The following is a 47,306-nucleotide window of genomic DNA, read 5'->3' on the forward strand; positions in this document are numbered from 1 at the left end:
CTGAATTAAAGTATGAATCTGGATGTAGAGACGTAGCACTGCTACGTCTCTACAAAGATTTTGGTATTATGCAAAATTATTAACTTACAAAATTACAGATTCAGTTCTAAGAGGTAAGACAGATTATCAACTGAACAAAAAGTCACGCAATTGCTTACCAATTGCCTCCAAAGAAAAGCACTCCACCACCCGACATCGGGCAAGCTTACCTAGTTCGCGCCCCCAAGCCTGGTTGTCTAAGATACGACCTAGAGCTAAAGCCAGTGCCATAGCATCGCCACGCGGCACTACCAACCCACCCGATGCCTCACCGCCCTCTAGGATATCAGGCACTCCGGGCGCGTCAGTCGCTACCACAGGTAAGCTACAGGACATGGCTTCGATAAGAGCTACGGGAAAGCCTTCGTGTCTGGAGGGGAGAGTATAAACATCAGCAGCCGACAGGTAACGTTGAATTGCAGTGCGATCGCGCACATATTCATCTACCCACAGCACCCCACGTAGTTGCATCTGGTCAATCAGTTGATGTAACTTGTCGGTATCGCTGCCTGTTCCTACAAGTAGCAACCACAAGTCTCTTTCAGGGCGATCGCTCAATACCTGTTTCCAAGCATCCAAGAGAATATCCAGACCCTTGCGGTGTATATCAATACGCCCGTGACACACTACCACCTGAGCATTAAGGGGGATATCCAACACCGTTCTAGCTTCACTACGATCTATAGCCTGCCAATTTATGACATCCAATGGGTTGAAAATCCGTGCCAGCTTTGCAGACGGGATGCCGTAGGAGGACTGCACTCGCTGCACCTCGGTTTGAGTAGCCACAATTAAACCAGCACAAAGTCCCACTGTCAGAGGACGCAAAGGACGTTCGCATCGTGATAGTTGAAAGTCACCTCCCTGGAAGGTTGCAAATACAGGCAAACCCACTAACTGTCCCAACAGTACGCAGACATCAAAACGAGCATATTCGTACTCTTGGCAGAGAATTGCTTGGCAACCCTCGCGCCGCAGTTCCCGCGCCAGTGTTACTGTAGGTGTCGCCAGGTAAGGTGATATGTCTTTGAGGATTGCTAGGAGGATGCGGCGGACACCGTGAATCTCTCCAATTGCTTCGTTGAGATTCCAAGCATAAGGATTGGGTATCTGACGCCGAGCAACGTGGTAGATTTTGGGAACAGGCAACACACAGATAGTAGCACCTGTAGGCTTGTGGGTATAGCGCATAGGTTCAGCAACACGACCAGAAATACAGAAAAGCACTGTCCGGACACCAGCTAGTTTTAAAGCACTGATGTAACCAAACATCCAGCCACCCGTCATCTCGTTGCAAAAAGCCTCAAACGAAACCCCAATGGTGTCTAAAAAGTCTTCGATTAAATCGCCCCAGTGTAGCAAAGCGATCGTCGATTGTAACTGGTTATTCATGCTTTTGCCAAACCGATGCGGTTTCTGTACCCTTTGAGTGTGCCTGGTGTAGGTAATAACTTAGCCATGTCAGAGGACTAAGCATTTTAGACAAAAATTGACGTTGGTAGTGAGATAAGTGTGAAAATGCAATATCATGACCGAGTACTGTGAGGGGATTGATAAACGTGGCATACTCCTGACAGGGTAAACTTATCAAAATCTGAAGTTCTGCCAAAGTATAGCCACGCCGGACATGACCCCATTCTGCCATAATTTCTGCCTCACTAGGACAGATGGATTTCATAAATTTGTAGTAGGGAAACCGCCAATTTTCATTGGGAGTACTAATCAAGAGAAAACCACCTGGTCGCAGTACTCGCAAAGCCTCTTTTGCTGCCTTTCGATCGTCTGGGACGTGTTCTAAAAGGTCGAACATTGTCACCGCGTCAAAGGAATTATTTTCAAAAGGTAAAGCAGTTGCATCCCTACAGACAAAGCATACCCGTTCTTGTTGGTTACAGGGAGCTTGAGAGTACTGGGGATTTAAGTCTAAGTTCGTAATTTGTGCTTGTGGATATAACAAGGCAGTTAAGCCACTTTGTCCACCACCTATTTCGAGAATTGCCTGCAATGGTTTATTGGGAGCAATGTCATGAATAGCACGCATCTTTTCCCGATAAAAAAAGCCTTGGGTGAGTGGTTCTGGGAAAGGGTTCTGGGCGAGAAACTTTTCTAAAGGTGCTTTATAAGCTGTATTTTGCTTGGGTGATAAAGTTAGCATAGTTAGAATTGGTAATTAATAAATGAGATTTTTAATTCTTTGTAAGTAAGCCGACACAATAAAACAAACCTGTGTAAATAAAAGTAAACAAAGCTCAAACTTTTTTCCTTTTGCTGCATGCCTTAGGACAACATATACGGTTATCGATGTAAAATTTGACTCCTGCTAAACATCCAGAAATTTCTGCTAAGAGGGAACTGTGCTTGGGTTGAAAGCCTGTTTTCAGTTCTTGTAAAAACCGCTGTTTATAGTAAATGGGCAAAGCTAAAAGGAGACGGCGGATATTGCCCCAGTGTTTGTATTTAGCAAACTGCACTAAAAGCGCTGCGACATGACCGCGCATATACTGGTATGCCTGGTGTTTTAAGCCATCAATGTCCCGGCGATGGTAGTGATAAATCACAGCGGTTGGTTCGTAGCGACAAAGCCAGCCTTCTGCAAGAATTCTGTACCAGAATTCGGAATCTTCGCTACATCCAGAAGCGCCTGCTCCTAAACATTCGTCAAAGTACCCTACCAGATCAAAAGCTTGGCGTCGAAATGCCATGTTGGCTCCAGCACCAATACGCCAAACCGGGACACCTCGAGATTTCATCTCGGCGAAGAACTGAGGATCAAAGGTAACGCTACGGTATCCCCAACCTGTACCTCCAGCACCTCTGTGGAAAATTAATTGTGCTTGTGTTTCTAGTTCTGCGGGTAGCATTAACCCGGTGACTGCGATGACTCTCGGGTCTTGAAAGCCTTGCTCCAATCGTACAATCCAATCAGGATGAACCACCACATCATCATCGGTAAAGGCAATTATGTCGCCGATACTATGGCAAATTCCAGTATTGCGAGCCACACTCAGCCCCGGACGTTGTTCTAAGACATATTGAATACCGGAGAATTGAGCAACTAGCTGGCGTGTAGCATCGGAATTTGGAACATTATCTACAACTATAATCTCCTGGGGAGGTGGGGATAAATTTTGCAGCGATCGCAAACATCTGGCCAATTCCTCTGGGCGATTCCGCGTACACACAACTACAGAAATTGAACCATTGACAGGCTCCGAACAGCATTTTTGAAGTTGCTTAAGGGGTTTTTCCAATGCCATCAGTGCGTGAAAGTCAACAGGCATATCCCGTGCAGGGTTTGGAGAAATTACTGGCAAAGGCGGTTTGAAACCTTGTGTAAATAGGCGATCGCCAACTGCTGGTACAATTGCTTGCAAAACTAAATTTACTAATTGCGTAGCTGGCATTGGCAATTGTGTTGCCAAAATCTCCTGATCGCCAAGGGGAATGCCGTGCCACCAAAAAACCGCATAAATCACCTGATATTCTGGTTCAACCGTAAGTGTGGGGATACCTAAACTCAAATCAATGTGCAGAATTTTCCAGGGAGCAAAGGTATTCATGAAAATTGCCTCCGAATATTCTCAACACGTTTTAAAGAGCGGGGATATTCTCCTAAAATTCCTAAGATTCCGCCCCAAAATTCCGCCAGAATCATGGTTGCCGGTAAAACATGATGACCCCTCAAACTATTTTTTAATTGCTTCAATTGATCCTTAAACCACCACCAGACAAGACGGCGTAATTGAGAACGTTGGGCAGGGTCACTTTGGTAAGATTTAACCACAAAAGCCATGAATCCTAATCCCCAAGTCCAATATTGGCGACGCAGTTGGGTATATTCCCGACGGTGCTGGTGAAACACCAAATATTTGGGTTCGTATACCAGTGGATAACCTGCTCGAATCACCCGATAAAAAATATCCAAATCCCCACCACCAGGCAGAGTTGCTCCTGTATCCAAAGCCTCATCAAAGCCGCCGATTTCTAATAAAATATTCCGGCGCAAACTCATATTGCAACCTGCTCCAAAGATTCCTGCTCCACAAGGGTGTAGCGGATTACCTGGCAAAATTTGACCGTAGCGAATCTTTTCAAAGCCGCGACGAAAGCCGCCTCTTTGTTCAAAGAGAATTTGAGCGTCTGTAACTAACTCGTAAGGCAGTACCAGTCCGGTAAAAACGGCAGCATCAGGATTTTCTGTCCATGCTTCCATCAAACCTTCTAGCCATTTTCGGTCTACAAGAACATCATCATCTAAGTAAGCCAGAAGCTCTCCCATTGCTGAATGTAAAGCACAATTTCGGGCAAAGTCTAAACCAGGTTTTGGTTCTCGAACATAACGGACTTTAGGGAATGAGGCTACTAGTTCTTTGGTGCGTTCATCACTAGGAGCATTATCAATTACCAAAATTTCCCATTCCCAGGTAGATGGTTGCAAATTTAGTAAAGACTGCAAGCACCGAGCTAAATTTTCTGGGCGGTCTTTGGTACAAATTGCCACGGTTAGAGAAGGCAAAGGTCTTTTAAAGAAGAGGCTCGCAGGGTTAGTGTCCCCGTGTTCCCGTATCCCCGCGTCTTCTTGTTGATGCTCTAAAGCCGTCAATTCTTCCCGAATACTCTCCTGAAGTAGTTTAACTCCTGCCTCTTCGGCGATCAATTGAGTTAGGTTTTCTGGCGTGATTTGACTACCTGCTGGTAGTGCTTTCATCAAAAAACCGATAGGCCGATCTTTGCGTCGCAAAATTAGAGCAATACCTGTATCTCTGTTTGAGAGGGATATGATAGGTAAAGGTTGTGTTACTTCGATTTCGATGATGCTATAGGACATAGTAAAGTTAAAGTTGTTTTCTCAATTGCTAGCATTGCGGTATTGCAAGTGATAAAGCTGGGCAAATAGTCCGTTGATCTTAAGTAACTGTTGAAGGTTACCCTGTTCCATCACCCGTCCCTCATCCAACACAACGATCTGATCTGCTTGTTCAATAGTAGATAGGCGATGGGCGATGACAATAACTGTACGATCTTGACTGAGGGTGTTTAGAGCATCTTGAATTAAGTGTTCGGCAATACTATCGAGAGCATTCGTCGCCTCATCCAAAATCAGAATCTCTGGGTTGCGGACAATAGCACGAGCTAAGGCTATGCGCTGTCTTTGTCCTCCTGAGAGGCGAATTCCGCGATCGCCTACCTTAGTGTCGTAACCTTGAGGTAGTTGACTAATAAATTCATGGGCATTGGCAAGTTTTGCAGCTGCGATAATTTCCTTTTTTGTCGCATCTAACCGACCATAGGCAATGTTTTCCAGCACGGTTGTACTAAACATGTAGATATCCTGACTGACAATGGCAATTTGATTACGCCAGTCAGTCAAATTCAATTCTCTTATGGGGAAATTGTCAATATAAATTTCCCCTGAGCTAGTATCATAAAATCGGCATATCAAGCCAATGATTGTGGATTTACCTGCTCCGGAAGGGCCTACTATAGCAGTGGTTTTACCTCTGGGAATACAAATTGAAATATCCTGAATTGCAAGTTTGTCCTGAGGATTGTAGCGAAACTCAACAGATTCAAAGTAAATTCCTTGCTCCAAACTTTTAAAAGGAATAGTACCAGAGTGAATATAAGGTTTATCAAAGGATTCTAAAAGGGACATTACTTCATCTACAGAACTACTTAAAGCCAGTAGACTGACACGAGAGCTATCTAATTGTTGTACCCGAGGTTGTAGGCGATAGAGGATAAATATAAAAGTTAGTAAATTAGGTAATGCATTCCGGTCTATCAACAGTGCAATCACGAGGATTAACATTAGTATCACTGCCGATAAAATTTCAGATATCGGTTGCACTATCCCTGATACAATATCAAGTTTAAAAAATGTATTGACTACCTTGTTTGATGCAGCATCAAAAAGCTCTTGTTCATAAGCTTCACGCCCAAAAGCTCTGATAACTTTCATCCCTGAATACCCTTCCCACATCCGTTTTGCCAGAGCAGAATTAGCCTCTACTGCTTGTTCTCCCAAATGTTTTACTTGACGTGTAACTAACCTGATCCCAAGAGAAACCAAAATTATTAAGACAGATACTAACAAAGTTAGTTGCCATGAAATCAATAGCAATATAATTGTATAAATAGCAACTGTACAGTTAGTAATGATGATCCCAATTAGGGTAGATAAAGCTTGACCAGTTCGCCAAGTTTCACTAGCCAGCGTGTTCATCAACTTGCTTGATTCATTCTTTTCTAAGAAGCTATAACTTAAAGTCAAAAATTGTTGGAAAATTCCCGATCGCAACCGATGTCCAATTCGTGCATTTAACCAAGCAAATAATATTGAATTACCATAAACCAAGCAGTTTTTAAAAATAATACTGCCTAAAATACAGAGAGTAATAATTATAAAACGGTTATTTGTTGAAACATGAATAAATATTCGATTGAGAAAATCTACAAAAAAATTGCTGTCTGTAACTGATGAACTTGTCTGAACCACACTTTGTAACAGCGGAATAAATAAGCTGATTCCCAGCCCTTCAAACAAAGATGATAGTATCCCTAAAATGACAATTATCGGTATTGCCATAGGATAATTTTTCAGTAAAGGCAATAGCCTTTTCATCAACTTTATTTCTTTTATTTGAAGTTTTTTAATCAAAATAATTTTAAGTAAGCCTAATTTTTATTTTTCTTTTAATTGAGTTGATTGCTCATTCAACTGCTTGAGAAACTGCAAAATTCGCAACCATTTTTGCAATTGAATTCTCTCGTATAATTCCACATATTGTTGCTGATCTTTGTTAGTTCTCCCAGTTTTATTGGGAATTTTAATCATACAATTTATATCTGATATTTTAGAAAATTTTTTATTTCTCATTTTGAAGGCTTTATACCAGTAGTCATGTTCAAGACCCATGAAATGCATAATTGGTTTACCTGCAATTTTTAAAATAAGTTTCATTAAAAAATGACGTTTAAATAATCTAACAATTTGAGTATAGTCTAATTTTATAGCTTTATATACCAAGACCACAGTATTCCAATAATCTCCACACTCCTGACTAGCTTCTAATAAGTAAATATAAAAATTGCTAGTAGATAAATTGTAGATATAAGTAGCAATTTCTGGATGTCTTGGTCGAAATTCTGCCATAACTAGATTGTAAGACCTTTCCATTGAAAGATAATTACGAGACATACTTCCTCTTACCTGACGGTAACCAATCAAGAATTCTCGTACTACCCTAAACTTATAATGTTCAGCAATACGCAGATAAAGTTCCCAATCTTCGCAACCTTGAGCATTATGTGCTTTAAGTTTGCAGTTGTAAAAGCCAACTTTTTTAAAACAAGATCGGCGGATCAGAGGTGCACTAGCATTGTTTATAAAGTTGGTGTAAAGTAGAGCAGGGTAAACCGTTCCCTCCACAGTAAGAAAATTTTTATAATATTCAATATCACTTATCCCAAAAATTAAATCATTTTCATCAATCCTCACTGACCAGGCGTAGACTAATCCTAGAGATTGGTCTCCTTCTAACATGTATTGCACTTGCTTTTCTAGTTTTTGGGGATACCAAATATCGTCGGCATCAATTGGTGCTATATATTCACCGCTAGACTTTTCAATTGCTAAATTGCGAGCAGCGGCTACCCCTGCATTTTTTTGTTCCAATAGAATGACACGACTGTCTTTCTCAACAAAAGATTTTACGATTTCAGCAGTTCTGTCTTCGGAACCGTCATCAACAACTAATACTTCAATATTTATGTACGTTTGAGTGAGTATAGAATTCAATGTCCGTTCAATAAAAGTATCAGCATTGTAGGCCGGTACAATAACAGAGACTAAAGGGGATTCTTTTGTCATGTTGTTAAGTGACGCTATAACCGAATAAATCAAGATTTTGTGTAACCATTCATATCTCTCCTCAAGTAGCAAGGCTGTTTCCTTTCTTAAAAGGCGCTCATTTACAAGCGTTTCAAGCCAAAAAATCAGGTGACTAAAAAATCTGATTGGGTAAGAAAATGGCGATGCCTTCGGCAAGGCTTTGCCAACGCACTTAAATTTACTGGTTGAAGTCGTAGTTTTGCTTTTTTCTACTCAAGCAAATTCTGACTCATACTCTTGACAAAATCTCTAAGATATCGAATGAGATAGCCCTGCCTCAATTAGGGATGGGAAAAACGCTCGAAATGAGAGGAGGTAATATTCCCTTATCACCTAAAGTAATAACCTGAGCGATGTAAGCCCAAAGGTCAATTTATCTCAATCGACAAGTTTCACTTATGCTTAAAAGTGAGCTAATTCTTGCCCTTTAGATTGTGATAAAAGTTGTTTCGCTCTCTACGATCGAACAGTACGCACGGCAGATGATTCTATAGACCATTGAAGCTGTTCAATCTGGCATTTTAGCTCCTTTGTCAGAACCTTTGCAGTTCCCTGCCACTGATGCACATCTTCAAAGTACATAACTGTAATCGGATATTTTTTACATCAATTCCAAATTACATTAAATGATGTAATTTAAAATGTCAACACATCAGCAAGACGCACAAAGAAATTTTTGTGTCTTGGCGCGGTATTAGGGATTAGGGAACTTGTTGGTCAAAATAGGACAAAATCAAATAAATGATGGGCCATTTCTAATTTAGAACAAGGTGCGATCGCTACTTGCCGTCCTTGATTATCTAAAAATATCGCTTGATTATTATCACTCCCAAAACCACTATCAGGTTGATCGATGGGATTGGCAACAATAACATTGAGTTTTTTACTCTGTAACTTTTCTAATGCAGGCTTGACAATATCCCCGGTTTGTGCTGCAAATCCAATTAATATCTGATGCGGCTGTTTATGTTGTGCTAATTGGGCGACTATATCCGTTACTGGTTCGAGAGGTAAGTTTTGGGGGAGCGATCGCTTGGGTAATTTCTCTGTACTATAATCTCGTGGCTTCACATCTGCAACGGCTGCTGACATGACAATTACATCAGCGTTGGGTAAATATTTGAGCATGGCGTGCTGCATTTGCTCGGCACTAATAACGGGAATCCCTTGCACTCCTAATGGTACATCCCAATTGGCTGGGCCATATACTAGAGTGACGTTTGCGCCTCGGTGAAGTGCCGCTTGTGCTAAAGCTAATCCCATTTTACCTGTGGAAGGATTGCCGATAAACCTCACTGGGTCAAGATACTCTCGCGTTCCCCCAGCACTAATTAACACTCGTTTACCTACTAAATCTCGTTTGCCTTGAGTGTGTAACAACGATTGGATGTGAGCCAAAATTTCTGGAGGTTCTGCTAATCTACCAGCACCGATGCGATCACACGCTAATAAACCCGATCCTGTATTCATCCCATGATATCGGCTATCTATCAATAGCTGTTGCCAATTTCGCTGCACTGATAGCTGTTCCCACATATCCGTATTCATTGCGGGTGCTAACAGCACGGGACAAGTAGAAGCTAGCACGGTATTTGTAAGTAAATTATCTGCCATCCCGTAGGCTAGCTTTGCTAATGTATTAGCTGTCAAGGGCGCAATTAACATGACATCTGCCCATTCACCCAACTCAATATGCAACGGACGAGAGTGAGTTGGTTTCCAGAAATCATCATCTGTGTAGGCGGGATGACGAGATAGGGTGGCTATTGTTAGAGGCGTGATAAATTCTTGTGCTGAACGGGTGAGGATAACTCGGATTTCCACCCCAGTTTTAAACAGCGTCGAAACCAATTCACAGATTTTGTAGGCGGCGATACCGCCACCTACACCAATTAGAACTTTGTTCGATTTTGGATTAGTCATGGTAAAAAGTTGGGAGTAAGTAGGAATTTAGGAGCAAGTAGTTACGAATATTAATTTCCAACTCCTAACTCCTAACCCCTAACTCCTAACTCTCAACTATGCTTCATCGTAGGGTTCCAAGTCTAAGAGATAGATATAGGGTTCAACTAACTCTGGACGCTGAAATGCGATCGCTCGCAATAAATGCCAATCATTTAAACCCTCAAAAGCATTACTATAATTATCTAGCTCGAGACGTGTAGCCAGTTCTTCTACTTCTGCCACAGTCATGGCAGCAATTTCTTTCCTGGAAATGCTTAGAGTTGTCATAATGCTTGCCCCTCCCTTATGCAGAACTCGCCTTCAGCATGGGTTAAGTTGCGCCCAACGCAGCCACCCTATATATATTACTCATTAGAGGTCATTAATTTCGTGAAAATTGTCAGAATTTGTACCATAATTTATAAAAAATTCGTAATTCTGACTAGCCAATTACATTTACAACAAAATTCCGTAGCACCTCTAACGTTTGTGGATTTATTTCATGCCCCATGTCAAATTCATGGTATTCTACCGCCACTTTTAGAGACTTTAGAGTTTCTCGTGCCTTCAAAGCAGCTTGTAGTGGGACAACTTCATCATATCTCCCGTGGCTGATTAAAGTCGGCGGAATCCCTTTTTGATCTGCCGCTACTGCATCAGGATGTAAATACCCACTCATGACAGCTAAACCTGCTAGGGGCAATTTTGAGCCGACATCTAAAGTCATTGCTCCACCTTGAGAAAATCCACTTAAAATGGTACGTGACAAAGGTACGCCAGTGGTACTTTCTAAAGATTGCAAAAAATCTATTAGCAGTTGCCGACTTTCTGCCAATCCTTGATACATATTCTCCACCCGTAAGTCATACCATGCCTTCCCTACAGGGGAATAGGGATAAGGAAAAGGTGCGTTGGGTAATACAAACTGATAATCAGGCAAGTTGAGCAAGGGTAACAAAGATGCTACATCCTCAGCATTAGCTCCCCAACCATGCAAAGTGACAATTAAGCCTGCGGGGGATTGATAAGTTTCAGGGGGAACGGTAATAAATTGTAAAGACAGAGGTTTACTCCTAAAATTTTATTTTTCTAAATAGATCCTATCTCTTCAAGCAGACTTATTATCCAGCAATGGTTTCAGAAATTCCGTGCGTTTGCCCGCACCAATAAAGAGACTAACTCTTTTTCTTGTTTGGCATAAGCTTGTGTCACATTCACAAGGTTGGGGATTAAATCGGCACGTCGCTGGAGTTGATTTTCTAACCCTCTTTCCCCCTGCCCACTCAGCCATTCGCATTTCTGCCAATCAAAGTTGCAATTGCCTTGACTAACTCCTCTGGTTCGACGGGTTTGGACATATGCTTTTGAAACCCTGATTCGAGTGCTTGCTGCTGGTTGATTTCTCCGGCATAAGCAGTTAAAGCGATCGCCGGAATCTGTTTAGCTTGCAATGCCTGCAATGCTTTAACTTGGCGCATCAGCATATAGCCATCTGTCTCTGGCATCCCAATATCACTGAGCATAATATCTGGTTCTGACTCTATCAATGCTTGCAGTGCTTCTTTGGCTGATGCCACAGCAGTCACCATTGCTCCAGCCTGCTCTAACACAAATTTATGGAATTCACGGGTATCATCGTCATCGTCCACAACTAAGATTTGGATACCTGCAAGAATTTCATCTGTAGGAGAAGCATTTAAGACAGTAATTATCTTTTGCTTTGGGGTTAAATCTTTTTTGATAAGCGGTAGCCTAGTCGTGAAAGTAGCTCCTTGCTCTTCACCTAAACTTTCTACCCAAATCGTGCCACCATGTAATTCTATGAGATGACGGACAATTGCTAATCCTAACCCCAAGCCACCAAACTTTCGGGTTGTCGTACTATCAGCCTGACGAAAATATTCAAACACATAAGGGAGAAATTCAGGGCTGATCCCCTTACCTGTGTCATTGACGGTAATCTGAGCATGAGTATCAATGCGTTCCAGTTGAATATTAATTTTTCCTCCTTCAGGAGTGAATTTAACGGCATTCGATAACAGATTCCAGAACACTTGTTGTAAACGGCCGGAATCACCCAAAACTTGCTCTAAAGAAGCATCCAGCATCGTCTGAATTTGAATATCTTTAGCCTCTGCTGCTAAACGCACTGTTTCCAATGCTGCCTCAATCACCAGCACTAGGTTGACTGGAAACATGTTGAGGTTGAGCTTGCCTTGTAAGATGCGAGAGACATCGAGCAAATCTTCAATTAGTTGAGCTTGTAATTGAGCATTCCGCTCGATGGTTGCAATTGCTTTTTTCAACGCTATTGAATCAAACTCACGGGTTTGCAAGAGTCTCGCCCAACCGAGAATGGGATTAAGAGGCGATCGCAACTCATGGGAAAGCACCGCCAGAAACTCATCCTTAATGCGGTTGGCTGTTTCGGCTTCAGTTCTGGCAGCTTTCTCAAGTTGCAGGAGGCGATCGCGTTCGGCTTCTGCACTCTTGCGATCGTTGATGTCTGTAACAAAAATGCTTACTCCAAAAGCATTGGGGTAGACGCGATTCTCAAACCAGCGCTGCCAAGCAGGATAAAAGAATTCAAACTGAACAACGGTTTGTTGTGCAAATGCCCGCTGAACCTGAGTATAAAACTCGCTTTTGAACACATCTGGAAACACTTCCCAAATGATCCTACCTAGCAACTCTTCCTTTTGGATGCCAACAACTTCTGCTACCTGGTCATTGACAAAGGTATAACGCCACTCTCGATCTAATACAAAAAACTGGTCTTGGATGCCAGCTAAGACAGTCTCTAAGTGTGCTTTCGCCACCTCAGCTTCAATCCGCAGAGATTGCTCCCGTTGCATTGCCTCCTGTCGGAGACGAGCCATTTTTAGAGCTGCCTCTACCCGCGCCAGTAATTCACGGGCAGAGAACGGTTTAATTAAGTAATCATCGGCTCCCGCTTCTAACCCTTCCACTCGTGCCTCTTCCCCTGCCCGTGCCGACAACAGGATAATTGGAACTTTTCTCGTCTGCGGATCAGCTCGTAATTCTTGCAGCAGTCCAAAGCCATCCAATCCAGGCATCATTACATCTGTCAGTACCAAGTCTGGAACACGCGCACGAGCAGAATCCAAAGCAGCTAAACCGTCCGGCACTGATTCCACCTCATACTGCTGACTTAACAGCCGTTTGACGTAATCGCGCATGTCTGAATTATCGTCAGCCAGGAGAATCCGGGGGATAGGGGAGGCAGGGGAGGCAGGGGGAGCAGGGGAGGCAGAGGGAGCAGGGGAGGCAGAGGAGGCAGAGGGAGCAGGGGAGGCAGAGGGAGCAGGGGAGGTAGAGGGAGCAGGGGAAGAATCTATATAGATGTAGTCTTCTTGAAGAATTTCTTCTCCCCCTGCTTCTCTTCTCCCTCTGCTCCCTCTGCTCTCTTCGGGTAGCCAACGCAGGGCTTCTTCTACATAGGGCGTTGCACCTAATGCGGTTGAAGCTAAAGTTCGAGGGGCACTAATCCGGTCTGGAGGCAAGTGAGCAAATCCTGTTGGAATTAATACAGTAAAGCAACTGCCTGCTCCTAAAACACTGGTTACTTGGACTGTTCCGCCATGCATTTGCACTAATTCTTGCACCAGCGACAATCCAATTCCTGACCCTTCAAAAGTACGTCCTTGCGCCCCTTTGATGCGGTGGAATCGTTCAAAAAGGTGGGGGATTTCTTCTGGTGGGATACCAATTCCTGTGTCTTTTACTGCGAACTCAATATGGTCATTTGCCCACTGCAAGCTGACTGTAATTTCTCCAGCCATCGTGAACTTGAATGCATTTGAGAGCAGGTTAAGAACAATCTTTTCCCACATTTCTCGATCTACATACACTGGTGCTGGAAGAGAAGGACAATTGACTAATAACTGCATCCCTGCCCGTTCTATCGCTGAACGAAATACACTAGCTAGTTCTGCGGTGAAGATGGCAAGGTTGGTGGGTTCGTATGAGGCTTGAACCCGTCCGGCTTCAATGCGCGAAAAGTCTAGCAGACTGTTAACCAGTTTCAGTAGGCGGAGTCCGTTGCGTTGCACCATTTCTAACTGCTCTAGTTCCTTGGCTGGAAGCAGAGTGGCACAATTGGCTAAGGTTTCCTCTAATGGCCCCAACATCAGGGTAAGTGGGGTGCGGAACTCGTGGCTGACGTTGCTGAAAAAGACGGTTTTAGCGCGATCAATTTCTGCCAAGGCTTCAGCGCGTTTGCGTTCTTCTTCGTAAGCTTGGGCGTTAGCGATGCTGGCTGCAATTTGAGCCGCAACTAAATCGATGAATCCTCTATAATTATCGTCGAATAGCCTAAAGGGATTTAAACCAGCAATTAATATACCAGCTTTTCCGGTTTGACCGGATGGTGCAATCGGTACAGCGATCGCTTGATGGGGCGATCGCTGCCAAACACCACAAGGTAAGCTACTAAAAGACGCTCCCAAATCGGAAATCAGTTTTGCCTGATGCGTTTTGATCACTTCCGCAAAGGGCCAAACGCAATCAGAATTAAGAGCCACTGTTTCAGGAACTGCTACATGGTTTTGCCCAATGCGGCACGTTCCAGCTAGAAAAAGTTGCTCTTGATCTGGATCAACCAGATAAATCATGGCGAAAGGCAGGTCGTAAGGGTTGCTCTCTAGACAACTCGCACTCAGTGTACAGGCTTCATCGAATGTCCGTGCGTCTGCCGTCCTAGCCGCTAGTTCACGCAAGAGTGCCAACTGACGCTCACCAATGATGCGCTGCGTGTCCTCTATGTTGGCGCAGATAATCCCACCTGTGTCACCTTGATCGTTAGGAACTGGGCTATATGAAAAAGTGTAATAGGTTTCCTCCGGGTAGCCAAAGCGCTCCATAATTAGTAGCAGCGCTTCGTCGTAAGTGCCCTCGTTCTTCAGCATTGCTGATTCTGCTCTAGGCCCAACCTGATCCCATATTTCCTGCCACACGTAGGAAGCTGGCTGCCCAAGGGCTTCTGGATGTTTGCCGCCAATAATAGCCTTGTAAGCGTCATTATAAAGATTTATCAGTTCCTCGCCCCACCAAACAAACATGGGTTGACGGCAAGTCAGCATAATCCGCACGGCAGTCTTCAAACTCTGTGGCCACTGCTGTGTTGGGCCAAGGGATGTTTTTGACCAGTCTTGTTCTCGCATCCGCGCACCCATTTCACCTCCACCGAGAAGGAAATTTACGTCGGCGTTGCTTGCTGACGTTGACTCGTTTTTCATTGATTCCTCTCGATTGGTCATGCGTCGATTACAGGCTACATCTGTGGTCGTCTTTTGGTCAAGATCCCCTCTAAATTTTACACTTACCCCCTTAGACAGTCATATGGGAGGATATTCCAGGGCATATACAGCGTGAAATCCCAACTTTACGGTGACTTTTTAAAGCATAAAGATCGACTTTTAAGGGCAAGCAAGTTGTTGATGTCACCTTTATCTTAGGATTTCCAGAAATTAAATTATCCAATTTTTAGAGCGAAGACGATGATCTGATTCTTCCTCCCCTGCTCCCCCTACTCCCTCTGCTCCCTCTGCTTACACAGCGATGGGACATTTTTTAATTGGAAGTACCTTAATATTTTCTTTTGCCTCTTCATTTTTTGTAAATCAAAAAAACTGAACCTATCGGCCCAAAGTTTTCTACATAAGTTTTCTGGTTATAATACAATCCTGGAGACATACCTCCATCAAATAATATCCCTTCTTGAATCTTACCTAAACAGTTATCGCTAGCAATACCTTCTAGAACATTATCAAACATATCTGGCAGTAACTCTTGATTAACTTGAGATACTTCAATATCTGAATTAGCTTTCAAGTCATTAACTAATAAGATTACATATCCTTGATTAGTAATAGCTGCTAGAGAGCGATTAGTAGCACTTTTACAGGCAAATTCTCCTAAATCCTGACAAATATCTTTAAATTTACCCTGACGATAGAATCTGCCATTACCGCCCACTAAATTGTAATTGAGAATATCACTTTTTCTTCTACCAGCTTGGATAGTAGCCTGTCGCTGGTTAGGTCTACCTCCTGATATCCCAAAAGAAGAACGTTTATTCTTAAATGCTCCTGAATACTCGATGCCACGAGAAACATTTAAGCCTTGTGGTTTATCATCAGTATCTATATAGTCGGCATTAATTGCGGCAATGGGTAGCTGTCCATTTAATTTGGCATTCTCATCACTGATCAGTTCACGAAACTGTTTTGGTACATATTCTTTACGCAGTTTTCCTCTAGCATCTTTGGCGTAGAGTTTATGAGATAGACCAACATTAACTTTGAAATCTAATTCTGCTGATTTGGGATTAAAAATAATTACATTGTTAATACCTTTCTGATTTTTTTTACCTTGATTATTGGTTTTAAAAAAATCAATACTGAACTTAGCATTTTTACCAGGGCAAGTTTTAGATGCTTTTGGGGCTGAATTTGCTTCAATCTCTTGACAACCTGGTAATAAGCTTGCACCAATGATCAAGATAAATAACAAAAATAATTTTTTTGTAGACATAATAATGCAAAAAAACCGCTACAGAATTACTATAGCGGGGAATAATTTAAAATTTCAGTCTGGAGTTAATCTGAGAACCAAAACTTAAGAAAACCACTCTACAACAGCTTCTTCTTTGGTATTGGTATTTCGGGATGGTGTCTCACGGTTAAATTTCATCTGAATTGACCGGGTTTGCTCACCATCAGCAGCTACAGCCAAAATCGGATAGTCAATTAAACCATCCTGGAAGGACATTTGGAAGCGGAATGTTCCATCTGGATTTAGCTGAATTGGACGACCGCCAATGGTTACGGTAGCATCTGGTTCGGTCGCACCGTAAACTATCAACTCAGCATCAGCAATTAACCAGAACTGGCGCGGACGCATTGGTACGGCGGAAGCTGAGAAGCCAGCACCTGACATTCCTGCACCGGAAGCGGTTAAGCCTGACATGGTAGGAACTGCCCACATACCCACACCAGATGGGAAAACATAGGAGCTAATGGGTTGCACTGCACCTGCTGCTTGGTGCTGGGAACCGAAGATAGAACCAGCAACCCGTAGTGATTCGGCAGATTCGGCTAAACCAAAGATTTGGTCGTAGATGGGGTTGCCATTACCATTGACAACAGCATTGCCATTGGCGGTAGCTGCAATCTTCTTGGCAGGGGGAACTAGTTCGTATTGAGTCTTACCACGCAAATCTTCTTCAAAGTTGACAGTGATGAAGACATCTTCAATCCAGTCAGAAGGATAAACGGGAGGAATGTGTACTCTAGCAGAACGAGCGAGTACCAACCAGCGGCCATCAGCAGCACGATAGCCGATATCGATTACATAATCGCGATCGCTAACTGGAACTGGTAGATACCATTCTCTAGCTAGTTCATCAGCAGGATATTCTTGAATGCTGTGGGGGCTTTGGAATTCGATATTTATGTCGGTGACATCATAAATCCGTAGTGCGAGTTGTTGTCCGCCTTGCCTACGCAGTTCCTCTTTGTGCTCATTGGGAATATCCCAGTAAGTGTAAGCCCACTGAGGATCGCGTGGTAAGAGGACAATCCGGCTTTCACCATAGCCAGAAGGTAAATCTGCGAGTCCTTCATCAACATCAGCCAAAGATCCACCAGTACGATCTTCCTGACCTAATTCAAACTTTGCAGCTTCCACGGTTTCCTGTGCCTCCAATGAACGAGATGGACTAAGTAAAGTTTTACTGCGCTGGACTTCTTGAATTGATGCCAGTAATTGTGACTTACGCATTCGGCTATAGCGAGAGATGCTATATTCGCTAGCAACTTTGCGTAGTTGGCGTAAGGTCATCTCCTCTAGTGGCGGGCGTTCTTTTGCCATTAATTTGGCCTCCAGTAGTTTAAGCGGTAAATGATTTCCCCTGGTTAAAGAATGCTATTTAAAATGTCATCCACTCCAGATGAATTTCTTATTCCTGACTCCTGGTTTTGCCCAGTTTTTAAGTTTTTTAGTCTGTTTTTAAATTGGGGTCACTTCCTTGCAATTCCTTCGTTATGCCAAAATCAGCATTTCTTTGGGATCGGGGAAGTTCTATTTGTTAAGTCAATATTAACCACTAAGCATATGTAGGGATCAAGGGGTAACAACTAGGTTTTTTGCCTGTTTCACGAATTTACAAGCCCTTCTGGGATCGAACTGTCATGAAACCATGACAATGTAGCTAGCTTAGATATTGAGCCACCGCAATAATGTCAAAATTCCATGACATTAAGTTTTGAATTAGTCAAAAACCCGAATCTACAAAGAAAAGAGCAGGATTTAAAGGGGTTGGGTGTAAAAAATTGAACCCACTACTATAGGGCTTCTGTTTTGAGTTCAATACAGACCTAATCCCCAGCCCCTTAAGAGCTAGCGTTGGGGAGTAAGATTCCATTTTTCTCTTTTAAAGACAGAGGCGGAGTGTATTGCATACAAACGGAAAGCGCGATCGCTATGATTCAGTTAACATCCTGACTTTTCACGTCATGTGGAAAAGCCCACGAAAACCTAACCCCCTAGCCCCCTTCCCGCATCGGGAAGGGCAGGAAAATTCAAAGTCTCTCTCCTAGAAGGAGAGAGGTTTTCCAGATACCGTGAAAAGTCAGAGTTAACATCCTCCCAGTAATCCGAAAAAGGGCAATTTATCTCAGTACCAAGAAAAAATAGTATGATATTTTACTCATGGGCTATTGGGCTGGGAAGAATAATATTTTTGATGTTTCTCTACAAATTAAGTCTCTGTCCATAAAACTAATTAATTAGATTGTAGGGTTGAAATTTTTTTGCAATCCAAAATCAAATATTTAAAATTCGCACAGTCCTTGCTTAATCACAAAGAACAAGAGACAAATGACTAACCTGATTCTAGTTGTAGAAGACGACGATTTAATGCGATCGCATCTGTGTGAGCAATTAACAGAAGCAGGATATGAGGTGGTAGAAGCGAGTAATGGGTTAGAGGCGATCGCGACCTATACTCATCTGCACCCAGATATAGTACTTTTGGATGCCATGATGCCAGTGATGGATGGGTTTAGTTGCTGTGCTCAACTGCAAGCACTCCCCGATGGCAAGAATACACCAGTGTTAGTGATTATGGATTTTGATGATCAGACATCCGTAGAGAAAGCTTTTGCTGTGGGTGCAACTGATTTTATTACCAAGCCGATTCAATGGCCAATATTACGTCAAAGATTGCGTCGGCTTTTAGAAGCTGATCGTGCCATGCAAGAATTACGACAGCAAACTGCACAGGCACAATTGCGAGAAGCCCAACTCAGGATGGCATTAGACGCGGCTGGCATAGTCATCTGGAATTGGGATCTGCTGACAAACAAAATTACTTGGTCAGATAATCTAGAAGCGCTTTTTGGCTTAGAGAAAGGGACTTTCAACTACACCTATGAAGCTTTTATTAGCTGTATTCATCCCCACGATCGCGCTTTCGTTAGGCGATCGCATCAGCAAGCTATTCAGGATCGAGTCAAATATGACATCGAATTTCGAGTTGTTTTACCCGATGGGAGAATTCGTGTTTTAGCAAGCAAAGGAGTTGTCTTTGGGGATGCGTCTGGGATGGCTGTGCAGATGTCTGGGGTATATATGGACATCACCAAGCGCCAGCAAGCGGAAGAAGCGCTAGAAATTCATGCTAACCAGCAAGCAATGGTGGCAGAACTAAGTCAAATGGCCCTAGCTAGTACAGACTTGACTACACTGATGAAATCATGTGTGACAATGGTTGCCCAATGTCTAAAAGTTCAGTCTTGCAAAATTTTGGAACTACTACCAGACGATCAGAGATTGCTGCTACGCGCCGGAGTAGGTTGGCAACCTGGACTTGTGGGAAAGGCAACCGTTAGCGCGGGTATCAATTCTCAAGCTGGTTATACCCTGCTTTCCCAGGAACCGGTGATTGTTAATGATCTGAGCGCCGAAACACGATTCAATGGGCCACCACTGCTACATGAGCATCAAGTGGTGAGCGGCATTAGCGTGGTAATTCATGGCAAAGAACGTCCTTTTGGTGTATTCGGGGCACACACAACCAGACACCACACCTTCACCAAAGATGACATTTATTTTCTCCAAGCTGTTGCCAATGTTCTCGCTACAGCTATTGAGCGCCAACGGGTGGAAGACGCACTCAAAGAAAGCGAAGAACGCTACCAGTTAGCCGTGCAGGGTAATAATGATGGCATTTGGGACTGGAACGTTAAAAATGATCAAGTATTTTTCTCAACTCGCTGGAAGGAAATGCTTGGTTACAAAGAACATGAGATTTCCAATCAGTTAGACGAATGGGCAACACGGGTGCATCCAGATGATATTGGATTTGTCAGACAAGCGATCGCCGATCACTTTGCTAAAATTACCCCGTTTTTTATCAGCGAACATCGAGTCCGGTGTAAAGATGACACCTACAAATGGGTCTTGGATCGCGGTCAGGCAGTATGGGATGAAGATGGCAATGTAGTGCGAATGACAAGTTGCTATACAGATATTACTGAGCGCAAACTAGCAGAAGAACAACTGCGTCAGAGCGAAGAACGTTTCCAAATAGTCGCCCATGCTACCCATGATCTTTTATGGGACTGGGATTTGCTGACCAATGAGGTGTGGTGGAATCAAGCTTTACAAAGCCTTTTTGGTTACTCGAAAGAGCAAATAACATTCACTGCTCATTGGTGGAGTGAACATATACATCCAGACGACAGGCAGAGAATCGCCTCCCAAGCGTGGGCATTAATCAATAGCGGTGAAAAATTTTGGCTAAATCAATACCGTTTTCGCCGCAGCGATGGTTCTTATGCCTATGTCTTCGATCGCGGTTATGTCGTTCATGATCAAACAGGCAAACCAGTGCGGATGATGGGCGCGATGATGGATATTACCGAACAGCAAGAGGTGCTACGTGAACGCAATCGGGCGCAAGCAGAATTAGAACGCCAAAATATGCGATCGCAACTGTTTGCTAATATCACCCTGAAAATTCGTCAGTCTTTACAAATCGATGAAATTCTTCAAACCAGCGTCACAGAGGTGCAAAAGTTAGTGCTTGCCGACCGTGTATTAATCTTGCGCCTCCAGCCAACTGGCTCTTTTCTCGCCGTTCAAGAGGCAGTAGTTCCCGGTTTGCCCGTTGTTCTGGGGCAGCAAATTATCGACCCTTGCTTTCGCAACGATTACATCGAGCGGTACCGCCAAGGGCAAGTTAGTTCCATTAGCAACATCAAGGAAGCTGATATCCAAACTTGCCATGTCGAATTGCTGCAACGATTCGCCGTTAAAGCCAACCTTGTAGTTCCAATTTTCCTGAAAAATCAACTATGGGGGCTACTAATTGCCCACCAGTGCGCTCATCCCCGCCAGTGGACTAACTGGGAAGTTGAACTTTTGCAACAGTTGGCAGATCAAATAGGCATTGCCTTAGCTCAGAGCCTAATCCTAGAACAAGAAACTCGGCAGCAGCAAGAACTCACCCGTTCCAATGAAGAACTGAAACAATTTGCATTTATCGCCTCCCACGATTTGCAAGAGCCGCTGCGTAAGATTAAAAACTTTGGTGATCGGCTCAAAACAACCTGTGACGACACGTTAACCGAACAGGGGCGTGACTATTTAGAACGAATGCAGAATGCTGCATCCAGAATGCAGACATTAATTGAAGACTTGTTAACACTCTCACGAGTTACTACCAGATCACAACCTTTTGTATCAGTAAATCTCACAAAGATTGCCCAAGAGGTATTGTTTGATTTAGAACTTTATGTGCAGCAAACTGGAGGAAGTGTACAAATAGGAGAGTTACCCACCATTGAAGCTGATCCTTTACAGATGCGGCAATTGCTGCAAAACCTGATCGGTAATGCTCTCAAATTCCACCGCCCACAGATACCACCTGTGATCAAAATCTATAGTAAACTTTTAAGCAATCAAGCAGATAACATGTTTGACAATTCTAAACTTTGTCAAATCATCGTAGAAGATAATGGTATTGGTTTTGAAGAAAAATATCTTGATCGCATTTTCAATGTTTTTCAACGTTTGCATAGTAGCATTGAATACGAAGGTACTGGCATAGGTTTAGCTATCTGCCGAAAAATTATTGAGCGTCATCATGGAAATATCACAGCCCAAAGCAAACCTGGGCAAGGAGCAAAATTTATAATCATATTGTCAATTAATTCCCATTCTTGATTTTTATTCCTGGAAAGGGTTAAACAATTCGCAATTCGCAATTCGCAATTCGCAATGACGCTCGCGGACTCGCTACCGCTACGCTAACGCAATTACGTTAGCCAAATACTGGTTTGAAATTGTGAAACTGCCACACTCATCAGTGGGAAATAAATATGGACAACAGCCTTATCAAAGTTCTGTTCATTGATGATGACGAAGATGACTATATTTTGACTCGTTATTGGTTGAGTGAATTTCAGATAGCAAACTGCGAGCTGGAATGGGTGAACAATTATGAAGCAGCAAGAAATGCGATCGCTCGCTACCAACATGACATTTATCTTGTAGACTACCGTTTGGGACCAGACAATGGGCTGGAACTTTTACGCGAAGCAATTGCCAACGGCTGTTCTTCTCCGATAATTTTGCTGACTGGTCAGGGCGATTGGGAAATAGATATCGAAGCGATGAAAGCCGGAGCCGCAGATTATCTTGAAAAAAGCCAGTTAACTGCACCTTTATTAGAGCGTTCTATCCTTTATGCCATTGAGCGCAAACAAACAGAACAGAAAATCCGCGAACAAGCCGCTTTACTAGATGTTGCCACCGATGCAATTTTTGTGTGTGATTTAGACAATAAAATTTTGTTTTGGAACAAAGCTGCCCAGAGCCTGTACAGTTGGAAAAAAGAAGAAGCTATCAATCAGAAGACACAAGTTCTCTGGCAAGAAAAACATGTGTCTCAAGTTGAAAAAGCACTCAGTACTATGATGAAACATGGCTCTTGGGAGGGCGAGTTACATCAAAAAACAAAATCAGGTAAAGAAATTATTGTTGAAAGTCGTTGGACGCTGGTGCATGAATTTGGTAATAAAGCACAATCTATTCTTATTGTTAACACTGACATAACACAAAAAAAACAACTGGAAGCACAATTTCTCCGCGCCCAGCGATTGGAAAGTATTGGCACCTTAGCCAGTGGTATCGCCCACGACCTGAATAATATTCTTGCCCCGATTTTGATGACAGCCCAACTGTTCGAGGCACAAGCCCATGATGAGCGTTCTCAGCGACTATTGCAAATATTGATTACAAATGCTAAACGTGGGGCTAATTTAGTTAAGCAAGTATTATCTTTTACTCGCGGAATTGAGGGCGATCATACAATATTGCAATTAAAGCATTTAATCATAGAAATTCAACAAATTATTAGAGAAACTTTTCCCAAATCCATTGAAGTTTCCACTCAAGTTTCGCAAAATCTTTGGACTGTATACGGCGATGCTACCCAATTGCATCAAGTACTGATGAATCTGTGTCTCAATGCTCGTGATGCTATGCCAAATGGTGGAACTTTAAAAATATTTGCGGAAAATCTCTTAATTGATGAAAATTACGCCAAAATGCATATTGATGCTAAAGTTGGTCATCACATTGTTATTACTGTTAGTGATAGCGGAATTGGTATTCAAACAGAAATATTAGATCGGATATTTGAGCCATTTTTTACTACTAAAGAACACGGTAAAGGTACTGGTCTTGGGCTTTCTACAGTACTAGGCATTATTAAAAGCCACGGCGGTTTTATAGACGTAGTAAGCGTTCAGGGAAAAGGCACTCAATTTAAGGTGTATTTGCCAGCACAAGAGGTAGCGGAAACTATAGAAGAACAAGAACAGGAATTACCTTCTGGGCAAGGAGAATTAATTTTAGTTGTAGATGACGAAGCTGCTATTCGAGATGTGACAAAAACATCTTTAGAAAGTCATAACTACAAAGCAATCACAGCTAGTGATGGCATTGAAGCAATAGCCTTATATGCAGAACATCGAGATGAGATATCTCTTGTATTAACTGATATGATTATGCCATCTATGGATGGGATAACTACTATCCGTACCCTGCGAAAAATTAACCCAAATATCAAAATCATTGCCGTCAGCGGACTGACTTCGGCTGATAAAGTTAATACAGCTTATGACATGGGTATCAAAGCCTTTTTATCCAAGCCTTATACGGCTAGCCAATTATTGCAAACTATTAGCACAGTCAAAAATAGTTAGTAGTTGGGCATTGGGTATTGGTAATTACTAATTTGTTAAACTTGAGAGTTATAATTTAGAAGCTCCTAACCCATAATTCCTAATTTTTAAATATTTGATTAACTATGACTAAGGATGAAGTATTAGCGACTAATGCAACTTTTTATCGAGCTTTTGAAAGAAAAGATATTGAGACCATGAGTGCAGTATGGTCACAAGGAACTGGTAGTTTTTGTATTCATCCTGGAAGTAATATACTGCGAGGTTGGAAGGAGATTCGCACCTCTTGGGAGCAGATATTTAAAAACACTGCTTATATCGAAATAAACACAGATATAATTACTACAGAACTAACTGATAATATTGCTTACATTGTGCTGAGGGAAAATGTGTTCCAAGTAGTAAGTGGCAGAAGGCTGGAAGCACAATCAACAGCTACAAATGTATTTCATTTTCTTGGCGGAAAGTGGTATTTAGTACATCATCACGGCAGTCCAATTTTGCGGTGAGGGAGTCGGAGAGTGCGGATAAAGGAACAGAGGGGGAGGAGGGGGGCAGGGGAAGCAGAGGAAGCAGGGGAGGCAGGGGGAGCAGGGGGAAAAATGACCAATGACCAATGACCAATGACTAATGACTAATCAACTCCACCGCATCTCGTCCATCGCAATTTTGTAAGTAAACTTTGACAATTTCTTCTTTAGCAGTAGGCAACTTCTTGCCAATAAAATCTGGGTGAATTGGTAATTCTCGATGACCTCTGTCTACCAATACAGCTAAACGAATCACCTCTGGTCTACCGTAATCGTTGACTGCATTCAAAGCAGCGCGAATTGTCCGTCCTTTGAAAATCACATCATCCACAAGTACAACCGTTTTTCCGGTAAGGTCAAAAGGAATTTCGCTTTTCGTTGGAGTCCGCAATCCAATTTTGTCGAGGTCATCTCGATAAAACGTAATGTCCAAAGCGCCTACTGACACACTTACACCTTCCAGCGTCTCAATTTGACGCGCTAATAACTCGGCTAATAACGCACCTCTGGTATAAATGCCAAGAAGCACTAGTTGAGACAAGTCACGCGTCCTTTCCACAATTTGAGAGGCAAGGCGAGTCAAGGTACGACGGATTTCTTCGGATGAGAGAATTTCAACTACTTTGGCAGACATAGCTATAGAATGATACCCCTGAGTGATGAATCATATTAGAGATTTGGGGAGTAGGGAGTGGGGAGTGGCGAATATGAAAATTTTAATCACTTACTCCCTACTCCCTGTTTGAAAATATTAAGAATATAGCGATCGCTATCCCTAACCATAGCAAAAAACAATATCGAGTCAGCTGCAAAGCGTTCTGAATAGAAGTTGCAGTAATCGGATAAATAGCATCTCCTAGCAGTGGTTTGTACTTAGCTACCCCACGATACCAATTTGTACCCCCCATCTGCACACCCAAAAAAGCAGCATAGGCGCACTCACTCCAGCCAGAATTCGGGCTAGGATCTTTAATTGCATCGCGGCGACAAATCCGCCAAAGGTGCATCGGTTTACCCGATAACAGTGCCAGAGTCATGACTGTTAATCGGCAAGGTAGCCAAGTTAAACAATCTTCCAACCGCGCACAGAACCATCCCAAATAAGTATAAGGTGCTTCCCGGTAGCCTACCATCGAATCAAGGGTACTGCTAGCTTTGTATGCTAAAGCTAAGGGAGTTGGCCCCACAACTGGCACAAAAACACCAACAATTGCATAGAAAAGCGGAGCCATTACCCCATCGGTGGCATTTTCTGCAACCGTTTCTAAAACGGCTCGTGAAATTTCTGCTTGTGACAGGTTTTGTGTATCTCGACCAACGTAATTACTTAAAATCTTACGAGCCTTCTCTAAATCTCCCACTGTTAAAGGTTGTAAAACAGCCAGCGCTGCTGTTCGCAAACTTTTGCCGGCAAAACAACTAGCTAAAAGAATGCTATCTATGGCAATTCCCAACAACGGATGAACCCATTTAGCACTTTGAATAATCAAAAAGCCAACAAGGCCACTACCAATTATTAGGATAATACCTAGTACAATTCCAGCTAGCCGTTGTGTTAGAGAATTTTTACACAATTGAAGAAAAAATTTGCTCAGACGAGAAATTACCCACCCCATAACTTGCACTGGATGAGGCCAATTCCAAGGATCGCCAATTAAGTAATCTAATAGTGCAGCAATTATTAAAATATAGATGCTATTGGTCATAAGTTACGAGTCAAGGGTCAACAAGAGCCAGTCAGTCATGTGTAGGGGTTCCCTGCGTTAAGGTTCAATATTTTGACTATTGACTATTGACTATTGACTAAACCACAAAACTAGCTTCTTCTCCAAGAGAAGCTTGCCAGCTACGAGCATCATAATAAAGGTCTGCTAAAGTAATACTGTACAAAGCTTCTTTGAGCTTTTGGTTGAGTCTCTGCCAGAGGCTAAATGTTACCCAATCTTCAGCTTGTGCAGGAGCTGGGGTGTAATGAGGTAAATGGCTAGTCTCGCCAACTGCTTCTAAAATTTCTCCTATAGATATTTGTGCAGGCTCTCTTGCCAATTGGTATCCGCCGATGCTACCACGAATTGATTTAACTATTGACGCACGACGCATTTCTATTAGTAGTTTTTCAAGGTAAGGAGCTGGAATATCTTGGCGTTTAGCGATCGCTCTCACAGATGCAGGTCCATATTTTGGCTGTAAACTCAAATCTAGCAACGCCTTCACACTGTAATGTCCTCTAGTAGTTAGTTTCATTTTGGCAGGCTTTGTTGTTTGTCCTCTGTCATTTGTAAATAACCAATACTTCTCTAATGAGAGGCTACGCCAATGATAATGCTCAGTACAACTGACCAATAACCAATTATCAATGACTAAGGATCAGTTTTACTTATCATTCTCTGACTCTATTATCATCTTCAGCAAGTAAATAACTTTTCGAGCGTCAGTTTAGAAAACTTAAAACTTGTATAGTCTAGCAGTGATTCACTAACTATATATATATAGTTATCAGCATTGGCAGCATTTTCTAAAATAGATTGTCTTGGGAATATTGGTAATAGCATAACAATTGTGCCTATGAGTGTAATATACTTGGCTAGGTTGAGATAAAAACTAAAGGATTATGTTCCTATTAGCTCAACGTCAGCTAAAATAAAATCGATTCCAACACTTCAAACATTCATTTTCGACCTAAGTTGATGCCTAAACAGAAAAAAATTGAACCCCTACTCGGTGAAGAACTGCTCAAAAAAGTCAAAGAGCTAGAGAGCGAGAGCAAAGAAGACAAAGCCAAAAAGTGCGGCTACTATACCGTTACCAAAAATGGTATAGAGCGCGTCAATATGATGAAGTTCTTAAATGCCCTAATTGATGCTGAAGGCATTCAGTTGGACAGTACACCCAGTGCTAATGGGCGTGGTGGACGTAGTGCTAGCTATAGAATTAGTGTGCAATCGAATGGTAACTTACTGATAGGTTCAGCTTATACAAAACAGATGAATCTGAAACCAGGAGATGAGTTTCTAATCACTTTAGGCAAAAAGCACATTCGTCTAAGACAGGTAGATCCAGAAGATCGGGAAGATGATGAAGCCATAGAAGCTACTGCTTAATAAATGGTCATTAGTCAATTGTCCTTTGTCATTTGTGAAAACCAATGACTATAAATAGTCATTAGTCAAGTGTCATTTTTCCTTTGTGAAAACCAATGACTAATGACTAATACAACTCTTGGAGAGGCTGCGCCCTAAGCGTAGCTATGCCGCAGGTTTTACGGCTTTGCTCTAGTACAAGTGACCAATGACTAATGACTAATGACTAATAACTATATCTGTGTTGGGTAAGACTGGTAAATAGTGGCGAAGTGCTTTGCGCGTAACTGCTAAATTGCAGGTTAATGCAATTTGCTCTTTTTCTAGTAAACCCAAAATGCGATCGGGTTTATCTCGTGCTACCACTGGTAATTGATGCAAACCTCTAAGAGTCATGCGGTCTAAAGCTTCAGATAATAGTTCATCCTGCCATGCATAAAGGATTTCAGTAGTACAAATGTCTATGAGGGTTTGGCTGGATAAATTATCTGGAACTTCAGTTAGCGAATTCGGGTAAGTTTGCCAAAGAGCAAGGGCACGGTTAATATCTTCCAGAGAAAGTATACCAACTAATTGCTCTGCTTCATCAATTATTAAAGCACTTCGGACGCGATCGCGGATCATTTCTACAGCGGCATCTAACACTCCAAGAGTTGCAGATAATTTTTTTGGGTTGGGATACATGGCATCTTCTACCAAAATTTGCTGCACAATTTCCGCTTTTTCATCTTTCAATTCCGAAAGACCAATCTGTTGTAAATTAGAGTTAGAGTTAAAAGTTGGTTTAATCCTTTCCACTAGCCAAACACTCAAACCCACAGCTGCCATCAAAGGTAAAACAATGCGATAGTCGCGGGTTAATTCAAACAGCATTAAAATAGCCGTTAACGGCGCTCTAACACTACCAGCTAGTACTGCTGCCATTCCTACCATTGCGTAAGCTGGGGGAGCTGCCATCTGATCGCCAATTGTCGGGAATGCTACAGCCAAAATTTTGGCGTAAGCTGATCCAAAAGAAGCACCTAAAAACATTGCTGGTGCAAACAAACCGCCGATGAAACCACTACCTGTACTAATTGCAGTCATCAGTAGCTTCACCACCAACAGCACCACTAAAAGGTAGAGAGGAAACTCCACATCCTGAAGCATTGCTTCTACAGTTTCATAACCGACACCCAAAATTTGCGGGAAGTACAAAGCAACTGCGCCAATTATGACACCGCCAATAATTGGATGAATCGACTTAGGAATTCGTCCCAAAAACTCAAAACCTGGAACATTCCCAGCAAAGCAGGCTTTTGCTAAACGAATTAATTGAGTATAAGCCAGAGAAACTAGGCTTGCTCCTAAACCCAAGCCAAGATAAAGGGGTAATTCTAAGGGACTACGAACTTGGTAAGCAGGTAAATCAAAAGCAGGTTGTGCCCCCAAACCAATTTGGGCAATTAATGCTGCTACCACCGCCGCTAGCAGCACCACACTCACAGCAGAAGTAGCGAAAGATGTAGCTCCCATCACCACCTCTAGGGCAAAAAATACTCCAGCGATGGGAGCATTAAATCCCGCAGCAAGTCCAGCCGCCGCACCAGCACCCAATAGCAAACGTTGTCGTTCTTGAGATACATTGAGAATCACAGACAACAACATGCCAAAATTTGCGCCAATTTCAACACTGGGTCCCTCTGGCCCCAAAGAAGCACCGCTCCCCAAAGAAACGGATGCAGCCAGCATCTTCGTAACTGGTCGTAGTGGTCGCCTAATCTCTGTTCCCTGAGAAGCGGCGATGAGAGATGAAAGTCCAGGGCCAAAGTCTTGAGTGCGCCAGCGCATCAAGCCAACAATTAATCCGCCAAGGGTGGGAACGCAGGCTAAAGTCCAAGCACCCCAAACGCCAATTTGACCCATTAAATTTTCCAGCATCAACTGGTGAATCAGCTGGATTAAATAGTGAAAGGTGACTACACCCATACCAGTACCACCGCCAATGAGCATGGCTAAAAATAGGACGACGGTTTCTGGCGATGGTTGAAAACGATTAATTAGGTGGGCTAAACGAGCGGAAGGTGTAGGAAAGGCAGGTTGTTCCGTTACCTTCCTCAGTTGAGTGGGAGGCAAGAGAGTCATTGAGAGGCGGGGTAAATGTAAGAAAAAATTTAAATTTTTATCTGTTACTTATCATTGTGAGCCATTATTTAGCAACCAGACAAGTAGACTTTATTTGCTTGATTTACAAAGATTTAGTAAAAAATGTCATTGTGCAAAATTTTGTGGAGAGAATGGTTAAATGGGAGACAATTATTATTTAAGGGTCAGCAATGCCTAGTTTGGGTGTAGTAGCTACGGCTAGTGAGGTGCGAGTGAGCGCCAACGCTATTCTTTCTAAAGACAACAAATTTTTGTGGGCTGGGTGGACGCACCCGCAAACAAAAACTTGGAGTCATCCTTACCTAAATCTAGCTATACTCGTGTTGCGACCATTGAGCCATCTTTGGTAGTAATACAATGTATGTATGATTTGTGGCTGATGTCAGACCATACTTGGAAGTCTGCTAAGTATTGATCGGAATTCAGTATAGCTATTGTTATAGAGCGAGTAAATGGACTAGGCGGACGAGGTAAATGAATATACACACCTTTGATAATCATTATGTTACTTGCCCAATTTGCCAAAGAAATGCTACGCCCAAACCATTAAAAACGCGCATGGGTTTGTTTTGCTGTCCCTATTGCCAGGAACGGCTAGTAGTTTGCCAAAGCGGTCATTACGTCCGCGATCCCTTTACTTGGAGACAATTGATGGTCGCTTCGTCGCTACGTCGTCAAAGCCGACCTTTAGCTAGGATTATCAGAGATTTTGTCTTGCTTAAGCGTCCTATGGTAGCCTTGGCTGTAGGAAGTGCCATTTTCTTTGGTGCGATCGCGCTGACTCAGGAAAATACAAGCTACGATCACCAAGGGTTTCCCACAACAGAGAAAGTTAATAAACCAGCAAACAAAACTCAGTAAATCGATTACTTTGGTATAAATCAAATCTAACTTTGATTTTTGTAATATTATAATTAAATACTTCTGTGAAACCGTGTCTTATTGCCCCAAATAGGACACGGTTTTACATTATGTTCGCTTAAATGCTTCAGCTTTGTTGGTTTAATACCTAATGTACCTTCTTTGACAACCTCAGTTTTCTTAATCTTTTTCTTCGGCACGAGATCCGTAGTACTCCTTCATCCACTGTTTCTGAATAACTTCGTTAGAAGGTTCATCAGGTGGTAGATTTCCTCTAGCCAAATTCCAGGGTGTCTCGGCATGAGTCATCTGCTCTAGTTCATAAGCATCGCAGGCAAAGTACTCTTGTGCAACCTCATCTAGAAACTCTTGAACCTCTTGGGGTAATTCCGGGTTAGCATCCTCTAAAATTGGTTGCCATCCAAAAAGCTTATACTTCTGGTACAGCACAGGTATCACAGGCCCATGTATCCAGGCTTGAAAATCCTCTTGGAATAAAGGAGTGTCATAGAGTGCAAGATGCCAAGCCTGAGCATAGTACACAAGCTTTTGCAGCTTTAGATTGCTTATAAAAGAGCCTGTTTCATTTGCTAACCAGATAAAGTAATCTGCTACGTTAAAACATGACAACACTACAACTACCCCCTTCAGATTGCTAGACAATAGCTAGCCTTCATCACCTCTTAATAGATCAGCTTACTGAGTTATCACAGTAAGAGCTATGAAGAATTTCTCTGCTTCTTATAGTTTAATTGTACTACTTTAAGTTTCTAGCTAGTGAATCGTAAAACTATCAATAACTTTTTGCAACTACCCCAAGGAGTTTTAACAATCCGCTACAACGGCATTGTCATACCCAAATCACCTAAATGCCCCTTATTTTAATCAAAATTTTTAACAATCATAGGCATTATGTCCTCAAATTTTGTTTTTGTTAGAGAGCCTAGATGCGCTTCTATATTCACAGGAAATGGAGGGACTATATTTACTTGATAAGGTTGTCGCCGTAACCCATCTCAAATGCCAACTCGCTGGCTTTGTGGCGCAAGATTTACAAGTTCTAGCAGTTTCTCGAAATCAAAATCAAAAGCTGTAGCTAGCAAAGTTTGAATTATCTGTTTTTGCTCTGGGCTAAACGTAATGCTCATAACAATTCTATTCGTTTACTTTTTCTATGATAAAGCCGTGATAAGTAATATCCCTGATGTCTTAAGTTGGGTTGACGCTTGAAATAATCTTGCTGAAAAACGGGAAGACTATGGTTACTCTCTAATGGGGAAATTTCCATGAAAGTCCTGAACAGCAAAATGCTCAAAAAATCTCTGTTTAACTGTCTAATTTTGCCTTTTTCCCTTGCACCCTGGCTGTGTGTGGGAACGCTTTTTGATTCTCAAGCCAATGCTTTACCAGGGCAAAGTACAGAGGAAGTAGGCACTTGGATTAAAGCACATCCTACACTTCGCCCCAGAAGTGGGGAGCAATTATTTGTGCAAAAGACTGATACTGCTGCTCAACGATTCACTTTTCAAGCCTCGGTATTGCCCCCTGGTAGAGTGGAGTTTTCCAAAGACCGTAGCAGAATCCGCAGTGAGCGTATTTCTATGTATGATGCCATTAACGGCATGACATTTGCCCGTCTCCAAGAATCCTTGCGGGTGATTTATGGCTTAGAGATTTATCAAGACTACGATCGCGCCCAAGTCGTGTACCAGTATCCTAACCAAAAGGTAGTTAACTCGGCGCGTCTTGCCAAAACTCCAATTCGGGAAGCTTTAAAGGGAGAATTACGAGTAGGCGATCGCTATGTATATTGGGTAGAAATTGCCCAACCCAAGACTGGCAAAGCTTTTACCGGTCAAATGACGGTTTTACTCAAAACTGACCTCAATAAGTTAGAAAATGAACTGCAAGTGCGGTAATGGGCATTAGTCATTAGTCATTAGTCATTTGTCTTCTCCCCCTGCCCCCCTGCTCCCTCTGCTCCTCTGCTCCCCTGCCCCCCTGCTCCCTCATCCCTTCTCATTTAAATATTACTGAATTGGTGTTCTATAGCTTCCCCAATCCCATAGGAGCAAGGGTTTGCCATATACCCGAAAAGATACTTTCAGATGCTAAGGAAATTCGTAGCAAATCTTCCTTCAGTAGTGGTGGCCAATCAACCCCGGCTTTACGCCCTGCGGCAAATAGCTGTTGGGCCTTAATGCTTAACTGATAAAGGGCCAAAGCCAGTTCCCGGTCTAGGCTCTTTGCATCTTTGAGGGCTTCAAATACCACTTTCAATGCCAACAAAATCGAGGTGATCTGACCGGGTACCGGTGGTTTCCCCTGTTTCATACGCGTCAACAGCGCATCTGGGTTTTCCTCGGTTGTAATTGTCTGATCTATGAGGAGTTTCCGAGCTGTTTCGTAATTCATGTAGTCAGTTTAGCGTACATTTTGCTTCAGCAGTAATACCTAATTAAAAAGTCATAAAATTGGCTTCTAGTTATTTATAGCAATCTCATTTGATTTGTGAAAAGATAGGCTTGGGGAAAATGATAAAGAATGTGCGATGCTCTAGCTTAAGCAGATAGACTGAATATAATATCTTTGAAAAATACGTCCCGCTTAGAATCAGAAGCAAAATGATATCACCGAATTTACTAGAAATTGAGCGCTCCGTCCGTGCCTTGTCTGTGGAAGAGCAACTTTGGCTACTAGAAAGTATTGCTCGACAAATTCGAGAAACTGAGTATACAAAAGACAAATTGGCTGATACTAAAAATCCAGAACAAGAATTGAAAGTGATAGTTAATGAGGCAAAGATTCCAATAGAAATTGCTGCTATAACTGATGAATTTGCAATTTCTGAAATACTCTGACATATAAAAGTAAAAATTATGATTTTACTAGATTTAAAAAGTTAAATATACAGCTTTTATAGATTCTCTCGTTTCTCTCGTTCCCAGTCTCTAACTGGGAATGCCTAATAGGGCGCTTGCTGCCTCTTGACTTGCGGCAGAGCCTATCAATGTTAAGGCATGATTTGAGTTATCGATTTATTGTCAAATTTTTGGTTTTAACAAACTCCAAAATATAGTGTTTTCTCACAATTAATGGAGGATTGCTATAGTTGCCAATCAATAGATACCATAGATAATTTCTGCATCTAGTCTTGGAAATTGACTTTTGTTTCATTTGTCTTTACTATTCAACCCCATTATGGTATATCACTGGGGTAAATACGCTCCTATGATGTCCTAATTAATAAAGCAATAGGGATGATCTCGGAAAAACAACTTATCAAGGGTGCTTATTACATTGTTTGAAGTTATGTAGCCTTTTGATTACGGCCTATCAACCACTGCGGTAAACTATGCGTTGATTATGATTCTTTCGCAGAGAAGAACACCTCGAAAGGAGCGGTTTTTTCAATGTCTCATACCGTAAAAATCTACGATACCTGCATTGGCTGCACCCAATGCGTCCGCGCTTGCCCTACTGATGTACTGGAGATGGTTCCTTGGGATGGCTGCAAAGCTGCTCAAATTGCCTCTTCACCCCGTACAGAAGACTGCGTGGGCTGTAAGCGCTGCGAAACCGCTTGTCCCACCGACTTTTTGAGCATCCGGGTTTACCTGGGCGCTGAAACAACTCGCAGTATGGGTCTGGCTTACTAAAAAGCTCAGTGCTAAGTCACCGAACTTCTGATCGCAATGCGGGTCTACTGCCCAACTGTTCTTCCAGAACTGTTGCCTTGTCTCCCTTGTGTCCAAGGGAGATTTGCTCAGAGTTCTCGCTGAGTTCTGGGTCTTGAGTCCTGAGACAATAATGAAGTAAATCAAAAAAATAATTTTTTGATTCTTCACTCAGCACTCAGAACTCAGAACTCAGTGTTCAAAAATTTTAAAGTTTCTTAATAGCAAGCATCTTTAGCAATACCTAGTGGTAGAGGGAGTAATTTACTCCCTTTTTTCTTTGCAAAACGTCGAGTTTATGCTAAGAACTATACTGGATTTAATCATCCTGAAAAAAAGTGGTGTGAACAATGTGCGGAATCGTTGGATATATAGGCACTCAAGCGGCGACAGACATTTTATTGGCTGGGCTGGAAAAACTAGAGTACAGGGGCTACGATTCGGCTGGAATCGCCACTGTTTGGGAAGGTGAGGTTAATTGTGTACGGGCAAAGGGCAAACTGCATAATCTGCGTTCTAAACTGGAACAAATAGAAACCCCTGCCCAAATTGGTATTGGTCACACACGCTGGGCAACTCATGGTAAACCAGAAGAGTACAACGCCCATCCTCATTTGGATACGGCAAAGCGAGTGGCGGTGGTGCAAAATGGCATTATCGAAAACTACCGCGAGTTACGCGAGGAACTCAAAGGAAAAGGACACCAGTTTCTTTCTGAAACTGATACAGAAGTAATTCCCCATCTTATAGCCGAATTTTTAAAGAATTTTCCCCCCTCATCTCCCCCATCTTCCTCATCCCCCTTCCTAGAGGCAATTCGCCAAGCCGTTAACCGCTTGCGCGGGGCATTTGCACTCGCAGTTATTTCTGCTGACTACCCCGATGAATTGATTGTTGTTCGCCAGCAAGCGCCTTTGGTAATTGGTTTTGGGCAAGGGGAGTTCTTTTGTGCGTCTGACACGCCTGCGATCGTTGCTTACACTCGTGCAGTGCTACCTTTAGAAAATGGCGAAATTGCCCGCCTCACTCCTTTGGGCGTTGAGATTTACAATTTTGCTGGCGACAGGTTGAAAAAACAACCCAGGCTGCTCAACTTCAATCCTGCATTGGTAGAAAAGCAGGGATTCAAACACTTCATGCTCAAAGAAATCCATGAGCAACCAGGGGTAGTAAGAGCTAGTTTAGACGCTTACTTTAATAATTTTGGAGAATCTAGCGAATCGCCGATAAATCTTGGTTTACCTGCGGATTTATACAACAATTTAGAACAAATTCAGATCGTCGCCTGTGGTACGAGTTGGCACGCAGCATTAATCGGAAAATATTTAATCGAACAATTAGCAGGAATTTCAACTCAGGTACATTATGCTTCTGAGTATCGCTATGCACCATCACCTATGACGGCTAACACGTTGATCATTGGCGTTACCCAATCAGGTGAAACGGCTGATACTCTAGCAGCTTTGGCAATGGAAAAAGAACGTCGCCAGGGGAAAGAACCCCAATATCAAGGGCGACTACTGGGCATTACCAATCGCCCCGAAAGTAGCCTTGGTGATATGGTACCGCATGTCATCAGTACCCTAGCGGGAATCGAAATTGGAGTAGCTGCGACAAAAACTTTTACCGCCCAACTGATGGCGTTTTATGCTTTGGCATTGGATTTAGCGGCTCGTCGCCAGACAGTTTCAAAAGACACGTTAGAGAAAATTATTAATGGGTTGCGGCAGATTCCCAAAGAAATTGAGGCAACTTTAGAAACTCAGGAACGTTTAACCGAACAGCTAGCCCATGAATTTGCTGAAACCAAAGATTTCATTTTTGTGGGAAGGGGAATTAACTTTCCTATTGCTTTGGAAGGGGCTTTGAAATTAAAAGAAATCAGCTACATTCACGCCGAAGGGTATCCGGCTGGAGAGATGAAACATGGCCCGATCGCACTATTAGATGCGAAAGTACCTGTAGTTGCGATCGCAATTCCTGGTAGTGTTTACGAAAAAGTTATTTCTAATGCCCAAGAAGCTAAAGCCAGAGATTCTCGGTTAATTGGCGTGACTCCCGTCAACGATGGCGAAGCTGCGGAAATCTTTAACGATCTTCTTCCCGTCTCTCATGTAGAAGAGTTACTTTCTCCGATTCTGACAGTAGTTCCTTTGCAATTATTGGCTTATCATATTGCCGCCCGTCGCGGTTTGGATGTCGATCAGCCAAGAAATTTGGCCAAATCTGTAACGGTGGAATAGTCTATAAATTCTTCTTTAACCTCTTGTACAACAATAAAAAAGTCGTATAACAAATAAAAAAGTTATACAGTTGTACAATTCTTCCTGTGGGTGTATATGTAAGCATCTACAGGAGTTTTTATTGTAGAGGAATAAGAAAGTTGGGAATTAATTAACAAAGTTGGAACATAACTCTTGAGGGTAGATATTGCGATCGCCTTCAAGAGATTTCTTATGGCTAGAGGTAGACTAGAGTAGACATCCTCTAAGTTGGAGCTTTAGCTCTTAAACTTCCTCATCACGAGTGGCATCGTCAGCAACCAGAAACACCAAATTATTCAGTAATTGACGGAATTTTCCTTGATTACCTTGATTACGGTAAATATTTTCTACCAACTGCGGTACTGTCACCGCCTCATTACGAACTGTTTGGGAGCAATGCGATTTTGTGAGATGACCCCACCTGGAGAGCGATCGCTAATAAACTCTTACGTATATATTTAGTATTTTATACAAAATTTACAGCAATATTGCTTAGAAGATACAACCTACTACCAAAAAAGATTGACATATAAATTTGGTCAAATCGGTATTGATTTATGTCAAACTAAAATATCTAACTTGCAACAAGGTAAATTACCTGATGGGAATATACTTAAAGACCAGAGAGTTGTAATTGCTGTAGATGGTGGCAGGAGTAGAATTAGGATTAATAAAAAAGGTAGAAAAAATCCCAAAACAAACAAGCATGGCTTTATAGGGGAATGGGTTGAGCCAAAGTTATTAACAATTTATGTGGTTGATGAACAGGGTAAAAAAGTTAGAAATGGCGAAATAAAGATTGTAAATGATGGCACTTATGAAGACTATAAAGGCTTTTTACCAATTTTAGAAATGCATCTGATTAGTTTGGGAATTAGTCAAGCAAAACAAGTTTTATTAATTGCTGACGGTGCTGAATGGATTTGGAAACATATTCCTCCTCTTTTAAAGAAGTTAAAATCTCCTGATGCCACTTATCAATTATTTGATTTTTACTATGTTACTGAGCGACTACATAAATTTGCTGATGTCGCTTTTAGTGATGAGAAGGATCGGAATAATTGGTTTAAAAAAGCACGGAGAACTTTAAAAAAAAGTAATGCCATGACTATAATTAGGCAGATGGATGAATTTATCTTTGAAGCTACGGGCGAACGTTGTAAAACTATGGTAATATAGAGAAATTACCTTTTACGTGCCTATCGTGAAAGGCGTTTAAATTATGCTAAAGTCATAACTCAAAAACTACCTATTGGTAGTGGTGCAATTGAGAGTTTAATCCGTCAAGTTGTCAACTTAAGAATCAAGGGTAATAGTAAATTCTGGTTGAAAGAAAATGCAGAAATTATCTTACATTTGATAATATTGTGCTGCTTGCGACATATTAAATTGTAATAGCTTCTCCTCTCCCAACTTATATCGGAAACTCGGCTTAAAAGGCGATATATTCATACTGCGAATAATTTCTGCTGCCACAGCCTTTGCTAGCAACGGTGGTACAGAGTTACCAACTTGCCGAAATCCATGCCATTTAGTTATATGAAATCTAAACCAATCTGGGTAAGAATGCAATCTTGCCGCTTCCCTGACTGTAATACAGCGCGGCGTAAATGGATGAATCGGTCTAGGAGATGTGAAAGAACCCCTATACTTGTCTGTTCCCGCTCTTAAAGTATTACAGACACCAGCAGGATGCAGCTTATAAAAACGACTAATTTTTTCTCTCTCGCCTTGTTGAGTATCCTGAAAACGTTGAATAGTTTCCGCAGAATGTTTTGTTCTTAAACTTGAAGAAAGTATTCGCAAATCATATTCCCGTTTGTACGAATAATCATCATCTATATATTTAATACCACGAAGTATAAGAGCATAGTTGCTAGGCTTTTCGTATTCTGCTACAACCCAATCTCTTATTAGTAACTCTGGATAGTTTTCTATTTTAGGTAAATCTCCAATTGCATCCCATACTGTAGGACTCAATGGGATCTCAGATTTTTTTTTAGAAGTTAAGTTATTTGGTAATGCTTGTTTAGTAATTGGCTGAGGATATTTCGGTAACTCTACATCCTCCCTTGCACCTATGAGAAATAATCTCTCACGGGACTGTGGTACTCCGTAATGTGCAGCGTTGAGAACTTGGTAATTTTCTTCTACTTTATAGCCGTAAATTTTAAACTCGCTAATTAAGTTTTGGAGAATTTGTTTATGTTCGCCAACTGTGATCCCCCGGACATTTTCCATTACAAAGAACTTTGGTTTTAGCTCAAAAACCAGCCGATGAAAGTGAAACACTAAAGAGTTTCGTGGATCATCTACAACTCGTTTACCAATTAGAGAAAAACCTTGACATGGTGAACCACAAATTACCACATCAATTTCGCGATCGCCAATCTCAGATCGATTCCTAATTTCTTCCCCGGTTGTATCCACAACACTTTTACATAACACTGAGCAATAAGGAAAGTTAAACTCATGTGTTGCACAGTGGATGGGGTCAATCTCCACAGACGCTAGCACATCAAAACCAGCTTGCTCAAAGCCAAGAGTCATACCGCCCGCGCCAGCGAACAAATCAACTGCGATCGCTCTTTGTTTTTTCATCTCATAAGCCATGACACCCCAATCTAATTCGTAATTTCTAATTCGTAATTCGTAATTACCCTATGAAAAATGCGGCTTCTGGCAAAAACAGGTGCTTTATACTTATTTTATTCATAAATAAACTGATTGATTCTCTATTTTTAATTACGAATTACGTTAGCGTAGCGGTAGCGAGTCCGCGAGCGTCATTACGAACTACGAATTATTTGGTCGCATTTGCAAAATCTCTTGAGCAGCGCGATCGCACACGCCAACTTCTCCTAAACTTTGCCGCATTTCCTCATAATCTGCCAAAGTTTGCTCTCTGCAACGGGAATTGAGTAGCAGTTCCATCGCTGTTTGGATAATATTCTCTGCTGTGGCTTCCTCTTGTAAAAATTCTGGCACAATCTGCTTCATCACTACTAAATTGGGTGGCGATGCAAAGGTTACAGAACCTTTGAGGATTTTACGAGCTATCCAAGCAGTCAGCGGACTTAGGCGGTAAACTACAACTTGCGGCACATTTAACAGAGCAAGTTCTAGGTTAACAGTACCAGACTTGCTAATGGCTAAATCAGCCGCAGCAAAAACTTCCTTTTGTTGACCTGATAGAACTGTAGCCCTCAAACCGTAACGCTTAATAGCCTCCTCTATTGGCTGTCTATAGACTTCCAGAGATAGGGGAATCCAGAAATGAGCTTCAGGTAATTTAGCTTGAATAGTTTGGGCAGCTTGAAAAATAACTGGTAAAAGATATTTTAGTTCTTGGCGGCGAGAGGCGGGGAGGAGTGCGATCGCAATTTGTTCTGGTGCAATTCCCAATGTTGCACGCGCTGCTTCCCGAGTGGGAGCGTCCTGCATTCGGTCAACCAAGGGATGTCCTACCCAACTAACTTTTGCCCCTTGCTGGCGAAAGTAATGGGCTTCTTGTGGGAAAATTGCCAACAGCTTATCTGTAAAGCCAACAATCCGGTTAGTGTTACGCAAACTGATTGACCAAGCCCATTCTTGGGGAGCGATGTAATATACCACAGGCACATCTGGTAACTCTCGTTTCATATAAGTCCCAATTCCCAGATTCGGACTCATATAATCGATCAGCACCACTAAATCAGGTGGATTTTGTTTTAGAGAAGCGATCGCCTGACGTTGCACCCGGAGAGTCGGTAAAATATAAGGCAGCCCTTCTAGAATACCCATTGAGCCAATACTACTGGTATTTCCCAGCAGAGTTGCCCCAGCCTCTAACATTTTTTCGCCACCCAGCGCTACAATCTCTAATTCCAACCCAATCGCCACAGCTTGGCGCTTCAGCGCTGTAATTAGCAGCGATCCTTGTAAATCGCCAGATACTTCGCCAGTGCTGATAAATATCCGCATTTGATAATTGGTAATTAGTAAAAATTAGGAGTGAGTAGTTAGGAGTTCAAAATTTAATTCATAACTCCTAACTACTATTTCACATCTCACGATTCATCACTCGCGCCTTTTTTGTTCTTACCGGGAACCAAGCCACGTCTTCCTGGCATTTGAGAAAGTAGCAGGAAGCGGCGCAGATGTTGCAATTCTTCGCTATCCCCCAACAGTTCCAGTTGTTCCAAAGCATCTTTAAAGGACAAATCAGAACGGTAGAGAATGCGGAAGGCTTTTTTCAGCATTTGCAAATCTGCTGAGTCCATACCAGAGCGCTTGAGTCCCACAAGGTTGAGGGTTCGCACCCGTGCTGGATTTCCCTCGACTAGCATATATGGGGCCACATCCCGGTCAATCCGTGCCATGCCTCCCACCATTGCCTGTCTACCAATATGCACAAATTGATGGACACCTAAAACCCCACTGAGCCTAGCGCGTGACTCTATATGCACATGACCCGCCAACGCCACAGAGTTAGCAATCACTACCTGGTCTTCAATCACGCAGTTATGAGCTACATGGACATAAGCCATCAGCAAGTTACCATCACCAATTACTGTTGCTTCACCAGCCCCAGTAGCGCGGTTAATGGTAACGTACTCACGAATCAAGTTGTTATCACCAATTTTGACCCAGGTTGGTTCTCCCACAAACTTGAGATCCTGGGGTTCCATGCCGATGGCTGCACCTGTAAAAATCTGATTTTGCGCCCCAATTTCACAAGGCCCCTCTAGCACGGCATGAGCGCCGATTATTGTTTCAGGGCCCACTTTGACATGCTCTCCAATCACAGCATAGGCACCGACTTGCACTGTATGGTGGAGTTCCGATTTCGGATGAATTACAGCAGTTGGATGAATTAGCGTTTTCAAGGGTGAATCTCCAGAACTGTCTTGATAAGCCAGCGCCGGGTGGGGTTTTTAAAGCAGTGCGTTACCCTGGTTAAGAGAGTTATACTGACTGCCGTCCCATTGAAGCGACTGGCATTGTTGAGCGTTAAGTATTTCAGTGAACGAAAGTGTCGGGCAAAGCAAGTTAAGTGTGTTCGTGAGTGCGTCTCGTAAAGAGGGCGTCGAAAATCAAGAAATTATTCAGATGCTGTAGTGGATTTTTTTTAACTGCGATCCTTTTTCAGGATTCAGTAAGGGCATTTCACGGCTATGCCAATACCACGAAAGCAAACTTTTAATTAACTAGAGAAAACATTAATTCCCCTTCACAAGCAAGTTGACCGTCGACTTCGGCACGACCTTGCATCTTACCGAAACGACGTTGTTTTACCCATAACAGTTCCACCGTTATTACTAGCTGATCCCCCGGTACGACCTGGCGGCGAAAGCGAACTTTATCGATACCAGCGAAGACGAATAATCCGCCTTCTACCGAAGACATTTGAGTTAGAACAATGCCTCCAACTTGTGCCATTGCTTCGACAATTAGCACCCCTGGCATCAGTGGACGTCCTGGGAAATGTCCTGGAAAATGGGGTTCGTTGATAGTGACATTTTTAACGCCAACAGCTTTTTTACCTGGAACGTAGTCAATTATTTTGTCTACAAGTAAAAATGGGTAGCGGTGGGGTAGCAATTTCTGAATTTCTTCAGATGTAAAAGTTGTTTTAATCTCAGATATGATTGTAGTCTCATTTATAGCCTGTGGTTCGGTAGATGTAGGTGTGGTCGTATCGATGGTATTAACTTCAGTGAGAATTGACATTGGCCGTGTGGTTAATTTTTTATCTGAAAGTTGAGTAGGCAGGCGTATATAGAAAGCCTTAATCATCTTGGATTGTAAACTTTGGAGCAAATCTAAAATCTAAAATCCAAAATCTAAAATTTTCTGAGCCAGTTGAATGTGTAAATTGTGGCTGGCTTTATATGCTAAGAAATGAGCACTAGGAAAAGCTCCTAGTAAACTTAAATCTCCTACTAAATCCAAAATTTTATGACGGACTGGCTCATTTGCAAATCTTAATGGTGGATTTAGCCAGCCTTCTGACCCGCAAACGAGTGCATTGTCCAAACTGCCACCTTTTATTAACCCTGTTTTTTGTAAATGTTCAATTTGATGCAGTAACCCAAAAGTGCGGGCAGGAGCGATTTCCGTAGCAAAGCTAGCAGAAGCGTTTTCTAATTCAGCGGTTAGTAACCAACTGTGCCACTGATTACCAATAGCGGGCAGGTCAAAATCAATACCGTAACTAAAACGGGTTTCTGGTGCTGGGAGGGCACATACAAAGGCATCGCCTTGATAAACCCATATTGGTTCTGTAACAACCAAAGGAACTTGGTTGTTAACGGGTTGTGGTACTAATCCAACTTGAGCAATGTTGGTTGTCCATACACTTGCTGAACCATCTAAAAGTGGAACTTCTGGACCATCAATTTCAATCCGGGCATTATCCACACCCATACCCGAAAGTGCTGCCAACAAATGTTCTACGGTGCGGACATATACTTCGCCTTTGCCCAACTGAGTTGAAAGAACAGTGTGACTAACTGCTGCAACTTGGGCTGGAATGATCGGCAAATCCGGTAAATCCACCCGCACAAAGTAGCGTCCACTTCCTGCCTCAGCCGGTAGTATCCGCACTTGGGTACTCACACCGCTATGCAGTCCTACACCTGTTTGGGTGATTTCGGCTGCTAGAGTGTGGTGTTGCATAGTCTAAAAGTCAGTATATTTCTTTTAGTATTGTTCATCGCCTGTTTTGGTAGAATCCCTGATATTCCCCTGAAAATGTCATTAATCCCTTTATCGGAACAGTATTGAGGTAAATGTAAAAATTAGCAAGCTAATCTAGAAAAGTTAATTGTCATTTGTCCTTTGTGATTCACTAATGACCAATGACCAATGACTAATGACAAATTAAAACCTTTCGCCAATACCGAAGTTAATCCGACTATCACCGTCATCGTTGATACCATAGTCAATACGAATTGGCCCCAGTGGAGACTGGACGCGAACGCCAAGACCATAACCGTAGCCACTCCCGTTTTTATTGAGCACTTCAGCGGGCTGGGTAGTAGTTCCCAAGTCACTGCCAATATCAAAAAATAGTGCGCCGCTGACTACTGAAAAAACTGGGAACCGATACTCAACTGATGCTTGCACATAAGAGCGTCCACTACTTAATGCTCCTTCCTCATAACCCCGGACGGAGTTACTACCGCCAATGGTAAAGGCTTCGTAGGGAGGCAAGTCACCAAGAATGGTTCCCGCTTGCAGATTAAATGCTAAAGTTTGTGCCCCTTTGCTAAGGCTAATCAATTGGACGGGTAAATATTGGCTGTAGCTACCCCGCAATCTGGTCAGGAAAATGTTGCCTTGTCCTATAGGCACAGACTGATCTACCCCAAAGCGGAGATAAGAACCGCTAGTGGGTTGCAACGGGTTATTACGGAGATCGCGTTGTGCGCCTAGTTGCAATAGCACCAAATCGTCTTCACCTGAGCTAGATAAGGTAAGTGGAATTTCGCCGCTGATGCGGTTCCCGTTATCGTCAAACACCGCTCCTGTTCTTTTGAGATCGCCATCGCGATCGCGGGCGGAAACTCGTTGATACTGGAAACCGGCTGAGGCTGTCCATACTGAACTTTTATAAGGATTGGCGGAAAGGGGACGGGTAAAAGTGACACCGCCACCTAGACGGAGAATGCGGGGGCGATCGCCATCATCCGTTTGCCCTTCTTGGAATGTCCTAATATCTTGATCTTTGCCATCAAAAATCAACGAAATGGAACTGCGCCGAAAAAGATTGGTTGTGTAGGAAGTCCGGTAAGGATCTCCAGCAATCCAGGGGTCTGTAAACCGCACATCAAACAGCAGTTCTCGTTCTCCCACCTGTACTTCTGCTCCCAGTTTTTGGTTTCTACCGTTCAGGTTTTGCTGTTGATAGCTAACTGTTCCAAAAAGTCCGCTAGCAGAACTAATCCCTGCCCCAGCTGCAATCGAACCACTGCTGCGTTCAGCTACATTCACTACTACGTCTACTTTGCTAGGGTCAGTACCAGGATCAAGGGAGACATTCACATCTTCAAACAGTCCTAGTCCATACACTCGCTGTAAGTCTCTTTGCACTGTGTTGCGATTGAATACTTGTCCTGGCTTCAACTCCACTTCTCGCGTAATGATGTAATCCTGTGTCCGTCCCCGAATTGGTTGTCCTTTCTCGTCTGTCTCCTGACCATCTTTATTGCGGAACCGGACTCGAATATTCTCTACTACACCTTCTGCTACTTGTAAGGTAACAACCCCGTTTTCAGAAACTTGTGGCGCTCCAATCACGTTGGCTAGTACGTAACCTTGGTCTTGATACCGCTTGTTTAACTGCTTGATGCCTTCTTGCAAGTCACGCAAGTTGAGGATTCTGCCATACTGATCCTTAAATACTTCATCCACAGTATTTGCTGGGAGTACAGAAGCAACACCAGTGCCAGGATTGGCTTGCACTTCAACTTTGCTCAGGACGGGGTTAGGTTGTACCACAAAGCTCACCCGCACTCCCAAGGGGGTATCTTCTGGCGCTGCTTGCACGTTGGAGAAGAAGCCAGTACCAAAGATGGCGTTAATATCTTCTTGCAGTTGGCTACGGGTTGTTGTTCGTCCTGGTTGGGTACGAATTACTCTGTAAACTTGGTTTTCCAGTTCTGGTGATAGTTGCCCAGCTTGCGATCTAATTACTACTTCCGACACCAGTACGCGGGGGTCATTGGCTTCTGGGGTTGTGTTGGGTTGAGTATCTCCCGGAGTTGTTGGCGGGTTAACATTCTGCGGAGTGGGAGTAGTATCTGGGCTTGGGGCAGGTGTTCGTTGTTGACCACCTGGAAATGGAAGTTCAGGAGTGGTTGATGGTTCTGGAGTTGTGGGTAATAAGGGTTCCGTTGTCGGTGGATTGACATTTTCTGGGACAGGAGTAGTCTCAGGAGTAGGGGAAACCGTTGGTTGTTGAATTTCTGGCGGTGGGATGTCTGGAGCCGGAGAGGGCTGTTGAGTAGGGCTGGTGGGATTTATTTGAGGGGTCTGTGCAGTTTTTGGCGTTGTGGAGGTTGGCACTATTACCTCTGGGGTTGCGTACGCGTAGCCCGCACTTCGGCTCCTTTCGACTTCGCTCAAGGCAAGTCGCTCAGTGACCACCGCAGGCATCGCTGCTGGATTGGCAGGGTAAACTGCAACAATGCGGGATTTACCCGCTTCCATAACCCCTGTGAGATTAGGTCGAGATTCTAAACTTTTACTAGGGTCAATCTGACCTTTGTCCTTTTCTGGCTGCTGATTTGTTTCTAGTGTCAAAACTTCTGTTGTCTGTTTTGAACTGTTGGCGGTTTCTGCATTTGCACTCAATGAACCGCCCAAAGGGACTGTGATTGCTACTGCTGCCAGCAATACGGGAGATAAACGCATTTTACTTATAATTCCTCTTCACGACCACACACACCGTCACAAGGCAATAATGCCCTTATGCCAAAGGTAAAACTCAAAACATAATTTTTTTCTTTTGCTTTTTTACTTTACAAGGCAAAAGGCAAATATAATTCCTTCTTACTTTTAGCTTTTACCTGTTCAATTTGTAGTTTCTACTGCTTTTAGCACGCGTTGTAAAACCTCCTGGTAGGCATCCTCTACATTTCCTAAGTCTCGGCGAAAGCGGTCTTTGTCCATTATCCGGCGGCTTGAGTCCTCTTCGGCGGTATCCCACAAACGGCAGGTGTCGGGGCTAATTTCGTCTGCCAAGAGCAACTGCTGCTGTGAATCCAAACCAAACTCTAGTTTGAAGTCTACTAGGGTAATGCCGCATCGCTGCCAAAAGTTCTGGAGAAATTCGTTGATTTGCAATGCAAGATGTGTAATTGCGTCTACTTGTTCCGCAGTAGCTAGCTTTAGCAGGTACAGGCGATCGCGTGTAAGCAAAGGATCTCCTAACTGATCGTTTTTGTAATAAAACTCTACCAAAGGCTGTTTTAGAATTGTACCCACTGGTAAGCCAGTTTGCTGACACAGACTACCAGCAGCAATATTTCTAATAACTACTTCTAAGGGTAAAATCTTTACTGCCTTCACCCGCATCTGATTCGGGGTAGGGCTGTCGATAAAGTGAGTCTTTATACCATTTGCCTCTAGCTGTTTAAAAAGCTGACTAGAAATGCTACAATTAATTTTTCCCTTTTCTTGAATACTGCCACGTTTTTGGGCGTTAAATGCCGTGGCGTCGTCTTTAAAATCGGCCAACAAGACTTCAGGATCGTCGGTTGTATAGAGAATTTTGGCTTTGCCTTCGTATAACTTGGAATTAACAGACATAGTGGCAGGTAAAGTTCTAGGCGATGGACAAAAGCTGTCCTTTGAGGCTTCACCATTTTATCTTTAGTTATTAACTATTAGCCATTGGTGATTATTTAAGAGGGTACGGGGACACGGTAAATTGGGCAGAGGTCTATAAAGAACACCTAACGCGCCAAGAAGGCAGACGCGCACAGAGGGAAATCTTCCCGCTCTTCTTGTCCTTTCCCTATTTTTGGTCACTGGTCAGCAGAAAGTTGCTAAAGATTCACCAGCCCCGTTGGGGCGGGGGTAGGGTATTGGGTGTTGGGTGTAGGGGAA

The 47,306-nt window shown here is 42.7% G+C and carries 38 protein-coding genes and 1 pseudogene; 11 read left to right on the plus strand and 28 right to left on the minus strand.

Going from position 1 to position 47,306, the window contains the following annotated elements:
• Positions 1-126: 126 nt before the first annotated feature.
• The 13 genes from VB740_RS03440 to VB740_RS03500 form a co-directional block, all read right to left on the minus strand.
• Positions 127-1,431: a glycosyltransferase family 4 protein gene (locus VB740_RS03440; RefSeq protein WP_323198678.1), complete on the minus strand. Its 1,305-nt coding sequence runs from the start codon at positions 1,429-1,431 to the stop codon at positions 127-129.
• The gene (locus VB740_RS03445; RefSeq protein WP_323198679.1) at positions 1,424-2,194 is read right to left on the minus strand and encodes a class I SAM-dependent methyltransferase; all 771 of its coding nucleotides are present in this window, start codon (positions 2,192-2,194) and stop codon (positions 1,424-1,426) included. Before VB740_RS03445 ends, VB740_RS03440 begins: the two co-directional genes overlap by 8 nt.
• Before the next feature lie 94 nt (positions 2,195-2,288).
• Positions 2,289-3,599 carry a glycosyltransferase family 2 protein gene (locus VB740_RS03450; RefSeq protein ID WP_323198680.1) on the minus strand — a complete coding sequence of 437 codons (1,311 nt, stop codon included), beginning with the start codon at positions 3,597-3,599 and terminating at the stop codon, positions 2,289-2,291.
• Positions 3,596-4,867 carry a glycosyltransferase family 2 protein gene (locus tag VB740_RS03455; RefSeq protein WP_323198681.1) on the minus strand — a complete coding sequence of 424 codons (1,272 nt, stop codon included), beginning with the start codon at positions 4,865-4,867 and terminating at the stop codon, positions 3,596-3,598. The genes VB740_RS03450 and VB740_RS03455 overlap by 4 nt, the downstream gene beginning before the upstream one ends.
• A gap of 21 nt (positions 4,868-4,888) precedes the next feature.
• Positions 4,889-6,628, minus strand: coding sequence for an ABC transporter ATP-binding protein (locus VB740_RS03460; RefSeq protein ID WP_323198682.1), 1,740 nt, complete (start codon positions 6,626-6,628; stop codon positions 4,889-4,891).
• 96 nt (positions 6,629-6,724) lie between these two features.
• Positions 6,725-8,089, minus strand: a complete 1,365-nt coding sequence (locus VB740_RS03465) for a glycosyltransferase family 2 protein (protein WP_323198683.1) — start codon at positions 8,087-8,089, stop codon at positions 6,725-6,727.
• A gap of 561 nt (positions 8,090-8,650) precedes the next feature.
• Positions 8,651-9,856, minus strand: coding sequence for a bifunctional phosphopantothenoylcysteine decarboxylase/phosphopantothenate--cysteine ligase CoaBC (gene coaBC / locus VB740_RS03470; protein WP_323198684.1), 1,206 nt, complete (start codon positions 9,854-9,856; stop codon positions 8,651-8,653).
• A 96-nt stretch (positions 9,857-9,952) separates the two neighbouring features.
• Positions 9,953-10,165, minus strand: a complete 213-nt coding sequence (locus VB740_RS03475) for a DUF2555 domain-containing protein (RefSeq protein ID WP_100897932.1) — start codon at positions 10,163-10,165, stop codon at positions 9,953-9,955.
• A 154-nt stretch (positions 10,166-10,319) separates the two neighbouring features.
• Positions 10,320-10,940 carry an alpha/beta hydrolase gene (locus tag VB740_RS03480; protein WP_323198711.1) on the minus strand — a complete coding sequence of 207 codons (621 nt, stop codon included), beginning with the start codon at positions 10,938-10,940 and terminating at the stop codon, positions 10,320-10,322.
• A 74-nt stretch (positions 10,941-11,014) separates the two neighbouring features.
• On the minus strand, positions 11,015-11,254 hold the full coding sequence (locus VB740_RS36725; RefSeq protein ID WP_416289138.1) for a LemA family protein: 240 nt from the start codon (positions 11,252-11,254) through the stop codon (positions 11,015-11,017).
• Positions 11,161-15,135, minus strand: coding sequence for an ATP-binding protein (locus VB740_RS03490; protein WP_323198685.1), 3,975 nt, complete (start codon positions 15,133-15,135; stop codon positions 11,161-11,163). The genes VB740_RS36725 and VB740_RS03490 overlap by 94 nt, the downstream gene beginning before the upstream one ends.
• Positions 15,136-15,505: 370 nt before the next feature.
• Positions 15,506-16,432, minus strand: coding sequence for a phosphodiester glycosidase family protein (locus VB740_RS03495; protein ID WP_323198686.1), 927 nt, complete (start codon positions 16,430-16,432; stop codon positions 15,506-15,508).
• Positions 16,433-16,516: 84 nt separating this feature from the next.
• Positions 16,517-17,770 carry a DUF4912 domain-containing protein gene (locus tag VB740_RS03500; protein WP_323198687.1) on the minus strand — a complete coding sequence of 418 codons (1,254 nt, stop codon included), beginning with the start codon at positions 17,768-17,770 and terminating at the stop codon, positions 16,517-16,519.
• Between the two features lie 1,008 nt (positions 17,771-18,778).
• On the opposite strand from VB740_RS03500, the gene VB740_RS03505 reads away from it, so the two are divergent.
• The 3 genes from VB740_RS03505 to VB740_RS03515 all read left to right on the plus strand — a co-directional run bounded on the left by VB740_RS03505 (position 18,779) and on the right by VB740_RS03515 (position 24,662).
• On the plus strand, positions 18,779-22,129 hold the full coding sequence (locus VB740_RS03505; protein ID WP_323198688.1) for a PAS domain-containing protein: 3,351 nt from the start codon (positions 18,779-18,781) through the stop codon (positions 22,127-22,129).
• Between the two features lie 155 nt (positions 22,130-22,284).
• Positions 22,285-24,174, plus strand: a complete 1,890-nt coding sequence (locus VB740_RS03510; protein WP_323198689.1) for a response regulator — start codon at positions 22,285-22,287, stop codon at positions 24,172-24,174.
• A 104-nt stretch (positions 24,175-24,278) separates the two neighbouring features.
• Positions 24,279-24,662, plus strand: a complete 384-nt coding sequence (locus VB740_RS03515) for a nuclear transport factor 2 family protein (protein ID WP_323198690.1) — start codon at positions 24,279-24,281, stop codon at positions 24,660-24,662.
• 118 nt (positions 24,663-24,780) lie between these two features.
• On the opposite strand, the gene pyrR is transcribed toward VB740_RS03515, so the two are convergent.
• The 3 genes from pyrR to VB740_RS03530 all read right to left on the minus strand — a co-directional run bounded on the left by pyrR (position 24,781) and on the right by VB740_RS03530 (position 26,927).
• Entirely contained in the window at positions 24,781-25,317 is a 537-nt protein-coding gene (gene pyrR, locus VB740_RS03520) for a bifunctional pyr operon transcriptional regulator/uracil phosphoribosyltransferase PyrR (protein WP_323198691.1), read from the minus strand.
• A gap of 97 nt (positions 25,318-25,414) precedes the next feature.
• On the minus strand, positions 25,415-26,389 hold the full coding sequence (gene cbiB, locus VB740_RS03525) for an adenosylcobinamide-phosphate synthase CbiB (RefSeq protein WP_323198692.1): 975 nt from the start codon (positions 26,387-26,389) through the stop codon (positions 25,415-25,417).
• Between the two features lie 97 nt (positions 26,390-26,486).
• Complete coding sequence (locus VB740_RS03530; protein ID WP_323198693.1) at positions 26,487-26,927, minus strand: Rrf2 family transcriptional regulator; 441 nt, start codon at positions 26,925-26,927, stop codon at positions 26,487-26,489.
• 443 nt (positions 26,928-27,370) lie between these two features.
• Here VB740_RS03530 and VB740_RS03535 point away from each other — a divergent pair, with 443 nt between their 5' ends.
• Complete coding sequence (locus tag VB740_RS03535) at positions 27,371-27,784, plus strand: AbrB family transcriptional regulator (RefSeq protein WP_292786633.1); 414 nt, start codon at positions 27,371-27,373, stop codon at positions 27,782-27,784.
• Between the two features lie 198 nt (positions 27,785-27,982).
• Here the strand turns inward: VB740_RS03535 and VB740_RS03540 are convergent, their stop codons facing one another.
• Positions 27,983-29,887: a chloride channel protein gene (locus VB740_RS03540; protein ID WP_323198694.1), complete on the minus strand. Its 1,905-nt coding sequence runs from the start codon at positions 29,885-29,887 to the stop codon at positions 27,983-27,985.
• Positions 29,888-30,078: 191 nt separating this feature from the next.
• Here VB740_RS03540 and VB740_RS03545 point away from each other — a divergent pair, with 191 nt between their 5' ends.
• Positions 30,079-30,258 (plus strand): hypothetical protein, encoded by a 180-nt coding sequence (locus VB740_RS03545; protein ID WP_323198695.1) that lies wholly within the window; start codon positions 30,079-30,081, stop codon positions 30,256-30,258.
• 124 nt (positions 30,259-30,382) lie between these two features.
• Positions 30,383-30,769: a hypothetical protein gene (locus VB740_RS03550; RefSeq protein WP_323198696.1), complete on the plus strand. Its 387-nt coding sequence runs from the start codon at positions 30,383-30,385 to the stop codon at positions 30,767-30,769.
• A 180-nt stretch (positions 30,770-30,949) separates the two neighbouring features.
• Here VB740_RS03550 and VB740_RS03555 read toward each other — a convergent pair whose 3' ends face one another.
• Both VB740_RS03555 and VB740_RS03560 read right to left on the minus strand, forming a co-directional pair.
• A complete protein-coding gene (locus VB740_RS03555) occupies positions 30,950-31,432 on the minus strand; it encodes a Panacea domain-containing protein (protein ID WP_323198697.1) in 483 nt (160 codons plus the stop codon).
• 353 nt (positions 31,433-31,785) lie between these two features.
• On the minus strand, positions 31,786-31,917 hold the full coding sequence (locus VB740_RS03560; protein ID WP_323198698.1) for a hypothetical protein: 132 nt from the start codon (positions 31,915-31,917) through the stop codon (positions 31,786-31,788).
• Between the two features lie 159 nt (positions 31,918-32,076).
• On the opposite strand from VB740_RS03560, the gene VB740_RS03565 reads away from it, so the two are divergent.
• Positions 32,077-32,688, plus strand: a complete 612-nt coding sequence (locus VB740_RS03565) for a hypothetical protein (protein WP_323198699.1) — start codon at positions 32,077-32,079, stop codon at positions 32,686-32,688.
• 127 nt (positions 32,689-32,815) lie between these two features.
• Here VB740_RS03565 and VB740_RS03570 read toward each other — a convergent pair whose 3' ends face one another.
• Entirely contained in the window at positions 32,816-33,184 is a 369-nt protein-coding gene (locus VB740_RS03570) for a Dethiobiotin synthetase (protein WP_323198700.1), read from the minus strand.
• A gap of 209 nt (positions 33,185-33,393) precedes the next feature.
• Here VB740_RS03570 and VB740_RS03575 point away from each other — a divergent pair, with 209 nt between their 5' ends.
• From VB740_RS03575 to glmS, 3 genes are all read left to right on the plus strand, one after another.
• Entirely contained in the window at positions 33,394-33,630 is a 237-nt protein-coding gene (locus VB740_RS03575) for a hypothetical protein (protein ID WP_323198701.1), read from the plus strand.
• A 552-nt stretch (positions 33,631-34,182) separates the two neighbouring features.
• Positions 34,183-34,428 carry a photosystem I iron-sulfur center protein PsaC gene (gene psaC / locus VB740_RS03580; protein WP_012411495.1) on the plus strand — a complete coding sequence of 82 codons (246 nt, stop codon included), beginning with the start codon at positions 34,183-34,185 and terminating at the stop codon, positions 34,426-34,428.
• A 368-nt stretch (positions 34,429-34,796) separates the two neighbouring features.
• Positions 34,797-36,689: a glutamine--fructose-6-phosphate transaminase (isomerizing) gene (glmS, locus tag VB740_RS03585; RefSeq protein ID WP_323198702.1), complete on the plus strand. Its 1,893-nt coding sequence runs from the start codon at positions 34,797-34,799 to the stop codon at positions 36,687-36,689.
• Between the two features lie 264 nt (positions 36,690-36,953).
• Here the strand turns inward: glmS and VB740_RS03590 are convergent, their stop codons facing one another.
• A complete protein-coding gene (locus tag VB740_RS03590; protein WP_323198703.1) occupies positions 36,954-37,079 on the minus strand; it encodes a hypothetical protein in 126 nt (41 codons plus the stop codon).
• Positions 37,080-37,226: 147 nt separating this feature from the next.
• Here VB740_RS03590 and VB740_RS03595 point away from each other — a divergent pair.
• Positions 37,227-38,069, plus strand: a pseudogene (locus VB740_RS03595) (ISLre2 family transposase); the annotation flags it as partial.
• On the opposite strand, the gene VB740_RS03600 reads toward VB740_RS03595, so the two are convergent.
• From VB740_RS03600 to purC, 7 genes are all read right to left on the minus strand, one after another.
• Entirely contained in the window at positions 38,061-39,311 is a 1,251-nt protein-coding gene (locus VB740_RS03600) for a DNA cytosine methyltransferase (protein WP_323198704.1), read from the minus strand. The pseudogene VB740_RS03595 and the gene VB740_RS03600 overlap by 9 nt on opposite strands.
• A gap of 195 nt (positions 39,312-39,506) precedes the next feature.
• The gene (gene lpxB, locus VB740_RS03605) at positions 39,507-40,673 is read right to left on the minus strand and encodes a lipid-A-disaccharide synthase (RefSeq protein WP_323198705.1); all 1,167 of its coding nucleotides are present in this window, start codon (positions 40,671-40,673) and stop codon (positions 39,507-39,509) included.
• 86 nt (positions 40,674-40,759) lie between these two features.
• Positions 40,760-41,578, minus strand: coding sequence for an acyl-ACP--UDP-N-acetylglucosamine O-acyltransferase (lpxA, locus tag VB740_RS03610; RefSeq protein ID WP_323198706.1), 819 nt, complete (start codon positions 41,576-41,578; stop codon positions 40,760-40,762).
• 313 nt (positions 41,579-41,891) lie between these two features.
• On the minus strand, positions 41,892-42,422 hold the full coding sequence (fabZ, locus tag VB740_RS03615) for a 3-hydroxyacyl-ACP dehydratase FabZ (protein WP_323198707.1): 531 nt from the start codon (positions 42,420-42,422) through the stop codon (positions 41,892-41,894).
• A gap of 99 nt (positions 42,423-42,521) precedes the next feature.
• Positions 42,522-43,370, minus strand: coding sequence for a UDP-3-O-acyl-N-acetylglucosamine deacetylase (lpxC, locus tag VB740_RS03620; protein ID WP_323198708.1), 849 nt, complete (start codon positions 43,368-43,370; stop codon positions 42,522-42,524).
• A gap of 204 nt (positions 43,371-43,574) precedes the next feature.
• Positions 43,575-46,109: a BamA/TamA family outer membrane protein gene (locus VB740_RS03625; RefSeq protein ID WP_323198709.1), complete on the minus strand. Its 2,535-nt coding sequence runs from the start codon at positions 46,107-46,109 to the stop codon at positions 43,575-43,577.
• Positions 46,110-46,268: 159 nt separating this feature from the next.
• Positions 46,269-47,006, minus strand: a complete 738-nt coding sequence (gene purC, locus VB740_RS03630) for a phosphoribosylaminoimidazolesuccinocarboxamide synthase (RefSeq protein ID WP_323198710.1) — start codon at positions 47,004-47,006, stop codon at positions 46,269-46,271.
• Between the last annotated feature and the right edge of the window lie 300 nt (positions 47,007-47,306).

The organism is Nostoc sp. UHCC 0251 (assembly GCF_034932245.1).
GTDB lineage: Bacteria > Cyanobacteriota > Cyanobacteriia > Cyanobacteriales > Nostocaceae > Nostoc.

What these genes read in the sequence shown, in the direction of transcription:
- VB740_RS03440 (WP_323198678.1), bottom strand. Translation starts at nt 1,431, where the DNA reads ATGAATAACCAGTTACAATCGACGATCGCTTTGCTACACTGGGGCGAT.
- VB740_RS03445 (WP_323198679.1), bottom strand. Translation starts at nt 2,194, where the DNA reads ATGCTAACTTTATCACCCAAGCAAAATACAGCTTATAAAGCACCTTTA.
- VB740_RS03450 (WP_323198680.1), bottom strand. Translation starts at nt 3,599, where the DNA reads ATGAATACCTTTGCTCCCTGGAAAATTCTGCACATTGATTTGAGTTTA.
- VB740_RS03455 (WP_323198681.1), bottom strand. Translation starts at nt 4,867, where the DNA reads ATGTCCTATAGCATCATCGAAATCGAAGTAACACAACCTTTACCTATC.
- VB740_RS03460 (WP_323198682.1), bottom strand. Translation starts at nt 6,628, where the DNA reads ATGGCAATACCGATAATTGTCATTTTAGGGATACTATCATCTTTGTTT.
- coaBC (WP_323198684.1), bottom strand. Translation starts at nt 9,856, where the DNA reads ATGACTAATCCAAAATCGAACAAAGTTCTAATTGGTGTAGGTGGCGGT.
- VB740_RS03475 (WP_100897932.1), bottom strand. Translation starts at nt 10,165, where the DNA reads ATGACAACTCTAAGCATTTCCAGGAAAGAAATTGCTGCCATGACTGTG.
- VB740_RS03490 (WP_323198685.1), bottom strand. Translation starts at nt 15,135, where the DNA reads ATGAAAAACGAGTCAACGTCAGCAAGCAACGCCGACGTAAATTTCCTT.
- VB740_RS03495 (WP_323198686.1), bottom strand. Translation starts at nt 16,432, where the DNA reads ATGTCTACAAAAAAATTATTTTTGTTATTTATCTTGATCATTGGTGCA.
- VB740_RS03500 (WP_323198687.1), bottom strand. Translation starts at nt 17,770, where the DNA reads ATGGCAAAAGAACGCCCGCCACTAGAGGAGATGACCTTACGCCAACTA.
- VB740_RS03505 (WP_323198688.1), top strand. Translation starts at nt 18,779, where the DNA reads ATGACTAACCTGATTCTAGTTGTAGAAGACGACGATTTAATGCGATCG.
- VB740_RS03510 (WP_323198689.1), top strand. Translation starts at nt 22,285, where the DNA reads ATGGACAACAGCCTTATCAAAGTTCTGTTCATTGATGATGACGAAGAT.
- VB740_RS03515 (WP_323198690.1), top strand. Translation starts at nt 24,279, where the DNA reads ATGACTAAGGATGAAGTATTAGCGACTAATGCAACTTTTTATCGAGCT.
- pyrR (WP_323198691.1), bottom strand. Translation starts at nt 25,317, where the DNA reads ATGTCTGCCAAAGTAGTTGAAATTCTCTCATCCGAAGAAATCCGTCGT.
- cbiB (WP_323198692.1), bottom strand. Translation starts at nt 26,389, where the DNA reads ATGACCAATAGCATCTATATTTTAATAATTGCTGCACTATTAGATTAC.
- VB740_RS03530 (WP_323198693.1), bottom strand. Translation starts at nt 26,927, where the DNA reads ATGAAACTAACTACTAGAGGACATTACAGTGTGAAGGCGTTGCTAGAT.
- VB740_RS03535 (WP_292786633.1), top strand. Translation starts at nt 27,371, where the DNA reads ATGCCTAAACAGAAAAAAATTGAACCCCTACTCGGTGAAGAACTGCTC.
- VB740_RS03540 (WP_323198694.1), bottom strand. Translation starts at nt 29,887, where the DNA reads ATGACTCTCTTGCCTCCCACTCAACTGAGGAAGGTAACGGAACAACCT.
- VB740_RS03545 (WP_323198695.1), top strand. Translation starts at nt 30,079, where the DNA reads ATGCCTAGTTTGGGTGTAGTAGCTACGGCTAGTGAGGTGCGAGTGAGC.
- VB740_RS03550 (WP_323198696.1), top strand. Translation starts at nt 30,383, where the DNA reads ATGAATATACACACCTTTGATAATCATTATGTTACTTGCCCAATTTGC.
- VB740_RS03560 (WP_323198698.1), bottom strand. Translation starts at nt 31,917, where the DNA reads ATGAGCATTACGTTTAGCCCAGAGCAAAAACAGATAATTCAAACTTTG.
- VB740_RS03565 (WP_323198699.1), top strand. Translation starts at nt 32,077, where the DNA reads ATGCTCAAAAAATCTCTGTTTAACTGTCTAATTTTGCCTTTTTCCCTT.
- VB740_RS03570 (WP_323198700.1), bottom strand. Translation starts at nt 33,184, where the DNA reads ATGAATTACGAAACAGCTCGGAAACTCCTCATAGATCAGACAATTACA.
- VB740_RS03575 (WP_323198701.1), top strand. Translation starts at nt 33,394, where the DNA reads ATGATATCACCGAATTTACTAGAAATTGAGCGCTCCGTCCGTGCCTTG.
- psaC (WP_012411495.1), top strand. Translation starts at nt 34,183, where the DNA reads ATGTCTCATACCGTAAAAATCTACGATACCTGCATTGGCTGCACCCAA.
- glmS (WP_323198702.1), top strand. Translation starts at nt 34,797, where the DNA reads ATGTGCGGAATCGTTGGATATATAGGCACTCAAGCGGCGACAGACATT.
- VB740_RS03600 (WP_323198704.1), bottom strand. Translation starts at nt 39,311, where the DNA reads ATGAAAAAACAAAGAGCGATCGCAGTTGATTTGTTCGCTGGCGCGGGC.
- lpxB (WP_323198705.1), bottom strand. Translation starts at nt 40,673, where the DNA reads ATGCGGATATTTATCAGCACTGGCGAAGTATCTGGCGATTTACAAGGA.
- fabZ (WP_323198707.1), bottom strand. Translation starts at nt 42,422, where the DNA reads ATGTCAATTCTCACTGAAGTTAATACCATCGATACGACCACACCTACA.
- lpxC (WP_323198708.1), bottom strand. Translation starts at nt 43,370, where the DNA reads ATGCAACACCACACTCTAGCAGCCGAAATCACCCAAACAGGTGTAGGA.
- VB740_RS03625 (WP_323198709.1), bottom strand. Translation starts at nt 46,109, where the DNA reads ATGCGTTTATCTCCCGTATTGCTGGCAGCAGTAGCAATCACAGTCCCT.
- purC (WP_323198710.1), bottom strand. Translation starts at nt 47,006, where the DNA reads ATGTCTGTTAATTCCAAGTTATACGAAGGCAAAGCCAAAATTCTCTAT.